Origin of the sequence: Mesorhizobium sp. B2-8-9 (assembly GCF_006439475.1) — a bacterium.
GTDB lineage: Bacteria > Pseudomonadota > Alphaproteobacteria > Rhizobiales > Rhizobiaceae > Mesorhizobium.
This window is the reverse complement of sequence record NZ_VFTQ01000020.1, coordinates 54,602-110,978: the sequence shown is the minus strand read 5'-3', so window position 1 is coordinate 110,978 and position 56,377 is coordinate 54,602. Positions and strand designations below refer to the sequence as shown.

The 56,377-nt window shown below is 64.3% G+C and carries 55 protein-coding genes (2 of these 55 cut by a window edge); 22 read left to right on the top strand and 33 right to left on the bottom strand.

What is annotated here, in order from left to right:
- From sppA to FJ423_RS22470, 4 genes are all read left to right on the top strand, one after another.
- Positions 1–42, top strand: partial view of a signal peptide peptidase SppA gene (sppA, locus tag FJ423_RS22485; protein WP_140845261.1) — the final stretch only. The gene continues 915 nt to the left of window position 1, outside the view; only the last 42 of its 957 coding nucleotides appear in the window; its start codon lies off the left edge, out of view; the stop codon is at positions 40–42.
- A 77-nt stretch (positions 43–119) separates the two neighbouring features.
- On the top strand, positions 120–404 hold the full coding sequence (locus FJ423_RS22480) for an integration host factor subunit beta (RefSeq protein WP_027165368.1): 285 nt from the start codon (positions 120–122) through the stop codon (positions 402–404).
- A 118-nt stretch (positions 405–522) separates the two neighbouring features.
- Entirely contained in the window at positions 523–855 is a 333-nt protein-coding gene (locus FJ423_RS22475) for a LapA family protein (RefSeq protein ID WP_140845259.1), read from the top strand.
- A 188-nt stretch (positions 856–1,043) separates the two neighbouring features.
- Positions 1,044–2,006 (top strand): ornithine cyclodeaminase family protein, encoded by a 963-nt coding sequence (locus tag FJ423_RS22470; RefSeq protein ID WP_140845257.1) that lies wholly within the window; start codon positions 1,044–1,046, stop codon positions 2,004–2,006.
- Positions 2,007–2,059: 53 nt separating this feature from the next.
- Here the strand turns inward: FJ423_RS22470 and FJ423_RS22465 are convergent, their stop codons facing one another.
- Both FJ423_RS22465 and FJ423_RS22460 read right to left on the bottom strand, forming a co-directional pair.
- A complete protein-coding gene (locus FJ423_RS22465) occupies positions 2,060–2,431 on the bottom strand; it encodes a VOC family protein (RefSeq protein WP_140845255.1) in 372 nt (123 codons plus the stop codon).
- Positions 2,432–2,501: 70 nt separating this feature from the next.
- Positions 2,502–3,212, bottom strand: coding sequence for a YafY family protein (locus FJ423_RS22460; RefSeq protein WP_140845253.1), 711 nt, complete (start codon positions 3,210–3,212; stop codon positions 2,502–2,504).
- Positions 3,213–3,313: 101 nt separating this feature from the next.
- On the opposite strand from FJ423_RS22460, the gene FJ423_RS22455 reads away from it, so the two are divergent.
- From FJ423_RS22455 to FJ423_RS22425, 7 genes are all read left to right on the top strand, one after another.
- Complete coding sequence (locus FJ423_RS22455) at positions 3,314–3,799, top strand: DUF1772 domain-containing protein (RefSeq protein ID WP_140845251.1); 486 nt, start codon at positions 3,314–3,316, stop codon at positions 3,797–3,799.
- Between the two features lie 88 nt (positions 3,800–3,887).
- On the top strand, positions 3,888–4,970 hold the full coding sequence (locus FJ423_RS22450; protein WP_140845249.1) for a class I SAM-dependent rRNA methyltransferase: 1,083 nt from the start codon (positions 3,888–3,890) through the stop codon (positions 4,968–4,970).
- Positions 4,971–5,831 carry an RNA methyltransferase gene (locus FJ423_RS22445; RefSeq protein WP_140710196.1) on the top strand — a complete coding sequence of 287 codons (861 nt, stop codon included), beginning with the start codon at positions 4,971–4,973 and terminating at the stop codon, positions 5,829–5,831.
- 10 nt (positions 5,832–5,841) lie between these two features.
- Positions 5,842–6,330 carry a signal peptidase II gene (gene lspA / locus FJ423_RS22440; protein WP_140845247.1) on the top strand — a complete coding sequence of 163 codons (489 nt, stop codon included), beginning with the start codon at positions 5,842–5,844 and terminating at the stop codon, positions 6,328–6,330.
- A gap of 55 nt (positions 6,331–6,385) precedes the next feature.
- Complete coding sequence (locus tag FJ423_RS22435; protein ID WP_140845245.1) at positions 6,386–7,375, top strand: MDR family oxidoreductase; 990 nt, start codon at positions 6,386–6,388, stop codon at positions 7,373–7,375.
- A 124-nt stretch (positions 7,376–7,499) separates the two neighbouring features.
- Entirely contained in the window at positions 7,500–9,782 is a 2,283-nt protein-coding gene (locus FJ423_RS22430; protein WP_140845243.1) for a PAS domain-containing hybrid sensor histidine kinase/response regulator, read from the top strand.
- A gap of 183 nt (positions 9,783–9,965) precedes the next feature.
- Positions 9,966–10,853 (top strand): GNAT family N-acetyltransferase, encoded by an 888-nt coding sequence (locus FJ423_RS22425; protein WP_095769253.1) that lies wholly within the window; start codon positions 9,966–9,968, stop codon positions 10,851–10,853.
- Positions 10,854–10,973: 120 nt separating this feature from the next.
- Here FJ423_RS22425 and FJ423_RS22420 read toward each other — a convergent pair whose 3' ends face one another.
- Entirely contained in the window at positions 10,974–11,606 is a 633-nt protein-coding gene (locus FJ423_RS22420; protein ID WP_095769252.1) for a trimeric intracellular cation channel family protein, read from the bottom strand.
- Positions 11,607–11,705: 99 nt separating this feature from the next.
- Positions 11,706–12,338: a nucleotide exchange factor GrpE gene (gene grpE / locus FJ423_RS22415; RefSeq protein WP_095769251.1), complete on the bottom strand. Its 633-nt coding sequence runs from the start codon at positions 12,336–12,338 to the stop codon at positions 11,706–11,708.
- A gap of 218 nt (positions 12,339–12,556) precedes the next feature.
- On the opposite strand from grpE, the gene FJ423_RS22410 reads away from it, so the two are divergent.
- Positions 12,557–12,757: a hypothetical protein gene (locus tag FJ423_RS22410; RefSeq protein WP_140845241.1), complete on the top strand. Its 201-nt coding sequence runs from the start codon at positions 12,557–12,559 to the stop codon at positions 12,755–12,757.
- Positions 12,758–12,780: 23 nt separating this feature from the next.
- Here FJ423_RS22410 and FJ423_RS22405 read toward each other — a convergent pair whose 3' ends face one another.
- From FJ423_RS22405 to cysG, 6 genes are all read right to left on the bottom strand, one after another.
- Complete coding sequence (locus FJ423_RS22405) at positions 12,781–13,401, bottom strand: DJ-1/PfpI family protein (RefSeq protein WP_095769249.1); 621 nt, start codon at positions 13,399–13,401, stop codon at positions 12,781–12,783.
- A 213-nt stretch (positions 13,402–13,614) separates the two neighbouring features.
- Positions 13,615–14,148 carry a DUF934 domain-containing protein gene (locus tag FJ423_RS22400; protein ID WP_095769248.1) on the bottom strand — a complete coding sequence of 178 codons (534 nt, stop codon included), beginning with the start codon at positions 14,146–14,148 and terminating at the stop codon, positions 13,615–13,617.
- A 97-nt stretch (positions 14,149–14,245) separates the two neighbouring features.
- Complete coding sequence (locus tag FJ423_RS22395) at positions 14,246–15,007, bottom strand: phosphoadenylyl-sulfate reductase (RefSeq protein ID WP_140845239.1); 762 nt, start codon at positions 15,005–15,007, stop codon at positions 14,246–14,248.
- On the bottom strand, positions 14,982–16,652 hold the full coding sequence (locus FJ423_RS22390; RefSeq protein WP_140845237.1) for a nitrite/sulfite reductase: 1,671 nt from the start codon (positions 16,650–16,652) through the stop codon (positions 14,982–14,984). Before FJ423_RS22390 ends, FJ423_RS22395 begins: the two co-directional genes overlap by 26 nt.
- A gap of 43 nt (positions 16,653–16,695) precedes the next feature.
- Positions 16,696–17,001: a DUF2849 domain-containing protein gene (locus tag FJ423_RS22385; protein WP_140845235.1), complete on the bottom strand. Its 306-nt coding sequence runs from the start codon at positions 16,999–17,001 to the stop codon at positions 16,696–16,698.
- Complete coding sequence (cysG, locus tag FJ423_RS22380) at positions 16,998–18,446, bottom strand: siroheme synthase CysG (RefSeq protein ID WP_140845233.1); 1,449 nt, start codon at positions 18,444–18,446, stop codon at positions 16,998–17,000. The genes FJ423_RS22385 and cysG overlap by 4 nt, the downstream gene beginning before the upstream one ends.
- Positions 18,447–18,862: 416 nt before the next feature.
- Between cysG and FJ423_RS22375 the strand changes: the two genes are divergently transcribed.
- Positions 18,863–19,303, top strand: coding sequence for a host attachment family protein (locus FJ423_RS22375; RefSeq protein WP_095769243.1), 441 nt, complete (start codon positions 18,863–18,865; stop codon positions 19,301–19,303).
- 213 nt (positions 19,304–19,516) lie between these two features.
- Positions 19,517–21,316 carry a YbaL family putative K(+) efflux transporter gene (gene ybaL / locus FJ423_RS22370; protein WP_140845231.1) on the top strand — a complete coding sequence of 600 codons (1,800 nt, stop codon included), beginning with the start codon at positions 19,517–19,519 and terminating at the stop codon, positions 21,314–21,316.
- Positions 21,317–21,322: 6 nt separating this feature from the next.
- On the opposite strand, the gene FJ423_RS22365 is transcribed toward ybaL, so the two are convergent.
- The gene (locus FJ423_RS22365; protein ID WP_140845229.1) at positions 21,323–22,129 is read right to left on the bottom strand and encodes a helix-turn-helix transcriptional regulator; all 807 of its coding nucleotides are present in this window, start codon (positions 22,127–22,129) and stop codon (positions 21,323–21,325) included.
- 126 nt (positions 22,130–22,255) lie between these two features.
- On the opposite strand from FJ423_RS22365, the gene FJ423_RS22360 reads away from it, so the two are divergent.
- A complete protein-coding gene (locus FJ423_RS22360) occupies positions 22,256–23,173 on the top strand; it encodes a zinc-binding dehydrogenase (RefSeq protein WP_140845227.1) in 918 nt (305 codons plus the stop codon).
- A 10-nt stretch (positions 23,174–23,183) separates the two neighbouring features.
- Here the strand turns inward: FJ423_RS22360 and FJ423_RS22355 are convergent, their stop codons facing one another.
- From FJ423_RS22355 to FJ423_RS22325, 7 genes are all read right to left on the bottom strand, one after another.
- On the bottom strand, positions 23,184–23,933 hold the full coding sequence (locus FJ423_RS22355; RefSeq protein ID WP_095769240.1) for an SDR family oxidoreductase: 750 nt from the start codon (positions 23,931–23,933) through the stop codon (positions 23,184–23,186).
- 66 nt (positions 23,934–23,999) lie between these two features.
- Entirely contained in the window at positions 24,000–26,276 is a 2,277-nt protein-coding gene (locus tag FJ423_RS22350; RefSeq protein ID WP_140845225.1) for a transglycosylase domain-containing protein, read from the bottom strand.
- Positions 26,277–26,467: 191 nt separating this feature from the next.
- Complete coding sequence (locus tag FJ423_RS22345; protein WP_140845223.1) at positions 26,468–28,435, bottom strand: acyltransferase family protein; 1,968 nt, start codon at positions 28,433–28,435, stop codon at positions 26,468–26,470.
- A 48-nt stretch (positions 28,436–28,483) separates the two neighbouring features.
- Positions 28,484–28,630: a hypothetical protein gene (locus FJ423_RS22340; RefSeq protein WP_140845221.1), complete on the bottom strand. Its 147-nt coding sequence runs from the start codon at positions 28,628–28,630 to the stop codon at positions 28,484–28,486.
- A 60-nt stretch (positions 28,631–28,690) separates the two neighbouring features.
- Positions 28,691–28,897 carry a hypothetical protein gene (locus tag FJ423_RS22335; protein ID WP_095769236.1) on the bottom strand — a complete coding sequence of 69 codons (207 nt, stop codon included), beginning with the start codon at positions 28,895–28,897 and terminating at the stop codon, positions 28,691–28,693.
- Positions 28,898–28,936: 39 nt separating this feature from the next.
- The gene (locus tag FJ423_RS22330; protein ID WP_140845219.1) at positions 28,937–29,557 is read right to left on the bottom strand and encodes a ribonuclease D; all 621 of its coding nucleotides are present in this window, start codon (positions 29,555–29,557) and stop codon (positions 28,937–28,939) included.
- 137 nt (positions 29,558–29,694) lie between these two features.
- A complete protein-coding gene (locus FJ423_RS22325) occupies positions 29,695–31,080 on the bottom strand; it encodes a M20/M25/M40 family metallo-hydrolase (RefSeq protein WP_140845215.1) in 1,386 nt (461 codons plus the stop codon).
- A gap of 426 nt (positions 31,081–31,506) precedes the next feature.
- Here FJ423_RS22325 and polA point away from each other — a divergent pair, with 426 nt between their 5' ends.
- Positions 31,507–34,473, top strand: a complete 2,967-nt coding sequence (gene polA, locus FJ423_RS22320) for a DNA polymerase I (protein ID WP_140845213.1) — start codon at positions 31,507–31,509, stop codon at positions 34,471–34,473.
- Positions 34,474–34,713: 240 nt separating this feature from the next.
- Here the strand turns inward: polA and FJ423_RS22315 are convergent, their stop codons facing one another.
- The 8 genes from FJ423_RS22315 to FJ423_RS22280 form a co-directional block, all read right to left on the bottom strand.
- Positions 34,714–35,118, bottom strand: coding sequence for a Fur family transcriptional regulator (locus tag FJ423_RS22315; RefSeq protein WP_042640862.1), 405 nt, complete (start codon positions 35,116–35,118; stop codon positions 34,714–34,716).
- A 148-nt stretch (positions 35,119–35,266) separates the two neighbouring features.
- Positions 35,267–36,313, bottom strand: a complete 1,047-nt coding sequence (mgrA, locus tag FJ423_RS22310) for an L-glyceraldehyde 3-phosphate reductase (RefSeq protein WP_140845211.1) — start codon at positions 36,311–36,313, stop codon at positions 35,267–35,269.
- Positions 36,314–36,425: 112 nt separating this feature from the next.
- Entirely contained in the window at positions 36,426–37,568 is a 1,143-nt protein-coding gene (locus FJ423_RS22305) for a Gfo/Idh/MocA family oxidoreductase (RefSeq protein WP_095769230.1), read from the bottom strand.
- A gap of 5 nt (positions 37,569–37,573) precedes the next feature.
- Positions 37,574–38,326, bottom strand: a complete 753-nt coding sequence (locus tag FJ423_RS22300) for a sugar phosphate isomerase/epimerase (RefSeq protein WP_140845209.1) — start codon at positions 38,324–38,326, stop codon at positions 37,574–37,576.
- Positions 38,327–38,350: 24 nt separating this feature from the next.
- The gene (gene ugpC / locus FJ423_RS22295; protein WP_140845275.1) at positions 38,351–39,451 is read right to left on the bottom strand and encodes a sn-glycerol-3-phosphate ABC transporter ATP-binding protein UgpC; all 1,101 of its coding nucleotides are present in this window, start codon (positions 39,449–39,451) and stop codon (positions 38,351–38,353) included.
- Positions 39,452–39,453: 2 nt separating this feature from the next.
- Positions 39,454–40,386, bottom strand: coding sequence for a carbohydrate ABC transporter permease (locus FJ423_RS22290; protein WP_140845207.1), 933 nt, complete (start codon positions 40,384–40,386; stop codon positions 39,454–39,456).
- Positions 40,379–41,272, bottom strand: coding sequence for a sugar ABC transporter permease (locus FJ423_RS22285; RefSeq protein ID WP_140845205.1), 894 nt, complete (start codon positions 41,270–41,272; stop codon positions 40,379–40,381). Before FJ423_RS22285 ends, FJ423_RS22290 begins: the two co-directional genes overlap by 8 nt.
- An 85-nt stretch (positions 41,273–41,357) precedes the next feature.
- Positions 41,358–42,596: an ABC transporter substrate-binding protein gene (locus tag FJ423_RS22280; RefSeq protein ID WP_140674079.1), complete on the bottom strand. Its 1,239-nt coding sequence runs from the start codon at positions 42,594–42,596 to the stop codon at positions 41,358–41,360.
- Positions 42,597–42,979: 383 nt separating this feature from the next.
- Here FJ423_RS22280 and FJ423_RS22275 point away from each other — a divergent pair, with 383 nt between their 5' ends.
- Positions 42,980–44,026 (top strand): LacI family transcriptional regulator, encoded by a 1,047-nt coding sequence (locus tag FJ423_RS22275; RefSeq protein ID WP_095769304.1) that lies wholly within the window; start codon positions 42,980–42,982, stop codon positions 44,024–44,026.
- A 137-nt stretch (positions 44,027–44,163) separates the two neighbouring features.
- Here FJ423_RS22275 and gndA read toward each other — a convergent pair whose 3' ends face one another.
- The 7 genes from gndA to FJ423_RS33650 form a co-directional block, all read right to left on the bottom strand.
- Complete coding sequence (gene gndA / locus FJ423_RS22270; RefSeq protein ID WP_281408998.1) at positions 44,164–45,648, bottom strand: NADP-dependent phosphogluconate dehydrogenase; 1,485 nt, start codon at positions 45,646–45,648, stop codon at positions 44,164–44,166.
- A 184-nt stretch (positions 45,649–45,832) separates the two neighbouring features.
- Positions 45,833–47,470 (bottom strand): copper resistance CopC/CopD family protein, encoded by a 1,638-nt coding sequence (locus tag FJ423_RS22265; RefSeq protein WP_246680227.1) that lies wholly within the window; start codon positions 47,468–47,470, stop codon positions 45,833–45,835.
- Positions 47,471–47,523: 53 nt separating this feature from the next.
- The gene (locus tag FJ423_RS22260; protein ID WP_140845201.1) at positions 47,524–48,042 is read right to left on the bottom strand and encodes a YcnI family protein; all 519 of its coding nucleotides are present in this window, start codon (positions 48,040–48,042) and stop codon (positions 47,524–47,526) included.
- Between the two features lie 30 nt (positions 48,043–48,072).
- Positions 48,073–48,630, bottom strand: a complete 558-nt coding sequence (locus tag FJ423_RS22255; RefSeq protein ID WP_140845199.1) for a copper chaperone PCu(A)C — start codon at positions 48,628–48,630, stop codon at positions 48,073–48,075.
- An 88-nt stretch (positions 48,631–48,718) separates the two neighbouring features.
- On the bottom strand, positions 48,719–49,066 hold the full coding sequence (locus FJ423_RS22250; protein WP_140845197.1) for a DUF2946 family protein: 348 nt from the start codon (positions 49,064–49,066) through the stop codon (positions 48,719–48,721).
- Between the two features lie 308 nt (positions 49,067–49,374).
- The gene (locus FJ423_RS22245; protein ID WP_095769222.1) at positions 49,375–50,277 is read right to left on the bottom strand and encodes a GntR family transcriptional regulator; all 903 of its coding nucleotides are present in this window, start codon (positions 50,275–50,277) and stop codon (positions 49,375–49,377) included.
- A 68-nt stretch (positions 50,278–50,345) separates the two neighbouring features.
- Positions 50,346–50,588 carry a hypothetical protein gene (locus FJ423_RS33650; RefSeq protein WP_181174870.1) on the bottom strand — a complete coding sequence of 81 codons (243 nt, stop codon included), beginning with the start codon at positions 50,586–50,588 and terminating at the stop codon, positions 50,346–50,348.
- A gap of 43 nt (positions 50,589–50,631) precedes the next feature.
- Here FJ423_RS33650 and FJ423_RS22235 point away from each other — a divergent pair, with 43 nt between their 5' ends.
- The 5 genes from FJ423_RS22235 to FJ423_RS22215 all read left to right on the top strand — a co-directional run.
- A complete protein-coding gene (locus FJ423_RS22235; RefSeq protein ID WP_140845193.1) occupies positions 50,632–52,137 on the top strand; it encodes an altronate dehydratase family protein in 1,506 nt (501 codons plus the stop codon).
- A gap of 339 nt (positions 52,138–52,476) precedes the next feature.
- A complete protein-coding gene (locus FJ423_RS22230; protein WP_095769220.1) occupies positions 52,477–53,472 on the top strand; it encodes an ABC transporter substrate-binding protein in 996 nt (331 codons plus the stop codon).
- Between the two features lie 157 nt (positions 53,473–53,629).
- The gene (locus FJ423_RS22225; protein WP_140845191.1) at positions 53,630–55,183 is read left to right on the top strand and encodes a sugar ABC transporter ATP-binding protein; all 1,554 of its coding nucleotides are present in this window, start codon (positions 53,630–53,632) and stop codon (positions 55,181–55,183) included.
- A complete protein-coding gene (locus FJ423_RS22220) occupies positions 55,180–56,145 on the top strand; it encodes an ABC transporter permease (protein ID WP_095769218.1) in 966 nt (321 codons plus the stop codon). Before FJ423_RS22225 ends, FJ423_RS22220 begins: the two co-directional genes overlap by 4 nt.
- Positions 56,146–56,213: 68 nt before the next feature.
- A protein-coding gene (locus tag FJ423_RS22215) for a zinc-binding alcohol dehydrogenase family protein (protein WP_140845189.1) crosses the window boundary here: on the top strand, positions 56,214–56,377 show its beginning. It continues 853 nt past the right edge of the window; only the first 164 of its 1,017 coding nucleotides appear in the window; the start codon lies at positions 56,214–56,216; its stop codon lies beyond the right edge, outside the window.

Genomic DNA, 56,377 nt, shown 5'->3' with positions numbered 1-56,377 from the left:
CGCTTGTTTCTTGACGGTCTCGTTTCGGTCTGGCACCCTTAAGGTGCCGTTGGGACGAGCCGAAAAAGCAATAAAATCATCCTGATAATCGGTTGCAGTGGTTTTACGGGGAATGTTCTATGATCAAATCCGAGCTTGTGCAGATCATTGCTGCACGCAACCCGCACCTTTTCCTGCGCGACGTCGAAAACATCGTCGGCGCGATCTTTGACGAGATCACCGATGCGCTTGCTGAGGGCAACCGGGTCGAGTTGCGCGGTTTCGGCGCCTTTTCGGTGAAGAACCGTCCGGCCCGCACCGGTCGCAACCCGCGCACCGGCGAATCCGTCGAGGTCGAGGAAAAATGGGTGCCGTTCTTCAAGACCGGCAAGGAGTTGCGCGAAAGGCTGAACGGCGGCAAATAGGCGCCAGGCCGGCGGGTCGAAACGGCATCTTGGCGCCTAAAGGCATGTCTCCCGAAAGTGGAGACCGGTTTCAGGACAAGGACGTGCGCGCCTCAAGAAGCCTCTCCATGGAGATTTGATGTTCAATCGCTTCGTCGTCGTCGTGGTCTTCGTGCCGCTGGCCGTCATCCTGATCGCGCTCGCCGTCGCCAACCGCGGTGCCGTCGCCTTCACGCTTGATCCATTTCATCCCGGCAATCCTGCGCTGACGCTGAACCTGCCGCTTTTCATCTTCCTGTTCCTGGCTTTGGCCATCGGCATGGTCGTCGGAAGCCTGGCTACCTGGGTGAAGCAGGGGCGCTATCGCAAGCTCGCGCGCCAGCGCGGCCTCGAGGCGGAAAACCTGCGCCAGGCGGTGAGCCGCACGCCCGTGGCGCCCAAGGGACCGGCGCTGCCCAGCCCGACGAACTAATGATGTCGCCCAGAAGTGCGCAGCGGTTCTGGGACAACGACATGCATCAACACAAAGACTTAGCGCGTCACCTGAATCTGTTTTCAGCGCGCCGCGCTTTAGCAATTCCAGGCAAAGTGCGTAGCGGTTTTCCGTCCGGAATTGCGTAGAAGACAGTCGAGCGTCCTTTCGACACCACGGAGCTTTCAATGTTGACCATTTCGGCCGCACAGGTCGACCGCGCGCTGACCTTTCCCGGCCTTGTCGAGACATTGCGCACGGCTTTTCGCGATGGCGCCGTGCAGCCGGTTCGCCACCATCATGGCGTCGAACGGCCGGACGGCGCCGCCTCGACCTTGCTTTTGATGCCGGCCTGGACCGACTTCAACGCCGCGGGCACCTCCGAGGGAGGCCATATTGGCGTCAAGATCGTCACCGTGTCGCCGGACAACAATGCCATCGGCAAGCCGGCGGTCATGGGCCTTTATCTTTTGCTCGACGGCGTCACCGGCGAGCCGCAAGCGCTGATCGACGGCCAACGGCTGACGCAGTGGCGCACGACCTGCGCCTCCGCGCTCGCCGCCTCCTATCTCGCCCGCAAGGACGCCTCGCGGCTTCTGGTGATCGGCGCCGGCGCGCTGTCGCCCTTCCTTGCCAAGGCGCATTCTGCAGTCAGGCCGATCACATCCATCCGCATCTGGAACCGCACGCCGGCCAATGCCGAAAAAGTGGCGGCGGCCTTGCGCGCCGAAGGCCTTCCGGCAAGTGCCGCCGGCGATCTCGATGCGGAGCTTGCCGAGGCCGACATCGTCGCCTCCGCGACCATCTCGAACACGCCGCTGGTCAAGGGCGCGCTGCTGAAGCCGGGCGCCCATGTCGATCTCGTCGGCGGCTTCACGCCGACGATGCGCGAAAGCGATGATGACGCCATTGTCCGTGCCCGCGTCTATGTCGACACCCGCGCCGGCGCCACCAAGGAGGCAGGCGACATCGTCCAGCCGCTGGCCTCCGGCGTGCTGAAACCGGAAGCGATTGTCGCCGACCTGCACGAGCTCGCGCGCGGCGAGAAACAGGGCCGGCAAACCCACGACGAGATCACGCTGTTCAAGTCGGTCGGCGCGGCGCTAGAGGATCTCGCCGCCGGCGTCGCCGTCTACAAGGCGCTCAAATAGGCAGTAGGGATTGGGCAGTAGGCAATAGGGAAGATAGGCCTGCTGCCTACTGCCTACTGCCCATTCGGCCAGTAGACGCGCAGGCGATGATTGTCGGGATCGAGCGCGACGAAGGTGCGGCCGAAATCAAGATCGGTTGGGGTCTGCAGAATGTTGAGGCCCCTGCCAGTCCAATCCGCATGGGTGGCGTCGACCGCAGCCGCATTCTCGACCGCGATCACGAGCTCGCCGCCAGCGCCTGCTGCCGCCGCAGCCGGTTCCACCGTGTGGCGCGACCAGAGGCCGAGCTTGAACCCCTTGTCGAGCACGAACATAACGAAGGTCGGCGAGGATTCAACCGGCTCGCGTCCGAGCAGCGAAGCGTAGAACGCGCCGCTCTCTTCCGGGCTGTCGACATAGAGGATGACGAAATTCGGCGTGGTCATATCTGATCTCCAAAGTGTCTGAACCTTGGAGACCATATGAGGACCTGCTGTCAGATTCTGGCAGCAGCGATCAGCCGGAAGCGTCTTTCCCGCCGTTCCGGCCAGGCGCGTCAAGGCCCGCCCGCCACTCCTTCAGCATTGCCTGTCGGCGGCGCGGATAGCGGATGTCTGTCGCTGTCAGGCCGGACATCCGGTCGGCGCGGAAATGCCGGAAATCCTGGCGCGTTTCGCACCACGCCACCATCACCCGTACCTTGTCGAAGAAGGCGAGCGCGAACGGCCAGACCAGACGCTTCGATGCCGCTCCCCCCGCGTCACGGTAGAGGAAGCCAAGCTTGCGCTCGTCGCGGATCGCCTGCCGCACGATGCCGAGGTCGATCGCTTCGGCATTTTCCGAGCGCGGCCCGACGAGCAGTGTCGTCGCGTCGAGATCGTCGCGCAGATCATCCGGCAGCACCGCCGCGATCTTGGCCAGCGCATCCGCCGCGGCGGCCGCCAGCCTTTTGTCCGGCTGCTTAGCCACCCAGCGCGAGCCGAGCACCATTGCCTCGATCTCCTCGTCGGTGAACATCAGCGGCGGCAGCATGAAGCCGGGCTTCAGCACATAGCCAAGCCCCGCCTCGCCTTCGATCGGCGCGCCCTGCCCCTGCAGCGTCGCGATGTCGCGATAGAGGGTGCGGATCGACACGCCGATTGCGTCCGCAAGCGTGCGGCCGCTCACCGGCCGGCGATGGCGGCGAAGGATCTGGACGAGGTCGAGCAGGCGGGCTGAACGGGACATGAATGGCTAACCGGCGTGCCGGACAATAGGGCTGGCCTGCACATCGCGGCAAGCGACCTTCTGCCACGGAACGCCCGCGTCCCGTTCCCGTTCTCCCCACAATGGAGATGCGCGGGACCCTGCTGTTCTGGTCGGTGCTGACCGCTTTCGTCGCGGCGCTCAGCCTTGGGCCGTCGTTTGCCCATGTGCTGGAATCGCTGCCCAGGCTGACGAAATGGTCGCCGGCGCTCTGGCGAGAGGCGACGGTCTTCAACGGTCAGTTCCTGCTCTTTGCCGTCATTGGAGCGCCGCTCGATATCGCTGCGATCCTCTGCCCGGCGCTGCTTGCCTGGATGCTGCGCGGCCAAGCGACAGCCTTCTGGCTCGTGCTCGCCGCCACACTGCTTTATGCCGTCTCGCTGGCGCTCTGGTTCGGACTGGTCAAGCCGGCCAACGACATTCTTGCGACCTGGGCGCCCGGACCGATCCCGGACAATTTCGAGGCCGTCCGGCTGCGTTGGGAGACCGGCCACATGGCGGTGGCCGTGGCGAAGGCGCTTGGCTTCGTTTCGCTTTGTTTCGGCCTGCTCGGTATCCGGCATGGTTGATTACAGCACCATTGAATGAGCCAGGCTTTGTTGCGCCGGTGGGCTGAGCTGTGGCAGAAGCGGGCCGAACCGCCGGAGATGACCTTTCTTGAAATCTTTTCGCGACAAACGCCGCGATGGCCGCCCGCATCCCGCAAGGGCGGAACAGCCCCGCCCGCGTGATGCGTTCGCGGCCGGACGGCAGCAGGCCGCACCTGCCGAGCGCCGCGAAACAAAGCCGGCGGAGCGGCAGGAAGCCAAGCCGGCGCCGCGCGTGCTTGCGCGCCGCGAAGGCGCGTTGCCTGCCGAGCGCCTGCCATTGATCCTCGAAGTCGCGCCAAACGCCGATTACGCCCTGCTTGACAGCGGCGCCGGTGAGAAGCTCGAGCAATACGGCCCGTATCGCATCGTGCGCCCCGAGGGCCAGGCAATCTGGCAGCGGGCCCTGCCGGCGAAGGAATGGGAGCGCGCCGACGCCATCTTTACCGGCGACACCGACGAAGAAGGCATCGGCCGCTGGCGGTTTCCCAAAACGCCGCTCGGCGAAACCTGGCCGATGAAGCATGACGGCATCGATTATCTCGGCCGCTTCACCTCGTTTCGCCATGTCGGCGTCTTTCCGGAGCAGGCGTCGCATTGGGACCATATGGCGGGACTGATCGCGTCGGCGAGACGCCCAGTCAAGGTGCTTAACCTGTTCGGCTATACCGGCCTCGCCTCGCTGGTGGCGGCCCGCGCCGGCGCCGAGGTCACCCATGTCGATGCCTCGAAGAAGGCGATCGGCTGGGCGCGCGAGAACCAGGAGATGGCCGGCCTTGCCGACAAGCCGATCCGCTGGATCGTCGAGGACGCGATGAAATTCGCCGAGCGCGAGGAACGCCGCGGCAGCCGCTACGACATCGTGCTTTTCGATCCGCCGGCCTATGGCCGCGGACCCAAGGGCGAGGTCTGGCAATTGTTCGAGGACCTGCCGGGCCTCACCGAGCTTTGCCGCTCGATCCTGACGCCGAAACCGCTCGCCGTCGTCCTCACCGCCTATTCGATCCGCGCTTCCTTCTTCGCCATCCATGCGCTGATGCGCGATACCTTCGCCGGTAGGGGCGGCACAGTCGAATCCGGCGAGCTGATCATTCGCGAGAAATCCGCCGGCCGCGCGCTGTCGACCTCGCTGTTCTCGCGCTGGGTGGCTTGAATGACGGCACATGACGGCGCTCGCCCTGTCGGGCAGGTCAAGGAAGTCACCAGCCTTGCCAATCCCCTGGTCAAGGACATCAAGGCGCTGGCGCTCAAGAAATTCCGCGACCAGCAGAACGCCTTCATGGCCGAGGGCCTGAAGCTGGTCATCGATGCCCTCGACCTCGGCTGGTCGATCAGGACCTTGGTCTTCGCCAAGGCCGGACGCGGCAACCCGGCCGTCGAAAAGGTCGCCGCGCGGACCGTCGCCGCCGGCGGCATGGTGCTCGAAGTTTCCGAAAAGGTGCTCGCTGCCATCACCCGCCGCGAGAACCCGCAAATGGTGGTCGGCGTCTTCGCGCAGCAGACGGTGCCGCTGAAGGACATCCGCGCCAGGGACGGCGATGTCTGGGTGGCGCTCGACCGGGTGCGCGACCCCGGCAATCTCGGCACCGTGATCCGCACCGTCGACGCCGTCGGCGCCAAGGGCGTCATCCTGGTTGGCGACACCACCGACCCGTTCTCGCTGGAGACGGTGCGCGCCACCATGGGCTCGATCTTCGCAGTGCCGGTCGCCAGGGCGACCGAGCAGGCCTTCCTCGCCTGGCGCCGCGATTTCTCCGGCCTTGTCGCCGGAACCCATCTCAAGGGCGCGGTCGACTATCGCTCGGTCGATTTCTCCAGGGGACCGGTCCTGCTGCTAATGGGCAACGAGCAGCAGGGCTTGCCGGACAGTCTCGCCGAAAGCTGCGACCGGCTGCTCAGAATTCCCCAGGCAGGCCGGGCCGATTCGCTCAATCTGGCGGTCGCCACCGGCGTGATGTTGTTCGAGATCCGGCGCGGCGCGTTGAAGCTCGAGCCTGCCAACGACATCCGATGAGGACTACCAAATGAAATCCTGGTCCCCTTACGCGGTGCTGGTCGTCATCGCCATTGCGCTCGACCAGTGGATCAAGCAGCTGGTCGAGAACGGTCTCGCCTTTCAGGAGAAGGTCGATCTGCTGCCATTCCTGGCGCTGTTTCGCACCTACAACACCGGCATCGCCTTCTCGATGTTCCAGTCCTTCGGCGATACCGGCCTGGTGGTCATCGCCGTGCTCGTCGTCGCCTTCGTGCTCTATCTCGCCACGCGCACGTCGGCCGGCCATGTCGTCGCTCGTATCGGCTTTGCGCTGATCATCGGCGGCGCGCTCGGCAACCTCATCGACCGCGCCGTCTACGGCCACGTCATCGACTACATCCTGTTCCACACGCCCGTCTGGTCCTTCGCGGTCTTCAATCTCGCCGACACCTTCATCTCGGTCGGCGCAGCGCTTGTCGTCTTCGACGAACTGATCGGCTGGCGGCGCGAAGCCAAGTCCCAGGACCTTGGCAATTGACCTCACGCTGTTGAAACCGCAGACTTCCTCATCAGCCAGAGGCGAGGAGAAAATCATGCCCGACACCTTCAAAGCCATCCTCGTCTCGCGCGATGCGGACAAGAAGCAGTCCGTCGATGTCGTCGACCTCGCCGAGGCCGACCTGATGGAAGGTGACGTCACTGTCGCCGTCGAGGCGACGACGGTGAACTACAAGGACGGGCTCGCCATCACCGGCAAGGCCCCGGTCGTGCGCCGCTGGCCGCTGGTTCCAGGCATCGATTTCGCCGGCACCGTGATCTCTTCCTCGCATGCCGACTGGCGCAAGGGAGACAAGGTGATCCTCAACGGCTGGGGCGTCGGCGAGACGCATTACGGCGCCTATGCCGGCCGCGCCCGCGTCAAGGGCGACTGGCTGGTGCCGCTGCCCGAGGGCATGAGCGCGCATGATGCGATGGCTGTCGGCACGGCGGGCTACACGGCAATGCTCTCGGTCATGGCGCTGGAGCGGCACGGAATCGTGCCGGACCGCGGTCCCGTGGTGGTGACGGGCGCTGCCGGCGGCGTCGGCTCGGTCGCCATCTCGATCCTGTCGAGCCTCGGCTATCATGTCATCGCCTCGACCGGCCGCAACGCCGAGAGCCCGTATCTGATCGATCTTGGCGCGGCCGAGGTGATCTCGCGCGAAGAGCTCAGCCAGCCCGCGAAACCGCTCGCCAAGGAGCGCTGGGCAGCCGGCGTCGACTCGGTCGGCAGCCATACCTTGGCCAATGTGCTGTCGGTGACCTCCTATGGCGGCGCGATCGCCGCTTGCGGCCTGGCCGGCGGCATGGATCTGCCCGGAAGCGTCGCGCCCTTCATTCTGCGCGGCGTCTCGCTGCTCGGCATCGATTCGGTGATGGCGCCGAAGCCGGTACGCCTGGAAGCATGGCGCCGCATCGGCACCGACCTCGACTCCAAGAAGCTGTCGACATTGTCACGCACGATCGGTTTCGACGGCATTGTCGCCGCCGCGCGCGATATCGTCGAAGGCAAGATCAGGGGTCGCGTCGTTGTCGATATGTAGCTGGCACAGACCTCGTAAAGCCCGGTTTCGCCCGCGCATGCGGGCGGTCGGGATCCGCGCGATTCGCTAAAATTCGAACGATCCCTCCCAGCCTTCCATAATTTCTGTCTGGCATGATCTGCGCATGGTCGCGGACTCCGAATTCAGACAGGACAGCAAAGCCGCCGGCGCTGACAGGCTCATCGCCGATGCGCCGAAGCGGCAGGTGCTCGTCGCGCCGCCGCTGGCTCCCGACCTGCCGGGGGCCCGCCACGACGGCCTGCCCTTCCTGACGATCGTTGCCGCCATCGCCATCATGGCGGGGCTCGCGCATCTCACCGGAGCGCCGCTCATCATCACCGCCGGCCTCGCCGCCATAGCCTTTGCTGGCCTTGCCATGCATCTGCGCAGCCGTCGCGATGAGCGCCGCACCGCAGCGCTTCTCGACGAGACCGCCGCGCGCAGCCGCGCCGAGATCGAAACCCTCGCCGACCGCATGTGGGAGATGCAGGAGAGCGAGGAGCGCTTCCGCGGCCTGATCGACGCGCTGGGCGACCTCGTCGTCCATCGCGATCGCGACGGCCACATCGTTTATGCCAACAGCGTCTTTGCCTCGCTTGTCGAGCTCGATGCGCGCGATCTTGCCGGCAAGACCTTGTCCGAGCTTGGCATCGATGTCGGCATCGTTCCCGACGCCGCCTTCTCCGATCATGAATGCCTGAGCTCGACCGATGTCGCGATCCGCACCCCGAACGGACCACGCTGGTTCTCCTGGATCGAATTGTCGGTGCGCGACAAGGACACGGGCGCGGTCTCGCACCGGGCGATCGCCCGCGACATCACCGCCCGCAAACGCGCCGAATCCTCGCTGATCACCGCGCGCGAACGGGCCGAATATGCCAGCCAGGCCAAGTCACGCTTCCTCGCCACCGTCAGCCATGAGATCCGCACGCCGATGAACGGCATCATGGGCATGGCGAAGCTGCTTGCCGATACCGACCTCTCGCCCGAACAGCGCACCTATGTCGGCGCCATTTCCACCTCGGCCAGCGCGCTGCTCGCGCTCATCGAGGACCTGCTCGACTATTCCAAGATCGAGGCCGGCCGCTTCGAACCCGAGCCCCAGCCGACCTCGCTGCGCGAGATCGCCGACAACATCATCGAACTTCTGGCCGCAAAGGCCTTCGCCAAGAACATCGGCCTCGGCTGCCATGTCGAGCCCGATGTGCCGCAGATGATCACCGCCGATCCAGGCCGCGTGCGCCAGGTGCTGCTCAACCTCATCGGCAATGCGGTGAAGTTCACCGACACGGGCGGGGTGCTGCTCACCGTGGCGCGCGCCCGCAGCGAAACCACCGACCGTATCTGCTTCACCATCGCCGACACCGGCCCGGGCCTGCGCGAAGAGGACATGGAGCGCATTTTCGAGGAATTCGAGCAGTCCGACGGCACCTCAACCAGGGTGCATGGCGGCGCCGGCCTCGGGCTTGCCATCTCGAAGCGGCTGGCGACGGCGATGGGCGGCTCGATCTCGGTTTCGAGCCGGCTCGGCGAAGGATCCGAATTCGTCCTGGAGCTTCCGGCGGTCGCCGCGACCGAGCCGCCGCCGCATCGCCACAACATCCTTGCCGACCGGCGGGCCGTAATCGTGTCGAAAAACGCCATCGAGGCCGATGCCATCGCCCGCGCGATCAAGGCCCATGGCGGCATCGTCGAGGTTGCCGCGACACCGGGCCAGGCCGCCACCTTCGCTGCGGGCTGCAACGTCCTTTTGATCGATGCCGCGCTCGAAAACAGCGACGGGAGGCTGCTCAAGCGGCTGCGCGATTCTGGCTTTGCCGACTGCGAGGCCATCACCCTGATTGCGCCGACGGATCGCGGCATGCTCGGCGAATTCCGGGCCAGCGGCTACGCCACCTTCCTGGCCCGGCCGGTGCGGGGCGAGACCCTGCTGCGTGTGCTGTTGACCAGCCATGGCTCGGCGCTAGCCAAGCCGCTGCCGAAGCCGCGCGGTGCCCCCTCGGTGCGCAAGCGCGACCAGGGCCTGTCGGTGCTGATCGCGGAAGACAATGACATCAACGCCATGCTCGCCCGCGCCACGCTGCTCAAGGCCGGACACCGCGTCAAGATCGTCGGCAACGGCAAGGCCGCGGTCGATGCCGTTACCGATGCCGGCCTCAAGTTCCGCTTCGATGTCGTGCTGATGGACCTGCATATGCCTGTCATGGACGGGCTGGACGCGATCGCCGCCATCCGTCGCCACGAAGAGTCCCTGGCCATGCCCCCGATTCCGATCATGGTGCTTTCGGCCGACAGCCAGGAAAAGACCCGGCATGCCGTGCTTGCCCATGGCGCCAGCGGTTTCGTGACCAAGCCGCTTGACCCGGACGCGCTCGTCCAGGCGGTCGAGGGCCAGGTTGCCGCCTGAGGAAATTTCTAACCGTTGAACGCCTTGGCTTGCTTGGCTTTCGCGATCACAAGATAGCCGGTTGAGTGTATTGCCCAGCCGACAAAGTATTGCCCGCCACGTCGTATCACGGTACTGTCACAATCCTGTTGCACCTACACCGTATCCCCGTGCCAAGAGGGATGGCTCGAAGGAGAATCACTCGTGCATACAGTCGTGCCTGAATGTGACACTCGGCCGAATGCCGGCGGCGCCCTGCTCGCCGCTCGTACCGCCGACGCCGTCGCAAGCGGCGCTCCGCTGGGCCGCATCGGCAATCTCGAAGTGCGGCTCGCGCGCAACGAGGCCGAGATCGCCGCCGCCCAGGAAGTGCGCTACCGGGTATTCTACGACGAGCTTGGCGCGAGGAAGGACCTGTTCCAGGCGCAGGACCGGCGCGACGCCGACCGGTTCGACCCGCTCTGCGATCACCTTCTGGTGTTGGACAATTCCCTTCCCGGCCCTGAGCACCGCCGCATCGTCGGCACCTACCGCCTGCTGCGGCAGGAAATCGCCGCGACGGCCGGCGGCTTCTATTCCGAGGGCGAGTTCGAGCTTACCAAGCTGATTGCGCGGCATCCCGGCCAGCGCTTCCTCGAACTCGGCCGTTCCTGCGTTCTGCCGGAATACCGCTCCAAACGCACCATCGAGGCGCTCTGGCAAGGCATCTGGGCCTATATCAACCACTACGACATCGGCGTGATGACCGGCTGCGCCTCGTTCCATGGCATCGTGCCGGCGGCGCATGCCGAGGCGCTGACCTATCTCGCCCATCATTGCCGCACCAACTCCGCCTGGGATGTTCGCGCGGTTCCGGGACGCTACTGTTCGATGGACCTGATGCCGATCGAGGCGGTGAACGCCAAGGCGGCGATCGCCGCCATGCCGCCGCTGGTCAAGGGCTATCTGCGCGTCGGTGCCCGCATCGGCGACGGCTGCGTCATCGACCACGAATTCTCGACCGTCGACGTCTTCGTCGTCATGCCGGTCAAGGAGATCGGCGCCCGCTACGTCAACTACTATGGCGGCGAAGGGCAGCGTTTCGCGGCGTGATTCTAGTGAGTAGTGAGTAGTGAGTAGTGAGTAGTGAGTAGTGAGTAGTGATGGACACCACCGCTCGCGCCCTTGTCACTACTTCTACTGACTACTGACTACTCACTAACCCCTACTCCCTCACGGAATATCCTCCGGCCTTCGCCCCGGCCGGCTTTTATAGGCCGGAAACGACCAGCCGAATTTAAGCGCTCCGCCGCGCACCGCGAATGCGCCCGCGAAGCCGAGCAGGCTGGACGCCAGCGCCGGCAGGCCGGCAAGATCGCCAAGGGTGAAGATGGCGGCGCCGGCAAGCGCGGCCGTGACATAGATCTCGGGCCTGAGCAGCACCGATGGCTCGCCGGCAAGCAGGTCGCGCAGAATACCGCCGAAGGTCGCCGTCAAGACGCCGGTGATGACCGACACGACGGGCGAGCCGGTGATCGCCAGCCCCTTGGCCGCGCCCATCACCGAAAAAGCGGCAAGGCCGACGGCATCGAGCCACAGCAGCAGCTTGTAGCGGGATTCGAACCGGTGGGCGCTGAAGAAGACCAGCACCGCGACGACGGCGCAGATCAGTACATAACCGCTGTTGGCGACCCAGAACACCGGCAGGTTGAGGATGACGTCGCGCAGCGTCCCGCCGCCGATGCCGGTGACGCTGGCCAGGAACAGAAAGCCGATGATGTCGAGTTCTTTGCGCGATGCGGCAAGCGCGCCCGTCGCCGCGAAGACGGCCACGCCGGCATAGTCGAGCGACGCGATGGGGTTCATGGGCGAGCGAGTAGTGAGTAGCGAATAGAGTAGGGAAATAGCACGAAGCCGGGGATAAATATCAGCCCCTACTCACTACTTCCTATTCGCTACTCTCTCTCACGCATCCTTCTCGGCCTGCTCGTTCACCGGGCCCGGCTCGACCTTGGCCTCGGCGGCCGCCTTCGGGCCGCCCTTGGCGACGCCGACCATCGCTGGCCGCAGCACGCGCTCGCCGATCGAATAGCCTGGCTGCACAACCTGGACGACAGTGCCTGCGGGAACATCCGGATTGGGGACCTCGAACATCGCCTGGTGGAAGTTCGGATCGAACTTCTCGCCTTCGGGCGCGAGTCTCTTCACCCCGTGGCGCTCCAGCGCCGAAAGCATGGCGCGCTCGGTAAGGTCGACCCCTTCGATCAGCGATTTGAAGCCGGCGTCGCCGCTGGCCTTCGCCTCGGCGGGAATCGCGTCCAGCGCGCGGCGCAGATTGTCGGACACCGACAGCATGTCGCGCGCGAAATTGGCGACGGCATAGGCGCGGGCGTCCTGGACGTCGCGCGCGGTGCGCCGCCGCAAATTCTCCATTTCGGCCGCCGCGCGCAGCGCACGGTCCTTCAGTTCCTCGTTTTCCTTCAGCAGCCGCACCAACGCTTCGTAGTCGCCGTCGACGCCGCCCTCCGCACGCTCGCCGGAAGCCTCGGCGGCTTCGATCTCTTCGGGCGTGCGTTCGTCTTTTGCCTGGTCGCTCATCGCGTTTCCCGTCATTTCGAATTGCTCTGGATTTGCGCCCGATATCGAGGTTTGGAGGGCAAAAATCAAGGGGCAAGCGCAGGCGGCTGGTGGCAGGCTGCCGTTCCAAATTAATTCAAACTTTACCGTATCACGCAGCTTTGCTTGCTCTCGAGCACTGGCACGGGAACCATGAACCGCCCGCGGGAGTTTCGAAGCCGACACAGGATTTTGGGACGATGAACGGCAACAACGGCAACAGGCGCGCCGAATTGGCCAACGATATCAGGCGGCAGGCGGGCAGCGAAGCGACGAAGCGCTTTCTGCGCACCTTGCCGGTATTTCGCCTGGAAAGGGAGATGCCCCGGCAGTTGACCGACCTGCTTGACCGCCTCGACGGCGCCGAGGCGGAGAACGCGGACGACCCGCGGCGTCAGTAGCCGCGCGCCGCAACTGACAAGTTTCAGGCCGCCTTCCTGTCGTCGCGCATCAGCACTTCGCCGTGACGGATCTCGGTGCCGAGCACCTTCAGGCATTCCCGCATGAAGGCGGCTAGGCCCGGCCAGCCCTTGGCTGAAACCAGATTGCCGTCGACATGGGCGCCGGTCGGCGCGACATCGATATAGATGCCGCCGGCAAGCGTCACTTCCGGCTCGCAATAATGCAGCGCCGCCACTTCCTTGCCGCGCACCACGCCGTCGACCGCGATCAGGATCTGCGCGCCGTGACAGATGGTGAAGATCGGCTTGCCGGTTTCATGGAAATGCCTAACCAGCGCCTGCACGCGCTTGTCGATGCGGATATATTCCGGCCCGCGGCCGCCCGCCGCATAGACAGCATCGTAGTCGGCTGGGTTCACTTCGGCGAAGGTCTTGTTGAGGATGTAATCGTGACCAGGTTTTTCGGTATAGGTCTGGTGGCCCTCGAAGTCGTGCAACGAGGTCTTGAGCACGTCGCCGGCCTTCTTGTCCGGGCACACGACATGGACGGTGTGGCCGACCGCGTGCATGGCCTGCTCGAAGACGAAAATCTCGTATTCCTCGCTGAACTCGCCAACGAGCATCAATATCTTCTTGCCTGCCATGCTGCTTCCTCCCTTAGCTGGCCATTATTTCGTGGTACGAAGTAACGGCCTATCCTAAGGGCAGGTCGGCCGAAGCGGAAGCCCGAATCGCCAATGTGGTCTGACCAGACCAGCGCAGCGCGCTTTCCAAACCTATCTTGAGCTGGGCTGACCAACAAAATGCGTGACGCTGGTCGGACCACAGCGATTTCATTTGCCCTATGAAATGCCGCGTCAGCTGGGACGCTTGCGCCGCCAGGAATATTTTGGACCCTTGGCCTCCGGTTCGACCGCCGGCTGATAGTAAAGCGGCAAGCCGCCGGTGCGGCCTTCCTCCAGCCGCTTCAAGAGCACCGGATTGGAGACCTCAAACTCGTCGAAGCCGAGCCGCAGCATATGCGGCAGCTGGTCGACCAGCACCTGCCCGGTCGCGCGCACCGCGCCCTTGAATTGATGCCGGGCGCGCAGCAATTCGCCCTTGGAAAAAGAGCGGCCGTCATTGAAGGCCGGGAAGGCCAGCGCCACCAACGACAGCTGGTCGAGCAGGCCAGTTATCTTGTCCAGCTCGTCGCCGGGCTGCAGCAGGACGCCGAGACGCTCCTTGGCCGATTTGCGAACGTCTTCATCCAGCCCGAGAAAAGCCTGCAGAGGCAGGATGAAACGGCCGTTGCCGGCAAGCGCCTCGGCGCTTTCGGCGTGGGTCCACTCATCCTCGCGAAAACCGTCACGGGTCCAGAGGCGGGTCCCCGCTGTCGTCGATCCTGTCATCAAAAATCCCAAAGTCACAAAATCTCGAGGCGAGCCGGCAGGCCGCCAGCAACCGGAAGCCGCTTGCGGACCGGCATCACGTGAATAGCGATATACCCTAAAGCGAGGCGTCGGTCAGCGACTTCTCCAAACCGGAGAGGTGAATACCGCACTCGGTCTTGGCGTGCCCCGCCCAGCGGCCGCTGCGCGCATCGTCGCCCGGCTGCACCGGCTGCGTGCAGGGGAAGCAGCCGATCGAGAGATAGCCATAGGCGACCAGCGGATTTTCGCGCAGCGCATGCGCCCGCATATAGTCGGCCTGGTCCGATGTCGTCCAATGCGCCAGCGGATTGATGCGGATGCGCGAGCCGACGGCCTCGAAGACGGGCAAAGCCGTGCGCGTCGAAGCCTGGAAGCGCTTGCGCCCCGTGAACCAGGCGCGGAACGGTTCGACGCCGCGCGCCAGCGGCTCGACCTTGCGCACATTGCAGCAGGAATCGGTGTCGGTCTCGTGCAGCCTGCCGGTCGGATCGACGCGTTGGAGCGCGGTCTCTTCCGGCTTGATCACCCTGATGTCGGTGAGGCCGAAATCGGCGACCAGCGCGTCGCGATAGCCGAGCGTCTCCTCGAAATGCTTGCCGGTGTCGAGGAAGATGACCGGCAGCGCGCGGTCGATCTCCGAAATCATGTGCAGCAGCACGGCGGAGTCCGCGCCGAAGGAAGACACCGCGGCGACCGCGCCGCGGAATTCGTGCGCCGACCGTTCGATGATCTCGATCGGCTTCAGATGGCCTAACAGCGCGTCGAGCCCCGCTGCCTCGGCGGCAACGCCGGTCTCGACTTCGCCTGTCCGGTCAAGCGGCCTTGGTTTCGCCAGCATAGAGCGCCTCCTTGAACGGCGCGGGACCGACACGGCGGTAGGCGTCGATGAAACGTTCGTCAGGACTGAGCCGAAGGCCGAGATAGGTATCGACGATCTGCTCGATGGCATCGGTGATCTCATCGGAGGAGAAGCCGCGGCCGATGATCTCGCCGACGGATGTGTTTTCGTCGGCCGAGCCGCCGAGCGTCACCTGATAGAGCTCGGTGCCTTTCTTCTCCACGCCCAGAATGCCGATATGACCGACATGGTGGTGGCCGCAGGCATTGATGCAGCCGGAGATCTTCAGCTTCAACTCGCCGATTTCGCGCTGCCGCTCCAGCGAGGCGAAGCGGCGCGAGATTTCCTGCGCTACCGGGATCGAGCGCGCCGTGGCCAGCGCGCAATAATCGAGGCCCGGGCAGGAGATTATGTCGCTGATCAGATTGGAATTGGCTGTCGCCAGGCCGATCTCGACCAGCGCGTCGTAGACCGCCTTGAGGTCGGCGCGCGCCACATGCGGCAGGATCAGGTTCTGTTCGTGGCTGACGCGCAATTCGTCGAAGGCGTATTTCTCGGCGATGTCGGCAACCGCTTCCATCTGGCTGTCCGTTGCGTCGCCGGGCACCTCGCCGATGCCCTTGAGCGAGATCGTCACCGCCGCATAGTCGGGATGGCGATGCGTCACGACATTCTGGTCGAGCCATTCCGAAAAGCTCTTGGAATCGAGCCTGGCCTGTTTCACCGCATCATCGCCTTCCGGACGGGAAACCAGCGCCGGCGGCGCGAAATAGGCGTTGATCGCCTGGATATCGGCTTCCGGCAGCTTGAGCTCGGCGTCCCTCAGCTCCTGCCACTCGGCCTCGACCTGGCGGGTGATCTCCTCCACGCCGGTCTCGTGCACCAGGATCTTGATGCGCGCCTTGAACTTGTTGTCGCGACGGCCGTAGAGGTTGTACACGCGCAGGATGGCCGTGCAGTAGGACAGCAACTCCGCCTCCGGCAGGAAGTCGCGGATCTTTCTCGCCACCATCGGCGTGCGGCCCTGGCCGCCGCCTACGTAGACGGCAAAGCCCAGCTCGCCGGCGGCGTTCTTTTTCAGATGCAGACCGATGTCATGCGTCTGGATGGCGGCGCGGTCGCGCTCGGCGCCGGTCACCGCGATCTTGAACTTGCGCGGCAGGTACGAGAACTCGGGATGCACCGACGACCATTGGCGCAGGATTTCCGCATAGGGGCGCGGATCGGCGACCTCATCGGCGGCGGCTCCCGCGAAATGGTCGGCGGTGACGTTCCGGATGCAGTTGCCGCTGGTCTGGATGGCGTGCATCTCGACGCTCGCCAGATCGGCGAGGATCGCCGGGATGTCCGACAGCGCTGGCCAGTTGAACTGGATGTTCTGGCGCGTGGTGAAATGGCCGTAGCCCTTGTCGTATTTGCGCGCGATGTGGCCGAGCATGCGCAATTGCTTGCTGTTCAACGTGCCGTAGGGCACGGCGATGCGCAGCATATAGGCGTGCAGCTGCAGATAGACGCCATTCATCAGCCTGAGCGGCCGGAACTGGTCCTCGGTGATCTCGCCGGCAAGCCGGCGCTGCACCTGGTCGCTGAACTCGGCGACACGGGCCTGTACGAAATCCTGGTCGAACTCGTCGTAACGGTACATGCTTCGTCTTTCAGGGCGCGTCCGCCCGCTGCTTTTCCTGGGTTTAAGCCGCCCGTGCCGCTTCCGGGCTCGCCTGCTTGCCGAGATCGGTGCGGATGGTCGGGCCCGCGGCGCGGATCTTTTCGCGCAGCCGCACCGGCTCGACCAATCCGTCGACGATCGCAACATCGATGATGTTGACGTCGACCACCTCATTGTTGGCGGCGGCCGCGGCGCCGATCGCTTCCAGCCGGTCCTCCGCCGTCTTGTCGTGCGCGATATCGGCATGGCCGACCGTCTCCGCCCAGCCGCCGGCGGCGTACCAGACGGCGATGCCGTCGGAGAGCCTGTTCGCGGTGAGAACCTTCATTGCTCAACTCCTTCGGCGACGGTTGAAGCCGCGCCCTCATGCCTATGTGCCGCGAGCGGCTCGGATTGTCCGAAATTGGCGCCGGCGACGGCGTCGCCGATGATCGTCATCACCGGTCCGGTGAGATCGGCGCGCGCCTCCAGCGACGGCAGATCGGCAAGCGTGCCGTGGAAACGGCGGCGGCCGGCGAGGCTGGCGTTCTCGACGACGGCGACCGCGGTGTCCGGCGACAGCCCCGCTTCGATCAGTCGGCCCGCGACTTCCGCCGCGACTGAACGGCCCATATAGACGGCGACCGTCGCGCCGGAGATGGCAAGCTTTGCCCAGTCGGGCAGCGAGTTGCCCTTGAGGTCGTGGCCTGTGGTGAACACCATTGAGGACGAAACGCCGCGCAGCGTCAGCGGCAGTTCGAAATCAGCGGCGGCGGCGAAGGAGGCGGTGACGCCCGGAACCACCTCATAGGCGACCCCGGCCTCGCGCAGCGCCGCCATCTCTTCGCCGGCACGGCCGAACACCAGCGGATCGCCGGACTTCAGCCGCACCACGCGCTTACCGGCGCGGCCCAGCTCGATGAGCAGCGCGTTGATCTCTTCCTGGCTCTTGGAATGGCAGCCCTTGCGTTTTCCCACCGGCAGGCGCTCGGCGTCGCGGCGCCCCATGGCGACGATCGCTTCCGGCACCAGCGCGTCGTAGACGATGGCATCGGCCTCCAACAGCAGGCGATGCGCGCGCAAGGTCAAAAGGTCCTCGGCACCCGGACCGGCGCCGACCAGCGCGATATGTCCCTCGACCGGAGCATCGTGAGCCAAAAGCTCGAGCGCCGCGCCATGCGCCTCGGCGAGGTCGCCGGCTTCGATGGCCTTGGCCGGCGTACCGGCGAAGAAATCGCTCCAGAAGCGGCGGCGCCGATTGCCTTTCGGCAGCGTCTCGGCGGCGGCGCGAAAAGACGCGGCAAGTGAAGCCAGCCGGCCGAGCGACGGCGACAGCATGCGGTCGATGCGCCCGCGCAGCATCTGCGCCAGAACCGGTCCGACGCCCTCTGTGCCGATGGCGATCGCCACCGGCGCCCGATTGACCAATGCGGGCGTGAAGAAATCGCACAGCTCCGGACGGTCCACGGCATTGACCGCAATGCCCAGCCGCCGCGCGTCCTCGACGACGCGGCGATCGAGTGCCTCGTCGCCGCTGGCGGCGAACACCAGCGCGGCACCTTGGAGATGCGCGGCCTGATAGGCTGCGTTGATGTGAACAGCGCCGGCCGACGCGATGAAATCCAGCAGGCCGTCGCTGGCATCGTCGGCAACGATGCGCAACACCGCGCTCGATTGCGAAAGCAGCCGCGCCTTGGCGAGCGCCTCCTCGCCATTGCCGATGATGGCTACGGCTTCGCCGTCGACCCGCATGAAGACGGGAAAGGCATTGAGCTTGGCGTTGGCTGACGACATGGCAATGAGCAATATTGGAATAGTTTGGCAGTTTTACGCGGCCACGCCCAAAATCAGAAGGCAAGCACTCGCGCGTCGCCGAACGGCAGGCAATCGCTTTTTCGCAACTGCGAAGGCCCAGAGAAAAAAATTCTACTTTGACGGTGAGACGGCCGGAGCGGCATAAGAAACAGCCTTGATCCGTCGTAATTTTTAGCGCCTGACCGAGAAAGCCGCAAAACAGTTTATTCTAAATTCTACTAAGTTAGTAGATTAAAGCTGACCCTGCGGGATAGGCGCTCGACCGAGTCTGCCGGAAGCGATCGCGACGCCATCGCCGGATCGGAACAATCATGCCTCGCGGCTCGTTTGCCTAGCAATCCATTTGCGGATCCCAAGCTCCATCTATCGGCAAGCAGCAAGCAAGGAGGAACGCCATGAGCATCAAGCTGAAACACGGACTGTGGGTCATCGTGGCTGATGGCGAAAAGGCGCTTTTCCTGCGCAACCAGGGCGACGCCAAGTTCCCGAACCTCGAAGTGGTGCAGGAGATGGAGCAGGAGAACCCCGCCACGCGCGAGCAAGGCAGCGACAAGCCGGGCCGCCAGAGCAACGAGGGTCCGCGCAGCGCCGTCGAGGAAACCGACTGGCACCGTCTCGGCAAGGAGCGCTTCGCCGTCGAGATTGCCGACCGGCTCTACAAGCTGGCGCACCGCGGCGCGTTCGACGCGGTCGTGCTGATCGCGCCGCCGCAGGTGCTTGGCGAGATGCGCCAGAAACTGCACAAGGAGGTTTGCGAGAAGGTGCAGGCGGAAATCCCGAAGACACTCACGAACCATACGATTCCCGACATCGAGAACCTGCTCCAGGCGGCATGAATCGGCGAAAGGAAAGCGGCTGAGGGCAAAACAGAGCCCGGAAGCCGTCTCTGGCCGCGCGTCGCAGATTCCGCGCGAAGCGCCTGCTTCAGCGTCGAATTCTGCGCGGCGGCGGTTGCATCATCGCCGCTGCCTCCATCATATTGCCGAAGGCGACGGCCTCGGCGGGCGCCCATCCGACATCGCAACTTTTCGAAAGGCGCGCAAAAGACAATGCCGCATGACACGCCCCTTATCGCCACCATCGTCGCCGGTCTGGGGCTTGCATTCGTCTTCGGGGCGTTAACCAACCGTTTCCGCATCCCGCCGCTCGTCGGCTATCTTGTCGCTGGCGTCCTTGTCGGTCCGAACACGCCCGGCTTCGTCGCCGACGCCAGCCTCGCCAACGAGCTCGCGGAAATCGGCGTCATCCTTTTGATGTTCGGCGTCGGCCTGCATTTTTCGCTGAAGGACCTTCTGTCCGTCCGCGCCATCGCGGTGCCGGGCGCCATCGTGCAGATCGGCTTTGCGACCCTGCTCGGCGTCGGACTTGCCTGGCTGCTCGGCTGGTCGCTTGGCGCCGGCCTGGTCTTTGGCCTGGCGCTTTCGGTCGCCTCGACCGTGGTGCTTTTGCGCGCCATGCAGGAGCGGCGGCTGATCGAGACCGAGCGCGGCCGCATCGCCGTCGGCTGGCTGATCGTCGAGGATCTCGCCATGGTGCTGGCGCTGGTGCTCTTGCCGGCGCTCGCCGGCGTGCTCGGGGGCCAGCCGCAGGTCGACGACCATGCGAGCCTGCTTTCGCTGCCCGCCAGCTACGGCATTTGGGGCGTGGTCGGCGTCACGCTCGCCAAGGTCGCCGCCTTCGTCGTCGTCATGCTGGTGGTCGGCCGCAGGGTCATTCCGTGGATCCTGCATTACGTCGCTCACACCGGCTCCCGGGAATTGTTCCGGCTCGCGGTGCTGGCCATCGCGCTCGGCGTCGCCTTCGGCGCGGCGAAGCTGTTCGGCGTCTCGCTGGCGCTCGGCGCCTTCTTCGCCGGCATGATCATGAGCGAATCCGAGCTCAGCCACCGCGCGGCGGAAGAATCGCTGCCGCTGCGCGACGCTTTCTCGGTGCTGTTCTTCGTCTCGGTCGGCATGCTGTTCGACCCGTTCAGCCTGATCAGCAACGGCCTGCCGATCCTCGCCACCTTGGCCGTCATCATTATCGGCAAGTCGATCGCCGCTTTCGTAATCGTGATCGCCTTCCGCTATCCGATCGCGACCGCGCTGATGATTTCGGCGAGCCTTGCCCAGATCGGCGAATTCTCCTTCATCCTGGCCGAGCTTGGCGTCGGCCTGAAACTGTTGCCCGAGCAGGGCCGCGACCTGATCCTCGCTGGCGCCATCCTCTCGATCCTGCTCAACCCGCTGATGTTCCTCGTTGTCGACTGGATGAAGCCGTGGCTGGAAAAGCGCGCCGGCAAGGCCGCGCCGGCCGAAGAGCAACGGCCTATCGGCCCGGCGACCGAGCCCGGCCAGGTCGCTTCGGTGTCGGCGGCTCCAGAAAAGGAAGACGGCTCGCCGCCGAAGACGACCCTCGCCGGCCATTCCATCCTCATCGGCTACGGCCGCGTCGGCAGCCTTGTGGGCGCTGCGCTGAAGGAAGCCGCCCTGCCGTTCCTGGTGATCGAGGACGCCGACAAGACGCTGGCCAAGCTGCGCGACGACGGCGTCGAGACCGTCGCCGGCAACGCTGCCAATGCGGACGTCTTCGCTGCCGCCAACCCGGAAGGCGCCAAGCGGCTGATCCTCGCCATTCCCAACGCCTTCGAAGCCGGCCAGATCGTGCTTCGGGCCCGCACGGCCAATCCGGCGATCAACGTCATTGCCCGCGCTCATTCCGATGCCGAGGTCGAGCATCTCAAAGGGCTCGGCGCAGACATCGTGATCATGGGCGAGCGCGAGATAGCCCGCGGCATCGTCGAGGTGGTGACCGGCAAGACCACCGATCCGGCCGCGCCTGGCATGGAGATCGATCCGCAGCCCGCTTGATGGATGTCAGGCCAGGAACGCGGAGCCGCCATTCTGCGCGATATCGCTGAGGTATTTTGCCGGCGGCTTGCCCAGCGCCTTTTTGAACATGGTGATGAAAGCGGTCACGGATTCATAGCCGAGATCGCCCGACACCTGCTGCACGCTGGCGCCGGAAGACAGCTCCCGAAGCGCCACGATCAGATGCAGCTGCTGGCGCCAGCGTCCGAAACTCAGGCCCGTCTCCTTCACAACGAGCCGCGCCAGGCTGCTCTCGCTGAGCGCGACGCGGCCGGCCCATTGCGCCAACGTGCTGCGATCGGCGGGGTCGTCGGCCAGCGCTTCGGCGATCCGCCGCAGCCGCGGCTCGGCCGAGATCGGCAAATGCAATTGCTGCACAGGCATACGCGGCAGTTCCGCGAGCAGCATGCTTCCCAGGAAATCGCCGCGCGCATCGTCCGGCGCGCACTCCGACAGTTCGATGATCAACTCGCGCAGCAGCGGCGAGATCGAAAGCGTGCAGCACCGGTCCGGCAGGTCGGCGGCGCCGGGCTCGATATAGACGAAGAAAATCCGCGCATTCGCCGTCGCGATGTTGCTGTGTTCCATGCGGCTCGGCACCCACACCCCGCAATGCGGCGGCACCATCCAAAGCCCGCTCGGAACGCGGCAGGTGACGCCGCCGCCGAGCGCGAAGACGAGCTGCGCCTTGCGGTGCCAATGCTCACGCGCCTCGGCCCTGGTCTCGGTGACATCGACGCCAACGGCCATCGCCGGCGCAGCCACATCGTCGACGTCGAAATCCAGCCAGGGCCAGCGAAGCGGCTGTCTCATCCTTGACTGCTTTCAGCGATCATCTGGCCTTATCTCTAAATTCTTCAACCAGGAAAGTCGATAGGCTCCAGCCAATTCGTCAATCGATCGCGACTCCCAAACGCCAATTTCAAAAGGATGGGGCCCATGCTCGCTCTCGCCATCTCTTCCGACAGCCCCGACCGGCTGAAGCTCACCAACGTCGATCACCCAAACTGCAATGGAAATGAAGCGTTGGTGACAGTTCATGCAACATCGTTGAATCATGGCGAACTGCGCCTGCTCGGCATCCGACCGGACGGGTGGATACCTGGCCAGGACATCGCCGGCATTGTCGAGCGCGCGGCGGCCGATGGCTCGGGCCCGACTGCGGGCACGCGCGTTGCCGCTTTGGTCGACCAGGTCGGCTGGGCCGAACGGGTCGCGGTTCCGACCGATCGTCTTGCCGTCGTGCCGGACGCGGTTAGCTTCGCGTCCGCAGCCACGCTTCCGGTCGCGGGCACGACGGCGCTGAGAACCTTGCGCCATGGCGGCGATCTCGCCGGACAGCAGGTCCTGATCACCGGCGCAAGCGGCGCGGTCGGCCGCTTCCAGGTCCAGATCGCCAGCGAGCAAGGCGCTTCAGTGACAGCGGTCGCTTCGGCGCGGCATCACGATGACCTTCGCGATCTGGGCGCCGGGCAGGTCGTCGAGTCGATCGAACTGGCCGAGGGATCCTTTTCGCTGATCACCGAGTCGGTCGGCGGCAAAAGCCTCGCCGATGCGATCGAACGCATCGCGCCCGGCGGGACCATCGTCATGTTCGGTTCGAGCAGCGGCGAGCTCACGCCGATCGGTTTCCGTCAGTTCGTTCCGGGCCACGAAGGCGCGAGGCTTCAGACCTTCGCCTATTACACGTCCGGTTCAGCCATCGGCGCCGACATCGCCGCGCTGCTCGATCTTGTCGCGGCCGGCAGGCTCGAAACGCGCGTGGCCATGACCGTGCCGTGGACGGAGATCGGCCGGGCCCTGGACGCGCTGCGGCAACGCAGCTTCAGCGGCAAGGCCGTTGTCACCATGACCTGAAGTCAGCCAATCAAACGTGCTGGCCGCCATTGATGTGGATCTCCGAGCCGGTCACGTAGGACGCCTGGCCCGAGCACAGGAAGAAGATGATGTCGGCAACTTCCGAAGTGGCGCCCAGTCGTCTCAGCGGGATCGTCTCGACTATTCTGTCGGTGCCGGGCGAAAGGATCGCCGTGTCGATCTCGCCCGGCGCGATCGCGTTGACGCGGATGCCGTGCGGGCCGAAGTCATGTGCCATCTCGCGCGTCAGCGAGCCGAGCGCCGCTTTCGATGTGGCATAGGCCGTGCCGGCGAACGGATGCACACGTGTGCCGGCGATCGAGGTGACATTGACGATCGAGCCCTTGGCAGCGGCGAGTTCCTTGAACAGCCCCCTTGCCAGCATGATCGGCGCGAAGAAATTGACCTGGAACACGTCGCGCCAGACATGCATCGGCGTCTCGATCGAGTCCATGCGCCTGCCGTCTTTCAGCTTCGGCGAAATGCCGGCGTTGTTGACCAGGGCGTGCAGCTGTCCGCCATGCGCCTCAAGCCGGTGACGGATTTCCGAAACGGCGATGCCGACATCCTCCTGGTCGGCGAGGTCGACCTTGATGTGGTCCTCGGGACCGGCCGGCCATGGACAGTCCTCGGCAAAGGCCTGGCGCGAGCAGGTGATGACGCGCCAGCCCTCGCGCGAAAAGCGCTTCACCGTCGCATGGCCGATGCCGCGGCTGGCGCCGGTGAGCACGATTGTTTTTCTGCTGTCGGTCTCGGCCATGGTTTTTGTCTCCGGCCGGACATGTAGCCGAAGGCGCTTGCCATTGCGAGAGGTGAAGTTGCCGCTCTAACCGCCGCTCAGAATATCGAGGATCGAAGTCTGGCGCTTTTTCGTCGGGCCGCCGACATTGCCGGGCGGCACTGGATGCTTGATCGAGGCGGTCTCGCCGCTGTCGCTCGGCATATCGAAGCCGGCGGCATCGACGGTCTCGGCAGGTCGCGCGGTCCGCACCGGGCGTGCGGGCGCCTGGGCGACAGGCTGCGATCGAGCAGCAGGCTGTGACTGGCCGACGGCCGCCGGCGGCGCAGGCGGCGGCTGCGAGGCGTCCGCCGACGGGATCTCGTCCGGCACGATCGTGTCGGACGGCGTCGACTTCCAGGTGCCGGGCAGCGGTCGCACAGGCACGCCCTCATGCGCGGCCACCATGAATTCATGCCAGGCCTGCGCCGGCAGGGCGCCGCCGGTGACCTTCTTCATCGGGCTGCCGTCGTCATTGCCGAACCACACGCCGGTGGTGAGATTGGCGGTGTAGCCGACGAACCAGGCGTCGCGCGAGTTCTGGCTGGTGCCGGTCTTGCCGGCCGAAGGCCAGTTGAACGCCGCCTTCTTGGCGGTGCCGATCTCGACCGTGCCGGTCATCATCGAATTCATCATGCCGACGGTGTCGGCCTTGACGACGCGCGGCGCGCTGCCGCCGCTGTTCTCGTAAAGCACCTTGCCCTCGCCGGTGGTGATGCGCCGAATGAAATGGACGTCCGGCTTGTAGCCGCCATTGGCGAACGGGACGTAGGCGGAAGTCAGCTCCAGCGGCGTCACCTCCGAGGTGCCGAGCGCGATCGAGGTGTTGGCCTGCAGGTCGGACTGGATGCCCATGCGATGCGCGGCTTCCACCACCGCGTCGGGCCCGACTTCCATGGTGAGCTGCGCCGCCACTGAGTTCAGCGACTTGGCCAAAGCCGTGGCCAGCGTCACCTTGCCGTAATATTTGCCGCCGTAATTGTCCGGCGTCCATTTGCCGATTTTGATCGGCGCGTCGTTGCGGATGCTGTCCGGCGTGCGGCCGGCCTCCAGCGCCGCCATGTAGACGAACGGCTTGAAGGCCGAGCCCGGCTGCCGGCGCGCTTCCGAGGCGCGGTCGAACTGGCTGGTCGAATAATCATAGCCGCCGACCATGGCGCGCACCGCGCCGGAATCGTCGATCGACACGAGTGCCCCTTGGCTGACGTTGAGCTTCTTGCCGCTTTCGTCGATCAGCCGGCGGATCGACTGTTCGGCAAGCTTCTGCAGGGTCAAGTCGACAGTGGTGTCGACGATGATGTCGCCGCGCACCTCGCCGATGAGATCGGGAAGCTCCTCCATCACCGTGTCGGCGACATAGTTCTCGGAGCCGGTCCAGTAGGACGGCGCGCGCGTCGCCGGCGCGCTCAGCGCCACCTTGTATTCCTTGTCGCTGATCTTGCCCTCCGCGCGCATGGCCGCGAGCACGAGCTGCGCCCGCTCCTCGGCCGCCTTCGGGTCGCGCGCCGGCGAAAGCTTGGACGGCGCCTTGAGCAGCCCGGCCAGCAACGCGGCCTCCGAAAGGCTCACGTCGCGCGCGCTCTTGCCGAAATAGCGCCGCGAAGCCGCTTCCACGCCATAGGCGCCGGATCCGAAATAGACCCGGTTGAGGTACATTTCGAGGATCTGGTCCTTGCTGTGCTTGTGTTCGAGCCACAGCGCGAGCAGCACTTCCTGCACCTTGCGCTCCAGCGTGCGGTCCGGCGTCAGGAACAGGTTCTTCGCCAGCTGCTGCGTCAGCGTCGAGCCGCCCTGCGAGAAATGACCGCCGAGAACGTTGGTGACCATGGCGCGTGAAAGCCCGATCGGGTCGATGCCGAAATGCGAATAGAAGCGGCGGTCCTCGATGGCGACGACGGCTTGCGGGATATAAGGCGACATTTCGTGCAGGCCGACGGCCTCGCCGCCCGACATGCCGCGATTGGCGATCAGCCCGCCATCGACCGACACGATCTTGATGTTGGGCGCGCGGTCGGGGATCGACCAAGTGGTCGCCGCCGGCATCTTAGCACCGTAATAGACGACGATGCCGGCCGCCGCGATGCCGCCCCAAATACAAAGCACGAAGCACCAGTAGACCAGGCGGGTTGCGATGCCGAGCAAGCCCCGCCGGCTGCGGTCGCGGCCGCGACCGCGTGATTTCTTTGCGGATCTGCCCTTTGCAGTGGATTTACGGCTGCGCGGCACGACGCGATCCTCCTCGCTCACCGAAAAGCCTTCGGAGGATTTCGCGCGCGGCGCCTCCTCGAAGCTCGGTTCGATGCGACTGTCTCTGCGGTTCGCCATGCGCTCTTGCTAACCTGCCCCCGGGTGCCGATGGCGTTCGGGTTGAAGACTAGATGCGGCGGTTTAAAGGCGGGTTAAAGCAGGGTTTATGCAGCGTTTTGAAAACCCTTAGGATTTTCTGAATCCAACGGTCTCGCGGTGTCGTTCGCAGCCAAGTCGACGGCCCTGCGGCAGTCTCGTTGCGACGTTGCTCAAAGTCCCGCTGCCTTGGCCAGGTAGGGAGCCAGCGCCAGCGCGTAGGTTGCCGTGAGATGATGGTTGTCGCGCAGCACGACGATGTTGCCGACCACCGCCGGGCAGCTGTCCTTGCTGCATAGCGCATCGTTCATGTCGACCAAGGTCACCCCGGCCACGGACCGGGCGGCGAGCGCGTAGATGTTTTCCCGTTCGACCTCGGCGCGCGGATTGATGCATTTGGCCGGGTCCGTGCCCAGGCAGGTGCGCGGGTCGAACAGGCTGAAAGGTGTGTTGCGGATGGCGACGACGCGCACGCCCTGACTTGTGAGCTCGCCCCAGACGCTGCGCAATCCCTCAATCATCGCGCCCTGGGCAACGCTGGTATAGTTGCTCTGGCTGGTGATCACGAAATCGGGCTTCAATTTGGCGATTTCAGCGAGAACTTTCTCCCGCCACAGCGCGCATTGCTGATACGGCTTGCCGTCGTCAAGGATGGTGACCCGGGTTACCGGGCATGCCGCCTTGGTGAAGGTGACGAGCCTCCATTTTCTGTCCTTGGCGATTTTGTCGACTGCCGGCACCCATTGCGCCGCGTGGGAATCGCCCATCACGACGATGGTCGTCGTCCCCGCCGGGTCGCCGAGCAGGCAACCGGTCGCGTCGGTTCCCTTCTGCTGCTGATGACACTTCATCCTGTAGATGACGGGCACGTCGCTGCCGATCTTGCTCAAAGGCGGCAACGGCTTGACGCCCTGGGGGACGACAGCGTTCGCCAGCAAGGCCGCAGGTCCTGGATAATTCGGCGTTCCGATCAGTCCGGTGTCGATGGGCTGCCGGTCGATCGCGTAGACGAGTCCGCCGGCCACCGCCACGCACAACCCCGCCGCCACGGTGCCGTCGATCAGCGGCCGCCATGCCCGGGACGAGCGCGAATGGCGATAGGGCTGTTCGACGAAGCGATAGGAGAGTTCGGAAACCACCAGGGTGGCGACGATCAGCAGAAGACCATCGGCAAGGTCGATCGCGCCGCGCTGCGCGGCGTAAAAAATGATCAGCGGCCAATGCCACAGGTAGATCGAATAAGACCGATCGCCGATATAGCGCAGCGCCGTGATATCCAGGCCACGGAAGCGGCCCACGCGTACGCTGCCGGCCGCAATGATCAGAGCCGCGCCGAGCGTGGGCAATAGTGCCTTGAAGCCCGGAAAATCGGTCGACGTTGAAAACAGCATCGCCGATGCGAGCGCCGCCAACATGCCGGCGACAGCCATCGCTGTCCGCACGCCCCCGTTCGGCTTGAACCGATCGAGGGTCAGCGCCAGCAGCCCGCCGAGCGCCAGCTCCCAGATCCGCGTGTGGGTGACGAAATAGGCCCAAGCCGGATCGGATCGGGTGAGAGCGACGGAAGCCGCGAGCGAGCCCGCCATGACCACGCCGAGCAGAAAGACGAGCGTCTGCATCGGCGAATGTCCGCGACGCCTGGCCCACCACAGCGCCGCCATCATAAGCAGCGGCCAGACGATGTAGAACTGCTCCTCGATCGACAGCGACCAGAAATGCTGCACGGGGCTCGGCGCGTCCTCGGCGCCGAGATAATCCACGGCCTGTTCGGCAAGCCGCCAGTTCTGCATGTAGATCGCGCTTGCGATCACCTGTTTGGCGGTTTCTTCCCACCATGCGTCTGACACGAACAGCAGCGTTCCAGCGAGCGTGACCAAGAGGGCGACGATCGCCGCCGGCAGCAGCCGCCTGACCCGGCGCGTGTAAAAGCCGACGAGCGAGATGCCGTCCTCGCTGAGCGCCATGCGGGTGAGCAGGCCGGTGATCAGGAAGCCGGAGATGACGAAGAAGATGTCGACCCCGACATAGCCGCCGGGGAGTGCTGCCGGCCAGATGTGGAAAATCACCACAAAGGCGACGGCAAGCCCGCGCAGCCCCTGTATCTCTGGCCGAAATCCCCCCGGCGCAATGTCGTCTCGCAAAGCCGGTCTAGCCCCTCACCGCGCCGGCCTCCCGGCTGGCCACCATGGTCAATTCTGCTGGATCGAAATGCCCTTGTCGTCGATCTTGAGCTCGACGCCTTTCGGCCTGGTCTGCTCGCGATAGACATAGATGCCGAGCGCGATGACAATCGCGACCAGCGCCCGGATGATGAGATAGAGCGTGTTCTGTCTCATTGCGCCCCCTTGTTGCGGCCAAGCCTCGCGCCCGCCCTGAAATCGTCAGGTGAGGATCACCTACTGGCCGTCGTCCCCATCATCGGTTGCCGGCCGCCAGCTCGTCGGTTCGACTTTCTTCTGCGTGTCGCTGTCGGTGTAGACCCACCAGCCGCCGTCGCGATATTGCCCGACGGATTCATTGACGACACCGTCGCGGTCCTTCCACATGATCGTGACTTTGGAGCCGTCCTTGGGCGCGCTCGCGATCGGTTTGCGCTCTGCCATTTCACTTCTCCACGGGCTGGGTCGACGGACCTTCGTCCCTCAACTATGCGCGAAAATATCTTCCTCAGCCCAGCCCATAAGGTCGAGCTTGGCGCGCGTCGGCAGGAAACGGAAGCAGGCGTCCGCCTCCTTGGTGCGGTTCTCGCGCGCCAGGCGCGCGCCCAGCACCTCGCGCAACCTGTGCAGGTAGAGCACGTCCGAGGCGGCATATTCGAGCTGTTCGGGCGAGAGCGTTTCGGCCGCCCAGTCGGAGGATTGCTGCACCTTGGACAGGCCGATGCCGAGCAGTTCGCCGCAGAGATCCTTCAGCCCGTGGCGGTCGGTATAGGTGCGGGTGAGCCGTGAGGCGATCTTGGTGCAGAACACCGGCTCGGCCATCACGCCGAAGGCATGGTAGAGCACGGCGATGTCGAAGCGGCCGTAGTGAAACAGCTTGGTGATCGTGTTGTTTCGCAGCAGGCTGGCGAGGTTCGGCGCCTCCTTCTGGCCTGGTGCGATCTGGATGATATCGGCGCTGCCGTCGCCGGGCGAGATCTGCACTACGCAGAGCCGGTCGCGATGCGGGTTGAGCCCCAGCGTTTCCGTGTCGATGGCCACCGCCCCGACATTGTATCGCGACAGGTCGGGCAGATCGTTTTTGTGGAAACGGATATCGGTCATTCTCTTCTCCGGGTCGCGCCTGCGGCGTTGGGGCATCCTCGCAACGCCGCGGCACTTCGCGCTAGCTAATTCGTCCTCGCCGCGATCCGAAGAAAAATCAACAGAAAGTTGAATTTCAAGGTTTTCCTGATTTTCGCTCAGCGGGTCAGCGCGTCGAGAATGCGCGCCCAGGACCGCTGTCCCTTGTGGAACGAGGTCAGCTCGTATTTCTCGTTCGGCGAATGAATGCGGTCGTCGTCGAGGCCGAAGCCGACCAGCAGCGATTCCATGCCGAGATAGGTCTGGAAATCGCCGACCACGGGAATGGAGCCGCCGCCGCCGGTGGTGACCGCCTGCTTCTCCCATTCGTCGGACAGCGCATCCTTGGCCTTGGCCAGGAACGGCGAGTCGTAGGAGAGCTGGATCGCCGGCGAGCCGCCATGCGGGTGGAATTCGACCGAGCAATCGGCCGGGATGCGCTCGCGCACGAAGGCCTGGAAGGCGGCGCGGATCTTCTTCGGGTCCTGCTTGTGCACGAGCCGGAACGACACTTTCGCCGACGCTTGCGCCGGGATTACCGTCTTGAAACCCTTGCCGGTATAACCGCCGATGATGCCGTTGAATTCCGCGGTCGGCCGCGCCCAGGTGAGCTCGAGCACCGAGCGCCCCTTTTCGCCGGCCGGAATGGAGAGGCCGACCGGTCCGAGGAAGGTCTCGGCCGTCTCGCCGAGCCCGTCCCAAGATTTCAGCACCTGCGAAGGCGTCTCCTCGACGCCGTCATAGAAGCCCGCAATGGTGACGCGGCCGTCCTTGTCGTGAATATCCGCCAGGACCTTGGCCAGGATGCGGATCGGATTGGCGGCGGGACCGCCATAGAGGCCCGAATGCAGGTCGCGGTTGGCCGCGTTGACGGTGATCTCCTCGCCAACCATGCCGCGCAGCGACACGCAGATCGACGGCGTCTCGCGGTTCCACATGCTGGTGTCGCAGACCAGCGCGAAATCCGCCTTCAGCTCGGCCGCGTTGGCTTCCAGGAACGGCTTCAGCGACGGCGAGCCGGATTCCTCCTCGCCTTCGAACAGGATAGTGACGCGGCAAGGCAGGTTGCCATGCACCTGCTTCCACGCGCGGCAGGCCTCGACGAAGGTCATCAGCTGGCCCTTGTCGTCGGCCGAGCCGCGGCCGGTGATCACTTTGCGACCGGGCTCGATCTCCTTGATCGACGGCGCGAACGGATCGGTTTCCCACAATTCGATCGGATCGACCGGCTGGACGTCATAATGGCCGTAGAACAGCACATGCGGCGCGCCCGCCGGTCCCTCGTGATGCGCCACCACCATCGGATGTCCAGGCGTATCGCGCACACTCGCGTCGAAGCCGATCAGCTTGAGCTCGGCGACCAGCCATTCGGCGCCTGCGCGGCAATCGGCGGCAAAGGCCGGATCGGTGGAGATCGACTTGATGCCGAGCAGGCCAAACAGCCGCTCCAGGCTCTGGTCGAGATTCTGGTCGAGACGGTCGAGGACGGGGGAAATTCTGGACATGCTTTTTGCCTTTCGATTTTGGGCAGACCCTAAAGGGCCATGCCGAAAACGAAAAGCCCGCGATCATTGGACCAAGCGGCAAAGGCTTGCCTGAAGGCAAAAAAGAACCGCCGTGGTGGAGGGGGAACCACGGCGGTCTCTACTCGAAACGTTGCGGCAGCCCGGAGAGGGGGGATAGGCTGCCGCAGTTTGCCCGGGATAGGCGGGGGACGGGCCTTACTCCGGACTTCGGCGAAAAACTGCCGATGACGTGTATTTGGGTCTGTGAACATGGCGATTCAAGGGCACGAAAATTACACTTTTGTAACATACCCGTGAGCGGCAAATTTCCAGCCGGACAGGATGTGTCAGGGGTGTTGCCCGAACCGGTGGGTTCCACAGCCTTAGCCATGGACCGCGAAGCCGGGCCGCGCTATCCCTGCCGGCATGAAAAAAGGCGATCACCTCTTCCTCGTCGACGGCTCCGGCTACATTTTCCGCGCCTATCACGCGCTTCCGCCGCTCAACCGCAAATCCGACGGCCTGCCGACCAGCGCCGTGCTCGGCTTCTGCAACATGGTGTGGAAGCTGATGCAGGACGCCCGCAACACCGATGTCGGCGTGGTGCCGACGCATTTCGCCGTCATCTTCGACTATTCGTCGAAAACCTTCCGCAGCGATCTCTACCCCGAATACAAGGCCAACCGCTCTGCGCCGCCGGAAGACCTGATCCCGCAATTCGGCCTGATCCGCCAGGCGACCGCAGCCTTCAATGTCCCTTGCATAGAGACGGAGGGTTTTGAAGCCGACGATATCATCGCGACTTATTGCCGGCTGGCTTGCGAAGCCGGCGCTGATACCACCATCATCTCCTCCGACAAGGATCTGATGCAGTTGGTCGGTCCGACGGTCGGCATGTACGACCCGATGAAGGATCGCCAGATCGGCATTCCCGAGGTGATCGAGAAATGGGGCGTGCCGCCCGAAAAGATGATCGACCTGCAGGCGCTGACCGGCGACTCGGTCGACAATGTTCCGGGCGTGCCGGGCATCGGCCCGAAGACCGCGGCGCAATTGCTGGAACAGTTCGGCGACCTTGACGGGCTGCTGGCGCGCGCTTCGGAGATCAAGCAGGAGAAACGGCGCGAGACCATCATCGCCAATGCCGACAAGGCGCGCATCTCGCGCGAGTTGGTGACGTTGAAGAACGACGTGCCGCTGAAGGAAGGGCTGGACGATCTTGTCCTGCATGCGCCGGATGGCCCGAAGCTGATCGGCTTCCTGAAGACGATGGAGTTCACCACACTGACCCGACGCGTCGCCGAAGCGACCGCAACCGACATTGGCGACGTCCAGGCCACCGCCGTCACCATCGAGCGCGCCGATACCGCGCATGGCCCCGATGTCGGCGCCGGCGCACCGCCGGTGCCAAGGCCGATCGCGTCCACACAGGGCGACGCCATTAAACCGGCTGCGCCGGTCAGGGGCGAGGACGCGCCGCCGCAAGGCGATACCCCATCGCTCCTCTCTGCCCTGCGGCTGGAGCAGGCAGCCGCCCGCAAGATCGACCCTTCGGCCTATGCGCCCATTCGCGACACGGCCGCGCTCGAGGCCTGGATAGCTGAAGCCCGCGAGGCCGGTGTCCTTGCGTTCGACGCCGAGACCAGCTCGTCCGACCCGATGCGGGCGGACCTGATCGGCCTGTCCATGGCGCTCGCGCCTGGCCGCGCCGTCTATGTGCCGCTCGCCCACAAGAGCGGCAATGGCGACCTGCTCGGCGGCGGCATGCTGGAGAACCAGATCCCGGTCCGCAAGGCGCTGGCGCTGCTGAAGCCGCTGCTTGAGGACCGATCGGTCCTCAAGATCGTCCAGGATATGAAATACGACATTGTCGTGATGAGCCGGCACGGCATCGAGATCGGTCCGTTCGACGACACGATGCTGATCTCCTACGTGCTCGATGCCGGCACATCCGGCGGTCACGACCTCGTCTCGCTGTCGGAGAAGTGGCTCGGCCACGCGCCGGCCTCGAAGAAGGAGCTCGCCGGCTCGGGCAAGAGCGCCATCGGCTTCGATCAGGTCGATATCGAACGCGCGACCGCCTACGCTGCCGAGCAGGCCGACCTGGCGCTGCAGCTCTGGCGGGTGCTGAAGCCGAGGCTTGCCGCCAAGGGCCTCGTTTCCGTCTATGAGCGTCTGGAAAGGCCGCTTGTGCCCGTGCTTGCCCGCATGGAGCAGCGCGGCATCTCGGTCGACCGCCAGATCCTGTCGCGGCTTTCCGGCGAGCTGGCTCAAGGCGCGGCCCGCGTCGAGGAAGAGATCTACGGGATCGTCGGCGAGCGCATCAACATCGGCTCGCCAAAACAGCTCGGCGACATATTGTTCGGCAAGATGGGGCTGCCAGGCGGCTCGAAGACCAAGACCGGCCAATGGTCGACCTCGGCCCAGCTTTTAGAAGATCTCGCCGCCGAGGGCCACGAGCTGCCGCGCAAGATCGTCGACTGGCGCCAGCTCACCAAGCTGAAGTCGACCTATACCGACGCGCTGCCCGGTTTCATCAACCTCGGCACCAACCGCGTCCACACTTCCTATGCGCTGGCAGCAACCACCACCGGGCGGCTGTCATCCTCCGATCCCAATCTGCAGAACATCCCGGTGCGCACGGCAGAAGGCCGCAAGATCAGGACCGCCTTCATTGCGGAGAAAGGCCACAAGCTGGTCTCGGCCGACTACAGCCAGATCGAATTGCGCGTGCTTGCGCATGTCGCCGAAATCCCGCAGCTCAAACAGGCCTTCGCCGACGGCGCCGACATCCATGCCATCACCGCGTCGGAAATGTTCAATGTGCCGGTCGAAGGCATGCCTTCGGAAGTGCGCCGGCGCGCCAAGGCGATCAATTTCGGCATCATCTACGGCATCTCGGCTTTCGGCCTCGCCAACCAGCTGTCGATCCCGCGCGAAGAGGCGGGCGCCTACATCAAACGCTATTTCGAGCGTTTTCCGGGCATCCGGGACTATATCGAGGAGACCAAGGCCTATGCGCGGGAGAACGGTTTCGTCGAGACGATCTTCGGCCGCCGCATCCACTATCCGGAGATAAGGGCTTCCAACCCGTCGGTGCGCGCCTTCAACGAGCGCGCCTCGATCAACGCCAGGCTCCAGGGCACCGCCGCCGACATCATCCGCCGCGCCATGGTGCATATGGAAGAAGCGCTGGAGAAGGCGAAGCTCTCGGCCCGCATGCTGTTGCAGGTCCACGACGAGCTTATCTTCGAGACGGTGGAAGCGGAGGTCGAGGCGACGATCCCCGTGGTGCGCAAGGTGATGGAGAATGCGCCGATGCCGGCGGTCTCGATGTCGGTGCCGCTGCATGTCGATGCGCGAGCCGCCGACAACTGGGACGAGGCGCATTAGGCGTCTCACGTTCGTTCGTCATCCACGGGCGGAGCAAGGAGCGAAGCGACGCGCGCAGACCCGAGGATCCATGCCGCGACGCGCGCCGTAGTGCGCGGCGGTGGTGGATAGCTTGCCGAGCACGCCGCTTGTCAATGCAGATTCTGCACCGTGGCGGTGCGTGTATGTCACGGAATGGATCCTAGGGTCTGCGCGCGTCGCTTCGCTCCTTGCTCCGCCCTAGTATGACGAAGTGAAGGCTTACGCAGCCTCAGCCCTGCACTTGGCGCACACACCGCGAAACTCGATCACCGCCTTCTTGGCGGCAAATCCCGTCGAGCGCACCCATTCGTCCAGCCGGTGGCCGACATCGTGGTCGGACATCTCGGTCACCTGGCCGCAATTGTCGCAAATGGCGAAGGCCGTCATCGAATGGCTGTGGTCGTGCGGCTCGGCGCAGGCAACGAAGGAGTTTAGGCTTTCGAGCCGGTGCACGAAGCCGGACTTCACCAGCGTGTCGAGCGCCCGGTAGACCTGCAGCGGCGCGCGGAAACCGCGCTCGCGCAGCTGGTCGAGCAAAGTATAGGCGCTGAGCGGTCCGCTGGATGCCTCGAGCTTCTCGAGCACGCAGAGCTGGTTCTTGGTCAGCGCATCTCTTGCCGTCATCTTGTTCGCCCAATCGACGCTCGCGGCAGATCTCGCGAACGACTTCAATTCCCCTGAGATAACGACGAACGAGCGATTTTGCCACTGTTTCCGCAGCAGCGCATCCCTTCTGGTGCGCGCCCCGACGAGATGGTTCGTCAGCTGATCGCTACTTGCGCGGCGGTCCCTTGCGTTCGGCCGAAGCCGCCCAGAGGTTGATGTCGGACTCGCGGGCGTGGCTGTCGATCTCGGCGAGCTCGGCGTCGGAGAACTCGAGCGCCTTGAGCGCGCCGACGCAATCCTCCACCTGTTCCGGCCGGCTGGCCCCGATCAGCGCCGTGGTCACGCGGCCTTTGCGCAGCACCCAGGCCAGCGCCATCTGCGCCAAGGTCTGGCCGCGGCGGCCGGCAATGGCGTTGAGCGCCTTGATGTTGGCGATCGACTTGTCGTTGATGAAGGCCGGTCGCAACGACTTGCCCTGGGATGCGCGGCTGCCCTCGGGGATGCCGCCGAGATATTTGTCGGTCAGCATGCCCTGCGCCAGCGGCGAGAACACGATCGAGCCGATGCCGAGCCCCTCCAGCGTGTCGAGCAGCCCATCCTCCTCGACCCAGCGATTGAGCATCGAATAGCTCGGCTGGTGGATGAGGCAAGGAGTGCCGAGCTGGCGCAGAATGTCGGCCGCCTCGCGTGTGCGCTGCGAATTGTAGGACGAGATGCCAGCATAGAGCGCCTTGCCCGAGCGCACCGCGTGGTCGAGCGCGCCCATCGTTTCTTCGAGCGGCGTCTCGGGGTCGAAACGGTGCGAATAGAAGATATCGACATAGTCGAGCCCCATTCGCTTGAGGCTCTGGTCGAGGCTGGCGAGCATGTATTTGCGGCTGCCCCATTCGCCATACGGACCGGCCCACATCTCGTAGCCAGCCTTGGTCGAGATGATCATCTCGTCGCGGTAGGCGGCGAAATCGGTGCGCAGGATCTCGCCGAACGCGGTTTCGGCCGAGCCGGGCGGCGGGCCGTAATTGTTGGCGAGGTCGAAATGCGTGATGCCGAGGTCGAAGGCCTTGCGCACGATCGCCTGCTTGGTCCTGTGCGGCGTGTCGTTGCCGAAATTGTGCCACAGCCCGAGCGAGATCGCCGGCAGCTTCAGGCCGGACCGACCGCAGCGATTATAGATCATCTTCTCGTAGCGATTTTCGGCGGCGACATAGGGCATAGGGAATCCTTGGGATCGAAACGGCGCGGCGACCATCGCCAACCTGATTTGAATCGATGCTTGCCCCTAACCCTTACCCTCTCCCCGCCTGAACGGGGAGAGGGGTTGCCACCTACTTTTTCTTCGCCAGCAACGCCTTCGCGTCCTTGACGCCGAGCGCGGCCGGCCGCTCGCAGGTCGTCTGCATGGCGACATATTTGCCGCTTTCGCCCGAGCGCAGGATGCCTGTCATGACATCGACGGCGTGCAGCGCCAGCTCCATTGAGCAGCGGTGCGGCCGCCCTTCGCCAATCGCGATTGCCATGTCGGCAAGGCCGGCGGTGCGATAATTAGCCATCATGCCCTGGCCGTGCATCTCGTTCGGCACGCCGAACGGATGGTTCCACTTGGGCAGCCTCTTCACCGGCTTGGCCGAGTCGGTGAAGCGTACATCGCCGCCGAAGAAATTCGGATCCGGCACGAAGACGGTGCCCAATTCTCCGTAGAGCTCCATCGGCGCGTGGCCATGGCTCCACACGTCCCAGCTGGTGTTGAGCGTGATCACCGCGCCATTCGCGAATTCGAGCAGCGCATGGATGGTGGTCGGCGTGTTCACCGGGATCTTCTCGCCCGCCCGCGGTTTGGAGCTGATGGTGCGCTCCTTGGCCGGCGTCGTTGCGAAGGCGGCCACCTGCTTCACCGGCCCGATCAGCTGGATCAGGTTGGTGACATAGTATGGCCCGATGTCGAGCACCGGGCCGGCGCCCGGCTGGAAGAAGAAATCCGGGTTGGGGTGCCAGTGCTCCATGCCGTGGCCCATCACATGGCAGGTGCCGCTGGTGATGGCGCCCAGCTTGCCGCTGTCGATGAGATCGCGGACCAGTTGGTGCGCGCCGCCGAGGAAGGTGTCCGGCGCCGAACCGATGCGCAGGCCCTTCTTCTCGGCCCGTTTCTTGAGATCGAGCCCTTCCTCGATCGACAAGACGAACGGCTTTTCCGAATAAACATGCTTGCCGGCGTCGAGCACCGCTTTGGAGATCTCGTAGTGCACGGCCGGAACCGTCAGGTTGACGATGATGTCGATCTCGTCGTCCTTGAGCAGGTCGTTGACCGTCTCGGCGCGGAGCTTGAACTCCTTCGCCCGCGCTTTCGCGGCCTCCATGTTAATATCCGCGCAGGCGCGCATCTTGATGCCGCGGAACAGCGGCGCCAGCGAGAAATACGCCTTCGAGATGTTGCCGCAGCCGATGACGCCGATGCCAAGTTTCTCTGCCATTTCGATTACTCCTGCCAGCTCTTGGCTGCTGCGATTGAGCGGCGGGCATAGCGCTCGATGTCGTTGGGGTTGTCCTGCTCCATGACGAAATACTGCGCCGCGCTCTTGGCGCGCAACGTCTTGAACAGGCCCGCCCAGTCGATCGTGCCGTGACCGACATCGGACCAGCCGTCCTCGTCCAGCCCCTCGCCCGGCTTCGCCATGTCCTTGACGTGGACGGCGACGATGCGCTTGCCATGCTTCTCGATCCAGGGCAGCGGATCGGCGCCGCCGCGCACCACCCAGGCGACGTCCATTTCCCAGCCGATGTCGGGTGCTGCGGAAAGGATGTGATCCTGCGGCAGCGAGCCGTCCGTAAGCGCCTTGAACTCGAAATCGTGGTTGTGCCAGGCAAAGCCGTAGCCGGCCTTTTTTGCCACCTCGCCGACCCTGGCGAGGCGCTCGCCGAAGCCTCGCCAGCCGGCGGCATCGGACGGGCGCTGATCGGGCATCAGATAGGGGCAGATCAGCAGCCTGATGCCGAGCGCGTCGGCGATCTTGCGCACGCCGTCGAAATCGTTCTCCAGCGCCTCGATCGAGAAATGCCCGGTCGGCATCGCAAGCCCGTTCTTGTCGAGCTCGGCGCGAAACGCCTTCGGGTCGTCATAGACGCCGCCAAAGCCTTCGACCTGGCTGTAGCCGAGCTCGCCGAGCATTTTCACCACGTCGTTCCATGGTTGAAAATTGCGAGCGCTGTAGAGTTGGAATGACCAGTTCATGTCCTGTCCGTTCTGCTTGGGAGGTTAAAGGCGGTTGCCGGTCTGGGCGTCGAAGAGCGAAGCGCGCATCGGATCGAAGCCGACGGTCACCGCCTCATCATTCCCGGGCGTGCGCTCCGAGGTAACCCGGACGCTGAATTTCTGTTGGGCGAGCTGCAGCCAGACCAGTGTGTCGGAGCCCATCGGTTCCACCACTTCGACTTTGCTGGCCGCCGAGAACGGCCAGCCGGCGCCGCTGTTCAGACTCACATGTTCGGGCCTGATGCCGAACACGGCTGGTCCGGGTTCCGGCTGCCGGTCGAAACCATAGGTACTGAGTGGAATCTTCAGGCCATCGGCAAGAAAATGCCAGCCGCCATCCGCGTTTTCCAAATGGCCGTCGATAAAGTTCATCGCCGGCGAGCCGAGGAAGCCGGCAACGAAGCGATTGACCGGACGGTTGTAGATGGTCTGCGGCGCGTCGAGCTGCTGGATGACGCCGCCCTTCATCACCGCGATGCGGTCGGCAAGCGTCATTGCCTCGATCTGGTCGTGGGTGACGTAAATCATGGTATTTTCGAGCTTGCGGTGCAGCAGCTTGATCTCGACGCGCAGTTCCGCCCGCAGCTTGGCATCGAGGTTGGAGAGCGGCTCGTCGAACAGGAAGACGTCGACGTCGCGCACCAGTGCCCGCCCGATCGCCACGCGCTGGCGCTGGCCGCCGGAGAGCGCCGAGGGCTTGCGCTGCAACAGCGGCTCGATCTGCAGGATCTCGGCGGCGCGTGCGATGCGCTTGGCGATCTCGTCCTTGGCCAGGCCGGCAACGCGCAGACCGAAGGACAGGTTCTTCTCCACCGTCATCTGCGGATAGAGCGCGTAGGACTGGAACACCATGCCGATGCCGCGGTCCTTAGGCTCCTCCCAGGTGACGTTCTTGCCCTTGATGAAGATGCGGCCTTCCGAAATGTCGAGCAGGCCGGCGATGCAGTTGAGCAAGGTGGATTTGCCGCAGCCGGACGGTCCCAGAAGCACGATGAACTCGCCCTCGGCGACGTCGAGATTGAGCGTTTTCAGCACCGACATCACACCGAAATTGAGCGACAGGTCCTGGATCGAAACGCTGGGATTGGCGATTGCCGCTGCCATCATCATCCTTTCACTGCGCCGGCCGCGATGCCGCGCACGAAGAGCTTGCCGGAAATGAAATAGACGATGAGCGGAACGAGTCCGGTGAGGATCGTCGCGGCCATGTTGACGTTGTATTCCTTCACGCCCTGCACCGAATTGACGATGTTGTTGAGCTGCACCGTCATCGGGTAGGTGTCGGGGCGCGTGTAGACGACGCCGAACAGGAAGTCGTTCCAGATGCCGGTGACCTGCAGGATGATGGCGACGACGAAGATCGGCAGCGACATCGGCAGCATGATGCGCAGATAGATACCCCAGAAGCCGGCGCCGTCGACGCGCGCCGCGCGGAACAGTTCCTCCGGCATCGACGTGAAATAGTTGCGGAACAAGAGCGTCAGGATCGGCATGCCGAAGATCGAATGCACGATCACAAGGCCGGTCAGCGTGCCGTATATGCCGACCTCGCGCAGGATGATGACGATCGGGTAGATCATCACCTGGTAGGGAATGAAGGCGCCGACGATCAGGATGATGAAGAAGGTGTCGGCGCCCTTGAAGCGCCAGTTGGCCAAGGCATAGCCGTTCACCGAGGCGATCGCGATCGACAGCAGCACCGACGGCACGGTGATGCGCACCGAATTCCAGAAACCGCGCGAGAGCCCGTCGCAGTTGAGGCCGGTGCAGGCGGTCGCCCAGGCTTTCACCCAGGGTTCGAAGGTGATTTCCACCGGCGGCGAGAAGATGTTGCCGAGGCGGATTTCCGGCATGCCCTTCAGCGACGTGACGATCATCACGTAGAGCGGCAAAAGGTAATAGAGCGCCACGACGATCAGCGTGCCGTAGAGGAAGATGTTGCGGCGCGAGAGCGCATGCCGCGGCTTCGCGCCGGCGGGCCCGGCGTCGTCGCGCGGAAGGACGCCCGCATCGGACGGGGAGGCAGTGACATCAACCACGCCGGCGGCCTCCGAACTCGAGATAGGCCCATGGCACGATGACGATCATCACCGAGAGCAGCATCATGGTCGAGGCGGCGAAACCCTGGCCGAGATTCTGGGCGAAGAACATGTAGTCGTAGACGTATTTTGCCGGCACTTCGGAGGCGATGCCCGGCCCGCCGCTGGTCTGCGCCACGACGAGATCATAGACCTTGACGATGCCGGCAGCGATTATGACCAGCGTGGTGATGAAGACCGGCCGCATCATCGGGATGACGATGAACAGGTAGGTCTTCCACATCGGGATGCCGTCCACTCGCGCCGCCTTCCATATGTCTTCGTCGATGCCGCGCAGGCCGGCAAGCATCAGGCACATGATCAGCCCCGTGCCCTGCCAGAGCGCGGCGATGGAAATGCCGTAGATGACGATGCTGGAATTATAGAGCGGGTCGAAGCTGAAGCCCGTCCAGCCGAGGTCGCGCACGACGCGCTGGATGCCGAAATCCGGGTTGAGCAGCCATTGCCAGACCAGCCCGGTGACGATGAAGGAGAGCGCGAAGGGATAGAGGAAGATGGTGCGGAACGTATCCTCGAAGCGGATCTTCTGGTCGAGGAGCGCCGCCAGGACGAAGCCGATCACCAGCGAGAACACCAGCGAGATCACGCCATAGATCAGGAGGTTCTCGATCGAGATCAGCCAGCGCGGCGTCGCCCACAACCGATAATACTGGTCGAGGCCGACGAAGTTGAGCCGTGGCAGCAGCTTCGAATTGGTGAAGGAGTAGAGAACCGTCCACGCCGTGCCACCGACGAACACCACAAGCGCGGTGAGCACCATCGGAATCGATGCGATCTTCGCATTGAGGTTACGGAAAAGCTGGTTGGGACGTTCGCTATTGCTCATCTCGACAGCCGGGCTGGGGCAATGAGGACATGATGCTCCCGACCCCCGTTAGGCAGGGACCGGGAGCTGGCGGGGCGCCGGTAGATCAATCGGCCGAAGCGATGATGGCGGCGAAGCGCTTCTGCGCTTCTTCGACTGTCATGTCCGGCTTGGCGAAGAACTCGGAGAACAGGTCCTCCTTCTGCTTCTGGCTGTCCTGCGAAAGCAGTTGGTCCGTCCACGGCATGACGGCGCCCTTGGCGAGGATGGCGAGGCCCTTCTTCATGCAGTCGTTCGCCGCGTTGAGGTCGACGTCGCCCCGCACCGGCAGCGAGCCCTTCTTGAGGTTGAAGGCGACCTGGGTCTTCGGATCGAGCAAGGTCTCGGCGAGCACCGCCTGCGCCTTCGTCTTTGCCTCATCCTTGAGCAGCGGGAAGTAGAAGGCGTCGCCGCCGGTGGCGATGACTTCGTTCAGGCCGAGGCCGGGCAGGCAGGTATAGTCCTTGCCGGCCGTCTTGCCGGCAACCTGGAACTCGCCCTGCGCCCAGTCGCCCATAATCTGGCCGGCGGCCTTGCCGGTGATGACCAGATTGGTGGCCTGGTTCCAGTCCTGCACATTGGTGTTCTTGGCCATCTTGCGGGCGTCGTCCGCCGCCTTGAACACCTTGGCGATCTCCGGGCCTGCCGCGAAGGTGGCGTCCTTGTCCTTGTAGACCTTGAGGAACGTGTCGGTGCCCCCGGTCGCGGCCATCAGCACGTCGAAGGCGCCCGAGGCTTGCCAGGCCTGTCCGCCGACCGCGAGCGGAATGATGCCCGCCTTTTCCAGCGCCGGCGCATCCGCCACGAATTCATTCCAGTCCTTCGGCACAGGCAGGCCGGCCTTCTGGAAGGCCTCGTTGGACAGCCACAGCCACTGCCAGGAATGGATATTGACCGGCACGCAATAGATCTTGCCGTCGATGGTGCAACTGTCGAGCAGGCTCTTCGGCCGCACGATCTCCGTCCACTTGTCCTTGGTGGCGATATCGGTGAGGTCGCGCATCAGCCCGGCCTGCACCAGTTCCTCCGCCTGGCGGCCGTGGTTGAACTGGGTGGCGCCCATTGGATCGCCGCCGGTGATGCGGCTGATCATGATCGGCCGCGCCGTGCCGCCGGAGCCTGCAATGGCGCCGTCGACCCAGTGGTTGCCCGTCGCGTCGAAAGCCTTGGCAAGCTCGGCCACCGCTGCCGCCTCGCCGCCGGAAGTCCACCAATGGGTGACTTCCAGGTCGGTCGCGGCCGCCGGACCGGCGAAATTGAGCGCAACTGTCGCGGCAAAGGCAGCAGTCAGGAATTTGTATCGCATTTCGGCTCCTCCCAGAATCTGAAACGTTACAGATTTTCGATACGGCAAATGATCCGCCTAGGCAACCCCTCGCCTTGAGGCCGGCCAAGATTTTTTCGCGACGCGAACAAAATCTTTCTCCCGAGGCGGCAATGTCGGTGTCAGATCAGTCGATTGGTGCCAAAAGCAGGCCCAGACCGATATTTCTTTGTGATTCCAGCGACTTTCGGCTCCTCTCCGCATCCGCGATGCAACGGCGCGACCTTGCCGGTTGATCACGAAGATTGGCAATCTGTAACGTTTCAGTATATTGAGCCGAGCCGCAAACTGAAGGTCGCGCAAATGTCACCGCCGCACGATTGCCGGTCGGCCCCGCGACTGCTATGCGCCTGACGGGCGGGACGATGGATAGACGGATAACGAAGAAGGGCGACGACGACACGTCGGGCAAGGAACGGCCGACGTTGAAGACGCTTGCCTTCATGACCGGGCTGGGCGTCACGACGGTCTCGCGCGCGCTGAAGGATGCGCCCGAGATCGGCGCCGAGACAAGGCGCCGCGTCCAGCTCGTCGCCAAGCAGATCGGCTATCGCCCGAACCGCGCCGGCGTACGCTTGAGAACCGGCAAGACCAACGTGATATCGCTTGTGCTGAACACCGAGCACGAGCTCATGAGCTTCGTCTCGGACATCATCTACGGCGTCACCGAGGTGATCGCCGACACGCCCTACCATCTGATCGTCACGCCCTATTCGCGCTCGCAGGATCCGCTGGACCCGGTGCGCTATCTGGTCGAGACGGGCTCGGCCGACGGCGTCATCATCTCGCGCACCCAGCCCAACGATCCACGGGCGCGCTATATGCTGGAGCGCGGCATTCCCTTCGCCACGCATGGTCGCACCGACATGGGGCTGGTGCATCCCTATCACGACTTCGACAATTATGCCTTTGCCGGCGAAGCCGTCCGCTACCTCGCCGGCAGGGGCCGCAACCGGCTTGCCCTGGTGACGCCTCCGGTCGGCCTCACCTATCACGGCCATACGGTCGCCGGCTTTGCCGATGCGCTGAGCGAGGTGGGAGCCAGCGAGGTGCCGTTCAACACCGTCTCCATCGATCAGTCGATCGAGCAGATCAGAATGCGGACCGCGCAATTGATGCGGCGCAAGGACCGTCCGGACGGCTTCGTCAGCAGCGCCGCCGCCGCCACGCTCGCCATCGTGGCCGGCATAGAGGACGCCGGGCTGAAGCTCGGCCGCGACGTCGACGTGGTGTCGAAACAATCGTCGGAATTGCTGCATCTGTTCCGGCGAGAGCTGCTCGTCGTCAACGAGAATTTCCGGCTCGCCGGCTCCGAGCTCGCCCGCGCCGTGCTCGGCTGGATCGGCGGCGCCGATCCAGGCACGCTGCAATCGCTCAGCACGCCGAGCGAGGTTTTGCCCTATCGCGGCTGACTGGCGCGACTTGAGGGGCAGGTCAGGCCGAGTCGAAAATGGTGGCTTCCGAGAACCGGAGCGGAGCGTACTTAAAGTACGTGAGCACCGGAAGCGCAGGAAGCCGGCATTTGCAGGCCGGCCTCACCTGGCCCTAGCTAGGCGGCCCCACTCCCCCATGGGCCATGAAACGCCCCCTCTTCCCCGATGCGCTCGAAGCCGTGCGCGCCGAAGAAGTCGCGCTGCGCCTGGATCAGGTTTGAGGTGCCGCGTCCCTGGCGGTAGCTGTCGAAATAGGCGAGCGCCGACGACAGCGCCGGCACCGGCGAGCCGGCTTCGGAAGCGCGCGCCACGACGCGCCTCAGCGACGGATGCGCCTCCTTCATCATGGCGATGAAGGCCGGCGCCATCAGCAGATTGGTGGAAGCGCTGCCCGAACCGAAGGCGTCGGCCATCGTGTCCAACATCTGTGAGCGGATGATGCAGCCGGCGCGCCAGATCTTGGCGATGGTCGGCATGGGCAGGTTCCAGTTGAATTCCTTGGAGGCGCCGCTCATCACCGCGAAGCCTTGCGCGTAAGCGGCGATCTTGCCGGCGAACAATGCCAGTTCCAGGTCCTTGAGCAGCGCGCCCCTGTCGCCGGAAATCTTCTCGACGCCGATATTGCCGTAGGCCTTTTCCGCCGCCTGCCGCTCATCCTTGATCGAGGACAGCACGCGCGCCGCGACCGCCGCCTCGATCGCCGTCGCCGGAATCCCGAGCTGCTGCGCTTCGATGACTGACCATTTGCCGGTGCCCTTCTGCCCCGCGCGATCGAGGATGATGTCGACCACCGGCTTGCTGGTCTTGGGATCGTCGGCGGCGAGAACTTTTGCGGTGATCTCGATCAGGTAGGAATTGAGCCGGCCTTTGTTCCATTCTTCGAAGACCTTGCCGATCTCCTTGGGCGCCATGCCGAGACCGTCGCGCAGGATGCCGTAGATCTCGGCGATCATCTGCATGTCGGCATATTCGATGCCGTTGTGGATGGTCTTGACGAAATGGCCGGCGCCGTCATGTCCGAGCCAGGCGGCGCAGGGCTCGTCCTTGAACTTGGCCGAGATCGCCGTCAGCACTTTCTCGACGCGCTTCCAGGACTCTTCGGTGCCACCGACCATGATCGAAGGGCCGTGCCGCGCGCCCTCCTCGCCGCCCGACACGCCCATGCCGATGAAGGTCAGGCCCGAGCCGGACAGCTCCGAGAAGCGGCGCATCGTGTCGCGGAAATTGGCGTTGCCGGCATCGATGACGATGTCGTTGGCCGACAGCACGCCGCGCAGCGCCGCGATCTGCTCGTCGACCGGCTTGCCGGCCAGCACCATGATGATGATCGGCCGCGGAGGCCGGATCGCAGCGGCGAGCTCCTCCAGGCTGTAGCAGGGAACGACCATGTCCTTCAGCGAACCGGCACTCTCGACAAAGGCGTCGGTGCGCGATGGCGTGCGGTTGAAGACGGCGATGCGGTGTCCGTGCTCGGCGATGTTGAGCGCCAGGTTGGAACCCATCGTGCCAAGGCCGATCAGGCCGATTTCGGCTTTTTCCATCGTTTCTTCCCTGCGTTCGGATGCTTGTGTGGGTTGCGTCCTGGAGAACGCCTTTCCCAGATGAATGACGGGCCTTGGCGGCTGCGTCAACCGTCTCGCCGAATTGTGTCGAGATCGGTGAGACCGAGGGTGAAGGGCGAATGGTGAATGGTGAATAGTGAAATGGACAGGCGAACGTCGTCGCGACGCGGAAACGAAAATCGCCTGCTATTCACTATTCATCATTTACCATTCACTCTCAATTTCACTCTGCGCGGATATCGATCGGCGCCTCGATCTTCACCACCTCGAAGTCCGAAACGAGAATATCGAGCCGGGCGTCCCAGCGGCCCGGCAGCGGGATGACGAGATTGTCGATACGCCAGGTGCCATCGCCGGATTTTCTCGCCGGCCGCTTAATCGGCTCGATCCCGGAATCCGGCTTCGACAGCACCAGCGTCACCGCCTTGGCGTCGAGCGGCCCGAATTCGCCGGTCATGATCATCATCGAAGCGGCAACCTCGCCGGCATGGCCCGGCGTGATGCCGAGATCGGCCATCGCCTTCAGCGTGTGGATGTGGATCGAAACCGGTTGCGCGGCGGCGATCGCCAACGCGCGTGGCGGCGGGGTGAAGCGCCAGCCGGCGGCGACGCTGAAGATGGCGAGCACGATGACCACCTCGATGCCGATCGAGCGCACCATCCGCCGCTGCACCTCGGTGTCGCCGGCCACAGCCGGGGCGGTCAACGTCCAGCGGTTGATGGAGGCCAACGTGAACAGGAAGAGCAGCAGCGTGAGCTTGAGCAGCAGCAGCCGGCCATAAGCGGTATGGATCAGCGCCGCCGGCTGCTGCACCTGGACGATCGCCAGCACGATGCCGCTGGCGGCAAGGACAGCCACGACCGGCAGGATCGCGCGCGAGAAGCGCCTCAGAAAGACCTTCGCTTTCGCCGGCTGCTGCCGCAGCGCGAGGCCGAGCGGCGCCAGCGCGCCCGCCCAGAAGGCGATCGCGGTGCCGTGCAGGAATACCAGCGGCCGCGTCAGCCATTGCGGTTCGGCGGCGCTGGCGTGACCGCTCGCGGCAAGGGCCGCGCCAACACCGAGCAGTGCTACGGACGCCGCCAGCTTGCGCAAGCCCGACGGTCCGGCAAGAGAAAGCAAAGCCAAGCCGAGCGCGATCAGGCCGAGCAGCACCGTCCAGACGAAGCTCGTCTCGAGCGCGGTCTTCCAGACAGCCGGTGTCGCAAACCGGGCGAGCGGCGCGCTGAGCGCATCCAGCCCCTGCAGGCCGAGCGAAAGCGGCGCTCCGACGAGACCGATAAGAAGCGCCGCGATGACGAAGCGTCGGCCGCGGCGCCGGTCCTCGGCCAGCCAGGCAAGTGCGAACGCGCCGCCGATGCCGAGAAAAAGTCCGGTATAGAGAAACAGCTTGCCGAGCCAGATCGCTGTCCGCAGCGTCCAGTCGACGGCCTCGCCCGCCACTGGTGCCGCGCTTGGCGCTCCTATGGAAAACAGCGCCGAGCCGCCGACCGGATGGCCGTCGACCGAAACGACCCGCCAACTCAGCACATGCGTGCCGGATTTGAGCGCTTCGGGATTGTCGATCTCGACGGTCTGGTCCTTGAGGCGGAAGGATGTCAGCGCAAGCTGTGAGCCGTCCGGCCGCACAAGCGTCAGCACCAGCGGCGAGACGGGCTCGCTGAAGGTCAGCGAGAACTTGCCGGGACTTTGCGTCAGCACGGCGCCGTCAGCCGGGTCGGTCGCGACGAGCGCCGCATGCGCCAAGGCTCGGCCGGGCATCGCCAGCACCGCCATCGTCATGAGCGCTGCGAACAGCCAGGCAAGCAGGCCGATATGCCGGCCGGCCATGCGGTTCGCGGGGAAAGACTGTGCTGCGTTCATGCCGTCTTGATGGGAATGTGGTGGCGCATCCCGAGGGAGCGCGCCAACAGAGATCATTTCTTCGGCAGCAATTTGATGCCGGGCGCAGGCGTTTCAAAGGCGTCCTCGTCCTGGCCGGCCGCCGGGATCTCGATCCAGCGCTCGGCGGCGTCGCCGCATTCCTGCACCACTGGGAAATAGAGCATCTGGCCGGCCGGCAGATCGGCCGCCAGCGAGGCGCGGAAGACGAACTCGTCATAGAATTCGTCCGGCAGATTGCCGCCGCTCCAGTCGATTTCCTTCACGCCGGTGGTCAAGGTCTCGCCATAGAGCTGGTAGGATTTCTCGTATTTGCCCTTCTTGACCTGCAGCGTCCAGCCGGGCTTGGGCATCGGCTTCACCGCGATGACGCCTTCGGGTATCTGCACGCGCACCGCGGTCGTTGCCTTGCCCTCGCAGCCATGCGGCACGCGCAAGACGGCCTTGTAGGTCGAGCCGACGGCCGCTTCCTGCGTTTCGAGCGTGATGTGGGCGAGCGCGGCATTGGTCCCGAGCGCGCAAAGCGCGCCCGCCGCCAAAACATACTTTTTCATGAATTGTGCCTCTGATTTCGAATTGGCGGATTACTCGGCGTGATCCATGTCGCCCATGTCGCCACTGCCCGTCTCGCCGATACCTTCGACGGCGAACTCGACGGTGACGCTGCCCGCCTTCTCGAAGGTCAGCGTCGCGGAGAATTTCTCGCCCTGCTTCGGCTGCCGCTTCAAGCCGGTGAACATCAGGTGATAGGCGCCCGGCTTCAGCGCGACCTTGCCGCCGGCCGGGATGTCCAGCCCGCCCTCGACCGGCCGCATGGTCATGACGCCGTCCTTGACGCCCATCTCATGCAGTTCGGCCTTTTCGGAGATGTCGGAGGAGATCGACAGCAGCCGGTCCGGCGCGCTGCCCTTGTTGATCACGGTGAAATAGCCGCCGCCCACCTTGGCACCCGGCGGCGTCGCCCGCGACCAGGGATGCTCGATCTCGAGATCGCCGACCTTGAACTCATGCGCCAAGGCGGCGGGAATGCAGGCCAAGAGAAGAAAAAGGCTGAGCACGGCAAGGCCAACGCGCAGTTGGAGGTGAAACGGCGGCGCGCCGCGAAGGGCGAAGGCTTGCGCCTTGGGAAGAAGATTGGACATGGTTGCTCCATGAGTACGGGATCGCGCCGGAATGCGGCCGCGAACAGTCTGATCTTTGGATGAATAGGCCTGCGGAAGGTTCCGCGGATCAGACCATCGCCGGCGGCGCGCGCGGATTGGCCGGAGAGCGGTCGCGGGCGAAATCCTGGTGCCGGAAGGCCGGAAGCTGGAAGGCGACGGCCTCGAAAAGCTGGGTCCTGGCCAGGGCGACGGCCTCTGGCGGCGGCATATGCGCCGCCGAAACCATGTTGCAGCCGAGCGAGCAGCAGGCCGGCAGATGTTGTTGGTGGGGATCGCCGCCGGGGAGTTTTACAGCCCCTTCATGCGTGCAGATGACGTTGCCGAAGGCGTCGACCTGCGAAGGCGCGCCGAAGGCGAAAGCGCCGAGAGAGGACTGAAGCAATAGAAGCAGCGCCGCGACGAACGCGGCCGGCATGCTCCATCGTCTCAGCCGGATATCCAACGCAAAGCCTCTCCCGGAAACGCGTCGACGCTAGCACGGGGAATGCGCGCGGGAAATCGGCAAAACCGCGCTGCGGCAACGCGGCGCGACGCGCTTGTTTTTATGCATGTCGTTGTCCCAAAACCGCTGCACGCTTCTGGACGACATGCGTGATTCAGGTCAGGCCGAGCCGAGAATGGTGGCTTCCGAGAACCGGAGCGGAGCGTACTTAAGGTACGTGAGCACCGGAAGCGCAGGAAGCCGCCCTTCGCAGGCCGGCATCACCTGAATCTCGACAGACCCTAGGCGGGCTGCATCTGCCGCCCTTCGGGAATTGAGGTCAGCAGCGTCTGGCGCGCCGACTTCAGGTGCTTGCGACAGGCGGCGTCCACCTTGCCGGGATCGCGCGATTTCAGCGCCGCGATATAGGCGAGATGCTCCTGGATAGCGACCTCGTTGCGCTGGCGCTCCTCAGCCTTGTTCCACTGATAGTGGTAGTGGAAGATCATCGCGATGACATCGTAGAAGTCGACGATGAAGCGATTGTGCGAGGCGCGGTGGATCAGCCGGTGGAAGCGCTCGTCGAGCTCGGAGAATTCGTTGAAGCGCGTGGCGATCTCGCTGGCGAGCTGGCGATGCTCGAGCTCCAGCCGGTCAAGATCGGCCCATACCGCGCTATCTTCCGGCAGCGCGGCGAAAGCCGCCGCCGAACGCAGCTCGAAAATCTCGCGGATCTCGGTCAGCTCCAGCGCGAAGGCGCGCGTGAAACCCTTCAGCACCCAATGGCTGTTGCGCCGCTTCTCGATCAGCCCGAAGCGCGAGAAGCGGATCAGGAATTCGCGCACGCTGGTGGTGCCGACGCCGATCTCGCGCGCCAGCTCCAGCTCGTTGATCTGCATGCCGGCTTCGGCGCCTCCCGCAAGCAGACGCCGCATGAAAGAGCGCTCGATGATCTCGGCCAGCGAGTCGGTCTCCTCCTCGGGGAAGAAGTCCTCGGACCGCGGCGCCCTGAGCACGGTCTTATTACGCTTGTTCCAGTCGATAAGCCCGGTTTCTTCCATGCGCGCAAGGATGCTGCGCACCGTGGTGCGGCTGACGCCGAGCAGCGTGCCGAGCTCAGGCTCCGACGGCAGGCTCTTGGTCTCGTCGAGCAACCTGAGGCAGCGGTTGAAGGCGTCCTTGTAGACATTGTTGCTTTTCGACATGCCCCGTATCCCCCAACGCTTGCGGCGGCCTGCCGGAAACGCGATATGATCGGTGTTCCTAGAGCAGTTCAGCGTTTCTCGGAGTCGCCGAACTGCGCTAAATCTTTGTTTCTGCGCAATTCCGGACGGAAAGCCGCTACGCACTTTTCCTGGAATTGCTCTGGCGCAAGCCTCCGAAAGCGGAACGTTTTTCGCCGGCTTGCCGAACGGGCGGCGCGGGCGTCCAAAAGACGAGCACCAACCGAGCGAAAAAACAATTGACGCAAAATTGTTTTTTCCCGATAAAAGACATTACCTTTAAACGGGCGCAAGTCAATCCGCCCGCATTCCCAGGATCACCCAGGACAGCCGCCCGTGAACGTTGCAAACACCATCCTTCTCTCACCCTCCGATAATGTCGCCGTTGCCAACGGGCGCATCGAGATCGGAACGCCATTGCCGGGCGGCGCAACCGCGACTGCCGTGATCGAGCCGGGCCACAAGGTGGCGATCAAGCCGATCCCGGCGGGCGAAGCGGTTGTGAAATACGCCCAGGCGATCGGTCGCGCCACGCAAGACATCGCGGCCGGCGAGCATGTTCATTCGCACAATCTGGTTTTCGAGAGCGGCCGCTTGCCGGTGGTGCCGCCGAGCGAGGCCGAGCACGCCACCGAGGCCGACCGCAAGCGCACCTTCATGGGCTACCGCCGCGCCGATGGGCGCTCCGGCACGCGCAACTTCATCGGCATCATCGCCAGTGTCAATTGCTCGTCGACCGTCTGCCATGCCATTGCGGACGAAGCCAACCGCACGCTTCTGCCGAAATATCCCGGCATCGACGGCTTCGTGCCGATCGTGCACGGCCAGGGCTGCGGCATGAGTGCCACCGGCGACGGCATGATGGTTCTGCACCGCACTTTAGCCGGCTATGCGCGCCACCCGAATTTCGGCGGCGTGCTGATGGTGGGCCTGGGCTGCGAGGTCAACCAACTCACGCTTTACGGCCAGAAGGGCGTGGCCGCCGGAAAACGGCATTTCAACATCCAGGAAGCCGGCGGCTCGCGCAAATCGGTCGAGCGCGCGATGGGCGTTCTGGCCGAGATCGCCGAGGAGGTCGGCCAGTTGCAGCGTGAGCCGATCCCGGTCTCGGAGATCGTCGTCGGGCTGCAATGCGGCGGCTCGGACGGCATGTCCGGCATCACGGCAAATCCGGCATTGGGTGCCGCCGTCGATATCCTGGCAGACTGCGGCGGCATCGGCATCCTGTCGGAGACCACCGAGATCTATGGCGCCGAGCACCTGCTGGCCTACCGCGCCGCCTCGCCGGAGATCGCCGCCAAGCTCGACGGCTTTGTGAAGTGGTGGGAGGACCATACCGCCAAGCACGGCGCCTCGATCGACAACAATCCCTCGCCCGGGAACAAGCGCGGCGGCCTGACCACGATCCTCGAGAAATCGCTGGGCGCGGTCGCCAAGGGCGGCCAGACGCCGCTCAACGGCGTCTTCGGCTATGCCGAGAAAGTCTCGGGCCGCGGCCTGGTGTTCATGGACACGCCCGGCTACGACCCGGTCTCGGCCACCGGCCAGGTCGCCGGCGGCGCCAATGTCATCGTCTTCACCACCGGCCGCGGCTCCTGCTTTGGCTGCCGGCCGACGCCGTCGATCAAGGTCGCCACCAATTCGACCATGTATCACCAGATGGAAGAGGACATGGACGTCAATTGCGGGGTTATCGCCTCGGGCGAGAAGACCATCGCCGGCATGGGCCGCGAGATCTTCGAGCTGATCATCGAGACGGCGTCCGGCCGCAAGACCAAGAGCGAGGCGTTCGGCTACGGCGACAACGAATTCGTGCCGTGGCATCTCGGCGCGACGCTTTAATCAAAGGCCGTTATCGCGTCGGAAGCGCCACCGACGACAGGAGGCGACCTTCACTACCGTGCAGGCTTTTTCTATGGAATAAATATTCCATGTTGACAGAATTATGAAATTATTGTTCCATGCCGATAAGGAGGAACGGGAGCATCCGAGCACTGTCCAGGGACGAGCCGAACGGACCCTAGCCCGCATCGCGTACGGCAGCAGACATCGCTTGCATCGGTCACGGCAATGCTCTATCAAAAAACGGTATCTGTTTTTTATTGATAAAGTTCTGTTTGGGCCGCGCCTATCCAGATGGAGCTTCCGCAACCTTCACCAGGCGACTTAGGGAGGAACCTAATGAAATTCGTGACCAGCCTTCTCAACCGCCGCGCCTTCGTGGCCTTGGCCGCCGCTTCGATGCTCGCCGGCGCGATGCATTCCGCGCCCGCCTCGGCGGCCGACGTGACCATTCCGATCATCGTCAAGGATACCACATCCTTCTACTGGCAGATCGTTCTGGCCGGCGCCCGCAAGGCCGGCAAGGATCTCGGCGTCAACGTGCCGGAACTCGGCGCCCAGGCCGAAACCGACGTAAACGGCCAGATCTCGATCCTGGAAAACGCCGTCGCCAGCAACCCGGCGGCCGTCGTCATTTCGCCGACCGAGTTCAAGGCGCTCGGCAAGCCGATCGACGAGGCTGCCTCCAAGGTCAAGGTCATCGGCATCGACTCCGGCGCCGATTCCAAGGCCTTCACCTCCTTCCTGACCACCGACAACGTGCAGGGCGGCCGCGTCGCCGCTGACGGCCTCGCCGCCGCAATCGGCGCCGCCAACGGCGGCAAGGTGGAAGGCAAAGTCGCGCTGATCACGGCACTTCCCGGCGCCGGCTCGCTCGAGCAGCGCAAGCAAGGCTTCATCGAACAGATCAAGGCCAAGTATCCTGGCCTCGAGCTTGTCGCCGACAAATATGCCGACGGCCAGGCCACCACGGGCTTGAACATCGCGACCGACCTGATCACCGCCAATCCGGACCTCAAGGGCATCTTCGCCTCGAACCTGATCATGGCGCAGGGCGTCGGCCAGGCGATCGCCGAAAACAATCTCGGCGGCAAGGTGGCGCTGATCGGCTTCGACAGCGACGAAAAGCTGATCAAGTTCCTCAATGACGGCGTCATCTCGGGCCTAGTCGTCCAGGATCCGTACCGGATGGGGTATGACGGCATCAAGACCGCCTTGGCCGCCTCGAAGGGCGAGAAGGTCGAGGCCAATGTCGACACCGGCGCGAACCTCGTCACCAAGGACAACATGAAGGATCCCAAGATCGACGCGCTGCTCAACCCGAAGCTCAAGTGAGCAGCATCGCGACAGTCGTTTCCGGGGCCTCGCGCCCCGGAAACATCCATCGGGGCGATTTGGAAATTCGCCGGCCCGATTTAGGCTCCGCCTTCAAGATGCGCGCCAGACGCATCGCTGCGTACCCAATGGTTGAGGCCAATCTGGGAGGATTGTCATGACGTCGACGGCGCAGGAATTGCATCCGGCCCCCACGCTGGAACCGGGCAGGACGATCCTCGAGCTCAACGGCCTGGAAAAGCGCTACCCCGGCACGCATGCGCTGAAACCTGTGCATCTTGCCTTCAAGGCAGGCGAGATCCACGCGATCGTCGGCGAGAACGGCGCCGGCAAGTCGACCCTAATAAAACTCCTGACCGGCGTCATGCCGCGCACCTCCGGCGAGGTGATCTGGGAAGGCAAGCCGACCGCCTTGGCCACGCCGCATGAGGCGATGGCGCTGGGCATCAACGCCGTCCACCAGGAGGTGGTGCTCTGCCGCCATCTCACCGTCGCCGCCAACATGTTCCTCGGCGAGGAGGAGTCACGCTTCGGCCTCCTGCAGCAGCGCGCCATGGTCAAGGACGCGCAAAAGATCATCGACGGGCTGGGCTTCGACTTGCCGGCGCATGTCATGCTTGGCGATCTCACCATCGGCCAGCAGCAGCTGATCGCCGCCGCCCGCGCTACGGTGCGCGGGACGAAATTCCTGATCTTCGACGAACCGACCGCTTACCTCACACGCAAGGAGGCCGACCAGCTCTTCAAGCTGATCCGCCGGCTCAAAGGCGAAGGCGTCACCATCATTTATATCAGCCACCGTATGGAGGAAGTGTTCGAGCTCGCCGACCGCGTTTCCGTGCTGCGCGACGGCACTCTGGTCGGCACCCGCAACATCGCCGAGACCGACGAGCCCGAACTGGTCAAGCTGATGATCAACCGCTCGATCGAGCAGATCTACCACAAGGAGCATTTCACCCCCGGCGCCACCGTCGTCGAGACGAAGAACCTCTCAGGCAAAGGCTTCGAGAATGTCTCGGTGACCGTCCGTGCCGGCGAGATCGTCGGCCTCTACGGCCTGATCGGTGCCGGCCGCAGCGAGTTCGTCACCACGCTTTACGGCCGCCACAGGAAATCGGCGGGCCAGATTCTCTGGCAAGGCAAGGAGGTCCAGGTCAATTCCGAGCATGACGCGATCCGGCTCGGCATGGCGCTGGCTCCGGAAAGCCGCCGCGACCAGGGTCTGTGCCTCAATTTGCCGGTCGGCATCAACCTTAACCTGCCGATCTACAAACGCATCTCCAGCAATTTTCTGATCTCCGGCGCCAAAGAAAAGGCCGAGGCCGACCGCCAGATCGCCGATCTCAGGATCAAGACACCGACGCGCCATGCGTTGGCTTCAAGCCTCTCAGGCGGCAACCAGCAGAAGATCGTCATCGGCAAATGGCTGGCGCATGGCGCCAAGCTGTTCATCTTCGACGAGCCGACGGTGGGCGTCGATGTCGGCACCAAGGCCGAGATCTACCGCCTGTTCTCGACGCTCCTGTCCAAGGGCGCCGGCATCATCCTGATCTCGTCCTATCTGCCGGAAGTCTATGAGCTTGCAGACACGCTGCACGTGTTCCGGCGCGGCAAGCTGGTCGCGACCCACGGTTTCCGCACCGCCAGCCACGAGGACATTTTGGGTCAGGCACTGGCCGAGAAACAAGAAAAGTCGGGAGGACAAAAATGAGCACCGAGGCGATCCCCGCCGAAAAACCCAAGCGCAATTTCAACGCCCTGTTCGGCCTGACGCTGCTTGGCCTTTTGCTCCTGATGTGGATCGTGCTGGCCGTCGCCACGCCGTCCTTCGCCACGACGCTCAACATCACCAACCTTCTGCGTCAGGGATCGCTGATCGCCATCCTCGCCGTCGGCCAGACCTTCGTCATCATCACCGGCGGCATCGATCTGTCGGTCGGCGCGGTGGTCGGCTTCACCACCGTCATTGTCGCGCTTTTGATCAACGCCGGCTGGCCGATCTGGGCCGCGGTGCTGATCACGCTGCTGGTGGGCGTCGCCATCGGCCTCTTCCACGGCTTCGGCATCGTCAAGATGGGCCTGCCGCCCTTCATCATCACCTTGGCCACCATGACCTCGCTGCGCGGCATCGGCCTCCTGATGACGAACGGCAATTCGATCTCCATCAACAGCGACTCGTTCCAGGCTTTCTCGCGCGGCTCGCTCGCGGGCATTCCCTACCTGTTCTGGATGGTGATCCTGGTCGCCATCCCGTCCTACGTGTTCCTGCACCATACGCGCTGGGGCCGCTACCTGTTCTCGGTCGGCTCCAACGCCGAGGCCGCGCGCCTGTCCGGCGTCAACGTGCCGCGCACCATCTTCATGGCCTACGTCCTGTCCGGCCTGCTTGCCGCCATCGTCGGCGTGCTCTTGGCCTCGCGCATCGGCATCGGCAATCCGACGCAGGGCGACACCTATGAGCTTCAGGCCATCGCCTCGTCGGTGATCGGCGGCACCTCGCTGTTCGGCGCCATCGGCTCCGTGCATGGACCGCTGATCGGCTCCTTCATCCTTTCGACGATCAACAACGGCGCCAACCTGCTCAACGTCAACACCTTCTGGCAGCGCGTCATCACCGGCCTGCTGATCATCGTCATCGTCTACTTCGACGGCCTGCGTCGTCGCGGCAAATGACTCCTACGTGAAACTAACGCGCCGGCCCCGCTCGAGCGGCGCCGGCGCTCTTTGCCTGGATTTGCGATATGAAAGCCGTTGTCTGCCGTTCGCCCGGCGAGCTTGTCCTCGAAGACCGCGCCGGGCCCGGCGCACCGCCGCCCGGCTGGGCGCGCGTTGCGGTCAGCCATGTCGGCATCTGCGGAACCGACTACCACATCTTCGAAGGCAAGCACCCGTTTCTGGCCTATCC

Coding starts and splice junctions, on each gene's coding strand:
- FJ423_RS22420 (WP_095769252.1), bottom strand. CDS start 11,606: ATGAACCCCATCGCGTCGCTCGACTATGCCGGCGTGGCCGTCTTCGCG.
- FJ423_RS22390 (WP_140845237.1), bottom strand. CDS start 16,652: ATGTACCGTTACGACGAGTTCGACCAGGATTTCGTACAGGCCCGTGTC.
- FJ423_RS22220 (WP_095769218.1), top strand. CDS start 55,180: ATGAGCACCGAGGCGATCCCCGCCGAAAAACCCAAGCGCAATTTCAAC.
- FJ423_RS22385 (WP_140845235.1), bottom strand. CDS start 17,001: ATGAAGGTTCTCACCGCGAACAGGCTCTCCGACGGCATCGCCGTCTGG.
- FJ423_RS22255 (WP_140845199.1), bottom strand. CDS start 48,630: ATGTCCAATCTTCTTCCCAAGGCGCAAGCCTTCGCCCTTCGCGGCGCG.
- mgrA (WP_140845211.1), bottom strand. CDS start 36,313: ATGCCCTATGTCGCCGCCGAAAATCGCTACGAGAAGATGATCTATAAT.
- FJ423_RS22475 (WP_140845259.1), top strand. CDS start 523: ATGTTCAATCGCTTCGTCGTCGTCGTGGTCTTCGTGCCGCTGGCCGTC.
- polA (WP_140845213.1), top strand. CDS start 31,507: ATGAAAAAAGGCGATCACCTCTTCCTCGTCGACGGCTCCGGCTACATT.
- FJ423_RS22375 (WP_095769243.1), top strand. CDS start 18,863: ATGAGCATCAAGCTGAAACACGGACTGTGGGTCATCGTGGCTGATGGC.
- FJ423_RS22395 (WP_140845239.1), bottom strand. CDS start 15,007: ATGCTGGCGAAACCAAGGCCGCTTGACCGGACAGGCGAAGTCGAGACC.
- FJ423_RS22360 (WP_140845227.1), top strand. CDS start 22,256: ATGCTCGCTCTCGCCATCTCTTCCGACAGCCCCGACCGGCTGAAGCTC.
- FJ423_RS22340 (WP_140845221.1), bottom strand. CDS start 28,630: ATGAGACAGAACACGCTCTATCTCATCATCCGGGCGCTGGTCGCGATT.
- FJ423_RS22455 (WP_140845251.1), top strand. CDS start 3,314: ATGGAGATGCGCGGGACCCTGCTGTTCTGGTCGGTGCTGACCGCTTTC.
- FJ423_RS22400 (WP_095769248.1), bottom strand. CDS start 14,148: ATGACAGGATCGACGACAGCGGGGACCCGCCTCTGGACCCGTGACGGT.
- FJ423_RS22265 (WP_246680227.1), bottom strand. CDS start 47,470: ATGAACGCAGCACAGTCTTTCCCCGCGAACCGCATGGCCGGCCGGCAT.
- FJ423_RS22470 (WP_140845257.1), top strand. CDS start 1,044: ATGTTGACCATTTCGGCCGCACAGGTCGACCGCGCGCTGACCTTTCCC.
- FJ423_RS22405 (WP_095769249.1), bottom strand. CDS start 13,401: ATGGCAGGCAAGAAGATATTGATGCTCGTTGGCGAGTTCAGCGAGGAA.
- FJ423_RS22350 (WP_140845225.1), bottom strand. CDS start 26,276: ATGGCGAACCGCAGAGACAGTCGCATCGAACCGAGCTTCGAGGAGGCG.
- FJ423_RS22435 (WP_140845245.1), top strand. CDS start 6,386: ATGCCCGACACCTTCAAAGCCATCCTCGTCTCGCGCGATGCGGACAAG.
- FJ423_RS22480 (WP_027165368.1), top strand. CDS start 120: ATGATCAAATCCGAGCTTGTGCAGATCATTGCTGCACGCAACCCGCAC.
- FJ423_RS22325 (WP_140845215.1), bottom strand. CDS start 31,080: ATGTCCAGAATTTCCCCCGTCCTCGACCGTCTCGACCAGAATCTCGAC.
- FJ423_RS22245 (WP_095769222.1), bottom strand. CDS start 50,277: ATGTCGAAAAGCAACAATGTCTACAAGGACGCCTTCAACCGCTGCCTC.
- FJ423_RS22300 (WP_140845209.1), bottom strand. CDS start 38,326: ATGAACTGGTCATTCCAACTCTACAGCGCTCGCAATTTTCAACCATGG.
- grpE (WP_095769251.1), bottom strand. CDS start 12,338: ATGAGCGACCAGGCAAAAGACGAACGCACGCCCGAAGAGATCGAAGCC.
- FJ423_RS22230 (WP_095769220.1), top strand. CDS start 52,477: ATGAAATTCGTGACCAGCCTTCTCAACCGCCGCGCCTTCGTGGCCTTG.
- FJ423_RS22225 (WP_140845191.1), top strand. CDS start 53,630: ATGACGTCGACGGCGCAGGAATTGCATCCGGCCCCCACGCTGGAACCG.
- FJ423_RS22250 (WP_140845197.1), bottom strand. CDS start 49,066: ATGCCGGCCGCGTTCGTCGCGGCGCTGCTTCTATTGCTTCAGTCCTCT.
- FJ423_RS22430 (WP_140845243.1), top strand. CDS start 7,500: ATGGTCGCGGACTCCGAATTCAGACAGGACAGCAAAGCCGCCGGCGCT.
- FJ423_RS22355 (WP_095769240.1), bottom strand. CDS start 23,933: ATGGCCGAGACCGACAGCAGAAAAACAATCGTGCTCACCGGCGCCAGC.
- FJ423_RS22330 (WP_140845219.1), bottom strand. CDS start 29,557: ATGACCGATATCCGTTTCCACAAAAACGATCTGCCCGACCTGTCGCGA.
- cysG (WP_140845233.1), bottom strand. CDS start 18,446: ATGTCGTCAGCCAACGCCAAGCTCAATGCCTTTCCCGTCTTCATGCGG.
- FJ423_RS22465 (WP_140845255.1), bottom strand. CDS start 2,431: ATGACCACGCCGAATTTCGTCATCCTCTATGTCGACAGCCCGGAAGAG.
- FJ423_RS22280 (WP_140674079.1), bottom strand. CDS start 42,596: ATGCGATACAAATTCCTGACTGCTGCCTTTGCCGCGACAGTTGCGCTC.
- FJ423_RS22275 (WP_095769304.1), top strand. CDS start 42,980: ATGGATAGACGGATAACGAAGAAGGGCGACGACGACACGTCGGGCAAG.
- FJ423_RS22410 (WP_140845241.1), top strand. CDS start 12,557: ATGAACGGCAACAACGGCAACAGGCGCGCCGAATTGGCCAACGATATC.
- ugpC (WP_140845275.1), bottom strand. CDS start 39,451: ATGGCAGCGGCAATCGCCAATCCCAGCGTTTCGATCCAGGACCTGTCG.
- FJ423_RS22260 (WP_140845201.1), bottom strand. CDS start 48,042: ATGAAAAAGTATGTTTTGGCGGCGGGCGCGCTTTGCGCGCTCGGGACC.
- FJ423_RS22365 (WP_140845229.1), bottom strand. CDS start 22,129: ATGAGACAGCCGCTTCGCTGGCCCTGGCTGGATTTCGACGTCGACGAT.
- FJ423_RS22305 (WP_095769230.1), bottom strand. CDS start 37,568: ATGGCAGAGAAACTTGGCATCGGCGTCATCGGCTGCGGCAACATCTCG.
- ybaL (WP_140845231.1), top strand. CDS start 19,517: ATGCCGCATGACACGCCCCTTATCGCCACCATCGTCGCCGGTCTGGGG.
- FJ423_RS22285 (WP_140845205.1), bottom strand. CDS start 41,272: ATGAGCAATAGCGAACGTCCCAACCAGCTTTTCCGTAACCTCAATGCG.
- lspA (WP_140845247.1), top strand. CDS start 5,842: ATGAAATCCTGGTCCCCTTACGCGGTGCTGGTCGTCATCGCCATTGCG.
- FJ423_RS22315 (WP_042640862.1), bottom strand. CDS start 35,118: ATGACGGCAAGAGATGCGCTGACCAAGAACCAGCTCTGCGTGCTCGAG.
- FJ423_RS22460 (WP_140845253.1), bottom strand. CDS start 3,212: ATGTCCCGTTCAGCCCGCCTGCTCGACCTCGTCCAGATCCTTCGCCGC.
- FJ423_RS22445 (WP_140710196.1), top strand. CDS start 4,971: ATGACGGCACATGACGGCGCTCGCCCTGTCGGGCAGGTCAAGGAAGTC.
- FJ423_RS22335 (WP_095769236.1), bottom strand. CDS start 28,897: ATGGCAGAGCGCAAACCGATCGCGAGCGCGCCCAAGGACGGCTCCAAA.